The sequence below is a fragment of the Pseudomonas sp. TWR1-1-4 genome, assembly GCF_049897165.1.
Classification (GTDB): domain Bacteria; phylum Pseudomonadota; class Gammaproteobacteria; order Pseudomonadales; family Pseudomonadaceae; genus Aquipseudomonas; species Aquipseudomonas canadensis.
On sequence record NZ_JAFCVS010000009.1, the window covers coordinates 115344 to 171529 of the forward strand.

Here is a 56186-nt window from a genome sequence, read left to right on the forward strand (position 1 = left end):
GTCCAGATGCTCACGATGCCGATCACCGCCAACACCACAAAGGCCAGTGGCCGTGCCAGGTCGTGCATCTTTTCCTGCAACGGGCCTTCGGTCTTCATGATCAGCCAAGTGCAGCCGAGCAAGGCATAGGCCACGATCAGCGCCACGCCACAGAACATCGTGAAAGGCGTGGCCCAGTCCAGTGAACCACCGGCAAACTGGCGATTCACCACGGGAATGCCGTCGATAAACGCCCCCAGTGCCACGCCTTGGAAGAACGTCGCCGCCAGCGAACCGCCGATAAACGCCTTGTCCCACAGGTGACGCTTATGGTCCTTGGCCTTGAAGCGGAACTCGAACGCCACGCCACGGAAGATCAGCCCGATCAGCATCAGGATCAGCGGCAGGTACAGCGCCGACAACACCACCGAATAGGCCAGCGGGAATGCGCCAAACAACGCCGCGCCGCCCAATACCAGCCAGGTTTCGTTGCCGTCCCACACCGGGGCCACGGTGTTCATCATCACGTCACGGTCGGTCTTGCCGGGGATAAACGGAAACAGGATGCCGATACCCAGGTCGAAGCCGTCCATGACCACGTACATCATGATGCCGAAGATAATGATCACGGCCCAGATCAGCGGAAGATCAATACCCATCTCAATGCCCCTTGTGCTGGATGTGGGTGCGGTCGTCATCGTTGCCATCATCATCGGCGGCGGACAACGGACGGGCCGGTGTGCGTTTCTGGCCAGGGCCACCGTGGGTTGGCTCGGTGCTTTCGTGGGTCACAGGGCCTTTGCGCACCAGGCGCATCATGTAGCCCAGGCCTGCGCCGAACAGCGCGAAGTACACCACCACGAACAACACCAGGGTGATCGTCATCTGCGCCAGGCTATGCCCGGATGAAGCATCCGCCGTGCGCATCAAGCCATACACCACCCACGGCTGACGGCCGATCTCGGTGGTGAACCAGCCGGCAAGAATCGCGATCAGGCCGGACGGCCCCATCCACAACGCCAGGTAGAGGAACGGTTTGGATGTGTACATCTTGTCGCCCCGGCGCAGCCAGAGGCTGAACAGACCGGTGAAAATCATCAGGAAGCCCAGGCCGACCATGACCCGGAACGACCAGAACACGATGGTCGAGTTAGGGCGGTCTTCCGGTGGGAATTCCTTGAGCGCCGGCACTTGTTTGTCCAACGAGTGGGTGAGGATCAGGCTGCCCAAGTACGGGATCTCGACGGCGTACTTGGTCCTTTCCTCCTTCATGTCCGGCCAACCGAACAAGATCAATGGCGTCGGTTCGTTGCCGATGTTTTCCCAGTGACCTTCAATCGCGGCGATTTTCGCCGGCTGGTGCTTCAAGGTATTCAGCCCGTGGAAGTCACCGATCACCGCCTGGATAGGCGCGACGATCAGGGCCATCCACATGGCCATCGAGAGCATTTTGCGAATCGCCGGGTTGTCCTTGCCGCGCAGCAAGTGCCAAGCCGCCGAGGAGCCGACGAAGAACGCAGTCGCTACGAACGCCGCCGTGGCCATGTGCGCCAGGCGATAAGGGAACGAGGGGTTGAAGACCACGGCGAACCAATCGGTCGGGATCACACGGCCATCAATGATTTCAAAGCCCTGGGGCGTCTGCATCCAGCTGTTGGACGAGAGGATCCAGAACGTGGAAATCAGCGTACCGACGGCCACCATCACGGTGGAGAAGAAGTGCAGATTGCGCCCCACCTTGTTCCAGCCAAACAGCATTACGCCCAGGAAACCGGCCTCGAGGAAGAAGGCCGTGAGCACTTCGTATGTAAGAAGCGGCCCGGTGACGGCGCCAGCGAAGTCTGAGAAACGGCTCCAGTTAGTGCCGAACTGGTAGGCCATGACCAACCCGGAGACCACGCCCATGCCGAAGTTGACGGCAAAGATCTTCGACCAGAAATGGTAGAGGTCACGGTAGGTGTCGTTGTGCGTCTTGAGCCACAAGCCTTCCAGCACCGCGAGGTAACTGGCCAGGCCGATGGTGATCGCCGGGAACAGGATGTGGAAAGAGATGGTGAACGCGAATTGAATTCGGGCGAGATCTAGCGCCTCCAAACCGAACATAAGTCTTCCTCTGTCAGGTAATACCGGCTGCTGGCGGGAGCCTGCACCCACTGCCCCCACGGATATGGAGTCTGGCGAATTTCAATTCGTTTCTTTTTTTAACCCACCGCGTAGGGAATCTGGCCCTAAGGCCGCCAGATCGACGCCCAGGCGGACATTGATCTGGATCAAGCATTGCTGAAAGAGTAGTCCCATTTTCGGGATTGAACTGTGTGGTCTTTTGCCGCGTGACAGACTGCCTCAGATCAGTTCTTGCAACTATCTGTTACAACTTGATGATAATCTCGGCGCTCCTTCCGGCCCTGACCTGAATCCCCGATGCCTAGTGAACCCGCGTTGTTGTTGCGTCACCACCGCCCTTTCATCGCGTTCTGGCTGGCGCGCATCTTTACCGCCAGCGGTTTTCAGATGCTCACCGTGGCTATCGGTTGGAACCTCTATCAACTGACCGGCAATGTGCTGGACCTGGGCTTGGTCGGCCTGGTGGAATTCGTGCCTCGCGTACTGTTCATGTTGCACACCGGGCATGTGGCAGACCGCTATGAACGGCGCAAGGTCGCCGCCATCTGCCAGACCGTGCAGGCACTGATTGCCTTGAGCCTGGCCATCGGCGGGCTGACCGGCAATGTGACCCGCGAGATGATCTTCATCCTCGCCTTCCTGCTCGGTGCCGCGCGTTCGTTTGAAATGCCCACCACCCAGGCGATGCTGCCCAGCATCGTCCCCAGCATTTTATTCCCGCGAGCCGTGGCCTCCTCGCAGTCGGCCCAGCAACTGGCAACCATCGTCGCACCCGCCCTCGGCGGTTTGCTTTACGCGTTTGGCAGCGTCTGGGTCTATGGCCCTACGGTAGTGCTGTACCTCATCGCCTGCATGCTGACCCTCAACCTGCCCGCCCGCCAGACACCACTCAACAAAGGCAAGGCCACCTTGGATTCTCTGCTGGCTGGCATCCGCTTCATCCGCAGCCGCCCGGATATCCTCGGTGCCATCTCGCTCGACCTGTTCGCCGTGCTGCTGGGTGGCGCCACCGCGTTGCTGCCGGTGTTTGCCAAAGACATCCTGTTGACCGGCGCCTGGGGCCTGGGCCTGCTGCGTTCGGCGCCGGCGGTGGGCGCGTTATTGATGTCGCTGTGGCTGGCGCGGTTTTCCGTGGACCGCCATGTGGGCCGCGTGATGTTCACGGCCGTCGGCGTGTTCGGCGTGGCGACCATCGCCTTTGGCCTGTCCACCTCGTTCTGGTTCTCCCTGGCGGTGCTGGTGGTGCTGGGCGCGGCGGACATGATCAGCATGGTGATCCGCGCCTCGTTCGTGCAGCTGGAGACGCCGGATGAAATGCGCGGGCGGGTCAGTGCGGTCAACGGCCTGTTTATCGGCGCGTCCAACCAGTTGGGCGAGTTCGAATCCGGGATTACCGCCCACTGGTTCGGCACCGTGCCCGCCGTGGTCATGGGCGGGATCGGTACGCTGGTGGTGACCGGGGTCTGGATCAAGCTGTTCCCGACCCTGGCCAACCGTGACCGCATGCATGTGCCCGTGGAAGAACAAGCGAAGGTCTAGAGCACCTTGTCGAGGGTGATGGGAAACTCTCGCACCCGCTTGCCGGTGGCGTGATAAATCGCATTGGCCACCGCCGCTGCCACCCCGACGATACCGATCTCCCCCACACCCTTGGACCCAAGGGCGTTGACGATCTCGTCGTGTTCTTCGACAAACACCACGTCAATGTCGCCAATATCGGCGTTAACCGGAATGTGGTACTCCGCCAGGCTGTGGTTCATGTAGCGCCCCAACTGATGGTCGATCTGGGTTTCTTCATGCAATGCCATGCCGATGCCCCATACGACACCGCCGAGGATCTGGCTACGGGCCATCTTCGGGTTGACCACACGTCCGGCGGCAATCGCGCTGATCACCCTGCGGACCTTGATGGTGCCCAGGTCTTCGTCCACTTGCACCTCGACGAAGACGGCTGAGTGGGTGGCGGTGCTGTAGCCCTCGCGTTTTTTGTCGGGCTCACTGTCGACCTGCACTTGCAGCGCGTCTTCGCCGCTGTCCTTGACCAACTGCGCCAGCGACACACTCACGTCGCCGGTATGCAGTAGACCGTCTTCGAAGCGCACGGCTTCGGCGTCCTTGAACACCGGGTAAGTCTGCCGTGCGATGTTCAGCAGCTTGGCATTCAAGGCCTCGCAGGCTTGCTGCACGGCAGTGCCCACGGAGGACACCGTGAATGAACCGCCCTGCAACGGCGCGGTGGGCAATGATGAGTCGCCCAGCAGAAACGCCACATCTTCCACCGCCACACCGCTGGCCTGCGCCGCGATCTGGGTCATCACCGTGTACGTACCGGTGCCGATATCGGTGGTGGCGCTGCTGACGGTCAGCTTGCCCTGCGCATCGATGTGCGCCTTGGCGCTGGCCTTCATCTGCATGGCTTCCCACACGCCGCCGGCCATGCCCCAACCGATCAACTGGCGGCCGTCGCGCATGCTGCGCGGTTCCGGGTTGCGCTGGCCCCAGCCAAAACGCTCGGCGCCTTCGCGGTAACACTCGCGCAGGGCTTTGCTCGACCAGGGCTTGTCTTCGTTCTGGTTGCGCTCGGCGTAGTTGATCAGCCGCAGTTGCACCGGGTCCATCCCCAGTGCGCAGGCCAGCTCGTCCATGGCGCACTCCAGGCCGATCACGCCGAGGGCGGCGCCCGGCGCGCGCATGTCCAAAGGCGTGAACACGTCCAGGGGCACCAACTTATAAGTAAGCTGCACGTTGTCGCAGTGGTAGAGCATGCCGCTCCATTCCACGACGTGTTCACTGAAGTCTTCGAAACGCGAAGTCTGGCCAATGGCGGTGTGCCCCAACGCCAGCAGGCGCCCATTAGCGGCAGCGCCGAGTTGCAGGCGCTGCAGAGTGCGCGGGCGATAGCCGAACGTGAACATTTGCTGGCGCGTCAGCGTTACCCGCACCGAACGCTTGAGCGCCAACGAGGCCATCACTGCCAGCGGCAATTGGTACTGCGGACGCAGGCCGGAACCAAACGCGCCGCCGACAAACGCGGCAAAGATGCGCACCTGGCTTTTCTCCAGGCCGAAAACTTTTTGCACATAGGCCTGACAGTTCTGCGGGCCCTGGGTCTTGTCATGGATATGCAGGGTGCCGTCCGGCTGATACAGCACCGTGCTGGCGTGGGGTTCCATCGGGTTGTGGTGTTCGATGGGCGTGCTGTAGTGCACGTCCAGGCTGACGGCCGCGTCGGTCCATACTGCCTGGAAGTCACCGCGGGGTTTGGGCGGGGTTTGCGGCGAGGCGTGAGCCTGTTGCTGCATGGCCAGCAGGTCGGTTTCGAAGGCTTCGGTTTCGTACTCGATCTTCACCAGAGAGCCGGCATGCCGCGCCAGCTCAAGGTTGTCGGCGATCACCAGGGCCAGGGGCTGGCCGCTGTACAGCACGCGGTCGTTGTAGAGCGGACGAAACGGCGAGCCGTCGGCGGCGTCGGCATCCTGGAAAGCGTCGTCGTAGCTGGCGATTCTTGGCCGGTTGAGGTGATCAATTACCGCCACCACCCCCGGCAGCGCCAACGCCCTGGAAGCGTCGATACGCAGCACGCGGCCCTTGGCGACGGTGCTGGACACCACGCTGCCATGCAGCAGGCCGTCCTCGGGAAACTCACCGGCGTAACGCGCTTTGCCTGTGACCTTGAGCAGACCGTCGACCCGGTCCAAAGGTTTGCCGATGGTGGTCATGGGCGTTCTCCTGCAACAGCGGCGTCACTCAGGGCACGAATGATGCCCCGGCGCGCCAACTTGATCTTGAAGCCGTTGTGTTCCAGAGGTTCTGCGTCTTGCAGCAGCGCGTCGGCGGCGTGGCTGAAGGTTTCGCGGCTGACGAGCTGGCCGATCAGCGCGGCTTCCACCGCGCGATCACGCCAGGGTTTATGGGCTACGCCACCCAGGGCCAGACGTGCGTCGACGATACGGTCGCCGTCCAGCTCCAAAGCTGCAGCGACGGACACCAGGGCGAACGCATAGGAAGCGCGGTCACGAATTTTCAGGTAGTTGCTGTGGTTTGCCAGATTGTCGGCGGGCAGTTCGATGGCGGTAATCAGCTCATCGTCAGCCAATTGGTTGTCACGCTGCGGCGCATCGCCGGGCAGGCGATGGAAGTCGGCAAACTCGATAACGCGAGCACCTGCACGTCCCTCCACATGCACCCGCGCTTCCAACGCCGCCAACGCCACGCACATGTCGGAAGGGTGCGTCGCGACGCACTGTTCACTGGCGCCAAGGATGGCGTGAATGCGATTCAGACCCGTGCGTGCCGGGCAGCCGCTACCGGGCTCGCGTTTGTTGCAAGGCACCGTGGCGTCATAGAAGTAGTAGCAACGGGTGCGTTGCAACAGGTTGCCGCCGGTACTGGCCATATTGCGCAACTGCGGCGAGGCGCCAGCGAGGATGGCCTGGGACAGCAATGGATAACGTTGTTCGATCAGCGGGTGCCAGGCGAGGTCGGCATTGCTGACCAGGGCACCGATCAACAGTCCGCCAGCGGCGGTTTGCTGAATGTCATGCAGCGGCAGGCCGGTGATATCGATAAGGTGATCGGGGCGACTGATGTTTTCTTTCATCAGGTCCAGCAGGTTGGTACCCCCGGCAATAAAACGCGATGCAGCGCTGCTGAGGTGCACGGCCTCCTGCACGCCGGTCGGCCTGCTGTAATGGAAGGGGTTCATGATTTGCCCTCCAGGACTTCCTCGATGGCATCGCGGATATTGCTGTAGGCGCCACAGCGGCACAGGTTGCCGCTCATCAGTTCCTGGATTTGTGCGGTGTCGTGGGCACGGCCTTCGTTGGCCAGGCCCACGGCGGAACAGATCTGGCCGGGGGTGCAGTAGCCGCACTGGAAGGCGTCGTGCTTGATAAACGCCTGCTGCATCGGATGCAGTTGGTCGCCGTCGGCCAGGCCTTCGATAGTGGTCAGCTCAGCGCCGTCGCACATCACCGCCAGGGTCAGGCAGGCATTGATCCGCTTGCCATCGCGCAACACCGTGCAGGCCCCGCATTGGCCGTGGTCACAGCCTTTTTTGCTGCCGACAAGGTCGAGTTGCTCGCGCAGAAGGTCGAGCAATGTGGTCCAGGGCAATACATCCAGTTGGCGATCCTGGCCATTGAGCCTCAGACGTATCGAGTGGCTGACGAACGGTTGGGCCGCCGCGCCATTGGGGGTTGCGCTCATAAACACCTCACGGGTTGGTGGACATCCGCGGCGTTCAGGGAAATCGCCGTCTCAGGGGTACGACTTCCCGGGGTAATGAGCGTTCAAGGTGATTGATCAGCGGATATTGAGCAGCGTCGTCAGGGTGTTCTGCGGGGGGTTGATCGAGGAATTGCTGTATTGGAACCAGCCCTGGGCCTCCACGTTCAGGTCAAACACATAGATGTAGCCCATCAGCGTGCCGGCCCCATTGCAGGCCTCGCTGATGTTGCCCACCTGGCAGACCGCCGTGCGCTGCCCATTGAGCTCTGCGCCATTAAAACGGCCCATGGGGTTGTTGCCCAGGCCGACTTCCATGACTGACACCTTGGTAGGCCCACGGTGCGTACACATCTGTGTGCTCTGCGCGCGCTCGGGGATGCTTTCCTTACACGCTGCCGACTCGACCTGGAACACACGCACTTCGCTCAACGGCGGTGCAGCTGCGCCCCAGGCCGGTGCTGCGCCGAGCAACAGGCTGATACAGGGGATCAGGGCTAGACTCCACGGGCTGGCGTTTTTCATGCTGCAAATGACCTTGGTTTAAACGTCGGCGCAGTATGCCTCAAGGCCTCGGCTGCTGGTATGATGCGCCGCTTTTTCCGATCCTCTCTGAAACCACAGGCGCTTGGCGCAGTTTGTGCTTTGACTTAGAGGTCAACAAATCACGACGCCACAGCGCGTCACTGGGAGCAGGCATGCTGGAAAAGCTGTTTCAACTCAAGGCACACAACACCAACGTGCGCACCGAGATTCTCGCGGGCATCACGACATTCCTGGCCATGGCCTACATTCTGTTCGTGAACCCGAGCATCCTCGGCGAGACCGGCATGGACAAAGGCGCGGTGTTCGTCGCGACCTGCCTGGCGGCCGCCATCGGTTCGACCGTGATGGGCCTGATCGCCAACTACCCGATCGCCCTCGCGCCCGGCATGGGCCTCAACGCCTTCTTTACCTACACCGTGGTCCTGCACATGGGCCATACCTGGCAGGTTGCGCTGGGTGCGGTGTTTATCTCGGCGGTGCTGTTCTTCCTGCTGTCGATCTTCCGTATTCGTGAATGGATCATCAATGCTATCCCACTGCCGCTGCGCTCGGCGATTGCCGCCGGTATCGGCCTGTTCCTGGCATTGATCGCCCTGCACAACGCCGGGATCGTGGTCAGCAACCCAGCCACCATGGTCGGCCTGGGCGACCTGAAACAACCTGCGCCGATCCTGGCTACCCTCGGTTTCGTGCTGATCGTTGCACTGGAGGCCCTGGCCGTGCGCGGTGCGGTGCTCATCGGCATCCTGGCGGTGACCATCGCCTCCATCGTATTGGGCTTCACCCCGTTCATCGGTGTGACCTCGGTACCACCGTCCCTGGCCCCGACCTTCCTGCAGCTGGATATCAAAGGCGCGCTGGATATCGGCTTGGTCAGTGTGATCTTCGCATTCCTGTTCGTGGACCTGTTCGATAACTCCGGCACCCTGATCGGCGTGGCCAAGCGTGCCGGCCTGATGGGCAAGGACGGCCATATGCCAAAAATGGGCCGTGCACTGATCGCCGACAGTACCGCCGCCATGGCCGGCTCACTGCTGGGTACTTCGACCACCACCAGCTACATCGAATCGGCTGCGGGCGTGAGCGCTGGTGGCCGTACCGGCTTGACTGCCATCGTGGTCGCGGTCCTGTTCCTGCTGGCGTTGTTCTTCTCGCCACTGGCCGCCAGCGTACCGGCCTACGCCACCGCGCCAGCACTGCTGTTCGTGGCGGTGCTGATGACCCAGGGCCTGGCGGAAATCGACTGGGACGACATCACGGTTGCAGCGCCAGTGGTGGTCACCGCCCTGGCAATGCCTTTCACCTATTCCATTGCCAACGGCATCGCCTTCGGTTTCATCGCCTGGACCGCCATCAAGCTGCTTTCGGGCCGCTACCGTGAGCTGAACCCGGCACTGGTGATTCTGTCGATTCTGTTTGTGATCAAGCTGGGCTGGTTCAACGCATGACTTTTGACGCCGCAAGCTACACCGCTCAACTGCAAGACAAGGTCACGCGTTTGCGTGACCTTCTGGCCCCGTTCGACGCGCCAGAGCCGCAGGTCTTCGACTCGCCGCTGCAGAACTTCCGCCTGCGCGCGGAGTTCCGCCTGTGGCGCGAAGGCGGTGAGCGCCACTACGCGATGTTCTCCCAGGACGACAAGCGCACGCCGATCCTGATCGAAGAATTCCCCATCGCCAGCCTGCGCATCAACCAGTTGATGCCGCAACTCAAGGCCGCCTGGCAAGCCAGTGCAGCCCTGAGCCACAAGCTGTTCCAGGTGGAGTTCCTCACCACCCTGGCCGGCGACGCGATGATCACCCTGTGCTATCACCGCCCGCTGGACGAGCATTGGCACACCGCCGCAAACCAGCTGGCGGCTGACTTGAATGTCAGCATCATCGGCCGCTCCAAGGGCAAGCGCGATGTGATTGGCCATGACTACGTGGTGGAAAAACTCGACGTCGGCGGCCGCACTTTCAGCTACCGCCAACCTGAGGGCGCCTTCACCCAGCCCAACGGCACGGTGAACCAGAAGATGCTCAACTGGGCTTATGAAGCCCTGGGTGATCGCCCGGATGATCTGCTGGAGTTGTATTGCGGCAACGGCAACTTCACCCTGCCCCTGGCTACGCGTGTACGCAAAGTACTGGCTACCGAAATCAGCAAGACCTCAGTGAATGCAGCCCTGAGCAACCTCGATGAAAACGCGGTAGATAACGTCACGCTGGTACGTCTCTCTGCCGAAGAACTCACCGAAGCGCTGAACGAAGTGCGTCCGTTTCGTCGCCTGCACGGTATCGATTTGAAGAGTTACGAATTCGGCAGCGTCTTCGTCGACCCACCGCGCGCCGGCATGGACCCGGACACCTGCGAACTGACCCGACGCTTCGACAACATCCTGTACATCTCCTGCAACCCGGAGACCTTGGCGGCGAATATTGCGCAACTGCACGACACGCACAAGATTACCCAGTGTGCGCTGTTTGACCAGTTCCCGTGGACCCACCATATGGAGTCCGGGGTGTTATTGACCCGGCGGTAACTCAACGTCCTCTGGTTCTTTCTTGCGCGGCCGTCCGCCCTTCTTGCCATTGGCGCGGGCGGCGGCGGCTTTGGCAGCGCTGCTTTTGCGGCCATTGCGCGAGGCGACCAGGCTGGTGGCCAGGTCCATCAGCGGTTTGCTGGTGGCGATCAGGCCCGTGACCGAAACATCCAGGTCCTGGGCCTCACAGCACAGCGCCTTGCCGCCAAAGCCGACTTCCAGTTGCGCAAAGTCCTCCAAGGAAAACCCCGCGAACTCGGGCAGGCCAGCCACCGGCAGTACAACACGACTGCCGTCGCTGAAGCCGATGGAAATGCAGTTGTCTTCATAACGCACAGAGCTGGCGCGGGCATAAAGGTGCCGCGTCTTGCGCCCTCGGGCTATCGCCTTTTCGACGTCGGCCTCAGTGAGTGGTTTATAGGGTACAGCTTTGGCTTTTACGATTTGCTTCATAGTTCAATCTCCACAAAACCCGGCGCCCTGACCAGCTTCAAAATTGTTTTCTGCCCCACAACATCGTGCCGGGCGCGCGCGATCACATAAACACCCGGCTGAATGATGAGCCCAGGCAACACCTCGCGCGCCTCCCAATCCCAGGAGTGATTCTCCAGGCAGACCGTCTGCAGGTATTCCCACCAGATCCTGCGTGCCCGCGCCAGGTAGTGCCGCTGCATGATCGCCCCGCGTATTTCTTTCAAAACCGCCATGGGTGGTTGCCGTCGCTCAGGCTCTACGTCCCACAACTCCACTTCCCCATGCAGAAAGCTGAAACGAAAACGCGCATCCCATTCGTTCCCCCACACATGCACATGGGGCGGGCAGTGCTCATCCCTGATAAACACCGAAATCACATATCCTTTGTAAGTGCCTACTCTCATCGTAACCCATCCGTTAGGTTATTTTCCGCCTGGTAACAATTTTCCTCTGTCACCCGACAACCGGCTCCATTTCCCGAAGCTGATTCACAGATTAGTAAGCACAAAAAACCCGGCGAATGCCGGGTTGTAACCACTCATGCCGAAGGCTGGAAATACCCCGCCAAGGCCCGCAAGTCCTGCTCGCTCAGCAACCCCGCGTAATACTTCAGCTGGATCCTCGCCAGCAGATACGCATGTCGCGCGTTTGCCAGGTCGCGGCGGGCGGTGAAGAGTTGTTGTTCTGCGTCGAGCACGTCGAGGTTGACCCGCTCACCGCCGGCCACACTCTTTTTCGTCGCAGCGACTAAAGCCGTAGCAGAGCTGACGGCCATTTCATAAGCACGCACTTTGGCCGCGCCGCTGGTGTTGAGGTTGAACTGTTTGCGCAACTCCACCAGCGTGGCCGAGGTTTGCGCGTCCAGCTCGTACTGGGCCTGGGACAGCTGGTTCGCCGCCTGCCGCGTGGAGGCCGATACGCCGCCACCGGCAAACAGCGGCAGGCTGACCTGGATGCCGACGGTGTTGGTGTCGTACTTTTGGTTGTAGCTGCTTTCCGAGTCGGAGTTGGTCTGGCGGCTGGTGGCGTACAGGCTGACCTTGGGCAGGTGACCAGCGCGTTTGCGCTCCACTTCATAGGAGGCCACGTCCAAGGCGTGGTGCTGGGATTTGAGTTCAGGGTTGTTGGCCATGGCCAGTTCACGCCAGGTCTCGAAACGATTGGGCTCCAGGGGCGCAATCTCGAATTGGCGCGTCAGCGGCGCCAGTTCTTCGATTTGCAGCGGTTGGCCGACAATGGCTTCCAGCTCGCGCAGGGCACTGTCCTGGGCGTCTTGCGATTCGATTTCTTCGGCCTGGGCCAGGCTCAGCCGCGCCTGAGTTTCCAGCACATCGGTGCGCGTGCCTTCGCCGCCTTTGAGCAGGCGGTCATTGAGTTGCAGGCGCTCGGCATACGCGCGTTTCTGTGCACGGCTCAACTCGATACGCTCCTGGGCCAGCAACGCCTGGCTGTAAGCATTGAGCACCCGCACCGCCAGTTCCTGGCTCTTGCCGCGAAAGCGCTCGTCGGCCATCAACGCCTGGGCGGTGCCCTGACGAAAACGCGCGTAGGCTTCGTAATCCAGCAGCGGTTGCTGCAAGGTCAGGGTCGACGCATAACTGCGGTAATCACGGTCGCTTTTGACATCTCCCGCCGTCACTTCGGACTCGTTGCGCGAGTTGTTATAGCTCCACGACAAGTTCGGCAACAACGCGGCCCGACCGATCGCACGGTTTTCTTCACCGCCTTCACGCTCCTGTATCGCGGCCTGAAACGTCGGATCATTGCGCAGGGCCAAGTCGTAGGCATCCAGCAAACCCAGGGCGTGCGCCGCCGAGGAACAACCGAAACACAAGGTCAACAACAGCGCCTTCATTCTTCCACCAGGGCCATATGAGTGCGATCCATCAGGGGTTTGAACAGGTAGTTGAGCATCGAGCGCTCGCCGGTCTTGACGAAGGTTTCCACCGGCATGCCCGGGCGGATCTGCACGCCGTCCAATTGCTGCATGCCGGCCGCGCTGACTTGGGCGCGCAGCGTGTAATAGGGCTCGTCGGTGCGCTCATCGACCTGGCGGTCCGCCGAGACCAATGTCACCTCGCCGGCCACCCGAGGTGTGGTGGACTGGTTGAAGGCCGAGAACATCAGTTCCACCGGCAGGCCGGGGTGCACCTTGTCGACCATCTGCACCGGCACCCGCGCCTCCACCAGCAAGGGCTCGCCCTGGGGCACGATGTCCATCAGCGCCTGACCGGGCTTGATCACGCCGCCTTCGGTGTACACGTCCAACCCCACCACCACGCCGCTTGCGGGCGCACGCACCAGGCTGTTGGCCAATTCGAACTCGGCCGACGCCAGGCGATTGCGCAGGTCATCGCTGCGGGTGCGGGTCTCGGCCAACTGGCCGCGCAGGTCTTTCTGAAAGTCTTCGCCGAGCTGGCGGATGCGCAGGCGCAGTTCCATCACCTGGCGTTGCAGTTGGCCGATGCGACCGTAGTCCTCGGCGATGGCGCCGTCGATCTGTGAGTAGAGTCGCTCACTGTCGAGCAGGCGATTACGTGGAATGTACCCCTCGCGCGCCAACTCACGCAGGCCCTGCAGTTGCTCATTCAACGCCGCGCGCTGCTGGACTTTGCTTGCTTGCGAATCCCGCGTGCCCCGCAGTTGCGACTCGGCCCCGGCGATGGTTTCACGCAGGCCTTGTTGCTCGGTGGCCAAGGCCTGGGCGCGGCTATTGAACAACTGCCGTTGCAGGCTCAGGGTGGCCGCCGCCTCCGGATCGTTGAGCAATTCGGGGCCGAAGGTGATCGCCGACAACCCTTCACTTTCGGCACTCAAGCGCGCCTCGCTGGCCAGGGACGCCAGGTACTGGCTGCGCAGGGACTGCATCTGCCCGCGCAACGGGGTTTCCTTCAAGCGCAACAGCACCTGGCCCGCGCTAACCACGTCACCGTCGCGCACGTCGATACGCTCGACGATGCCCCCGGCGGGGTGCTGCACGGTCTTGCGATGCCCCGACACCATGACCTTGCCCGGCACTGCCACGCCCTTGTCCAACGGTGCCAGCGCGGCCCAGCCGAGGAAGCCGGCAAAACCGCCGAGTACCAACAGCCAGCCCAGGCGCGAGTACTTTTTGTCATCCAGCGCCAGCACGTTGCTTGGTGCGTCGCTGACCAACACAGGTTTGCTCTGGTTCATGCCTGTTTTCCTTCACCGAGGCGGTAGCTCATGCTCATGGTCGATACCGGTTTGGGCGTTGCCGGTTTCTGCCGTGCCTCCAGCACACGCGCCGTCGGCCCGAAGGCCTGCAGCTGACCTTCCTTGAGGATCAGCAACTGGTCGGTCAGCGTCAGTACGTTGGGTTTGTGGGTGATCAGGATCACTGTTCGGCGCTGCTGCTTGAGCTGGATGATCGCTTGGAGCAGAGCTTGCTCGCCGACTTCATCAAGGTTGGCGTTGGGCTCATCCAGCACGAGCAGCGCGGGCAGGCCGTACAGCGCACGGGCCAGCGCGACGCGTTGCTTCTGGCCACCGGACAGCCCGGCGCCGCCCTCTCCCAATTGCGTGTCATAGCCTTGGGGCAGTTGCAGGATCAGCTCATGCACGCCAGCCATTTGTGCAGCCGCGAGGACTTTATCCGCATCGACCTCAGCAAACCGCGCGATGTTTTCCGCGATGCTGCCGGCGAATAGCTGGATGTCTTGAGGCAGATAGCCGATGTGCGGGCCCAATTGCTGCTTATCCCACAAGGCCAGATCGGCACCGTCCAGCCGCACCTTGCCGGCCAGGGGCGCCCAAGCGCCTACCAGTATCCGCGCCAGGGTTGATTTGCCGCAGCCCGACGGCCCGATCACGCCCAGGACTTCGCCGGCGGCCAGATTAAAGCCCAGATTGGCCAGCGCGGGCCGACGGCTGCCGGGGGCACAGGCGCTGATTTGTTCGACGCTCAGTTGGCCTTTGGGCACCGGCAGCGCCATGCGCTGCGGGCGCGCGGGATTCGCCGCCAGCATCTGCGACAACCGATCGAAGGCCAGGCGCGCCGAACCCCACTGTTTCCACACGCCGATCAACTGGTCGATAGGGCTCAGCACGCGGCCCATCAGGATCGAGCCAGCAATCATCATCCCCGGCGTGATTTCGCCCTGCACTGCCAGCAGGGCGCCCAGGCCCAGCACCAGGGATTGCAACGCCAGGCGCACGCCCTTGGACCACGCGGTAACGGTGGCGGTCTTCTCACTCGCCAGGTTCTGCTGCGCCAAAAACGCCTGATGCTGGCCGAACCAACGCGCACGCAACGTGGCGAGCATGCCCATGGCTTCGATGGTGTCGGCATTACGCAGGTTGGCCGTGGCCTGCTGGCTGGCGCTGATGGACAGTTGGCTGGCCAAGGCCATCGGCGCCTGGCTGACGTGGTGGTTGACCCATGCCAGCACGATCAATAGCAGCGCGCCGACCAGCGCCAACACACCGAGCCAGGGATGGAACAGAAAAATCACCAGCAGGTACACCGGAAACCAAGGTGCATCGAAGAACGCGAACAACGCCTGGCCGGTGGCGAACTGGCGCAGCGTGGTCAGGTCATGCAACGCCTGGCCCGCCGCCTGGGTGCCGCCCTTGAGTTGCGCTTCGAACGCGGCGTCGTACACCCGCTGGTTCAAGCGCATGTCCATCTGCGTACCGAGGCGGATCACCACCTGGCTGCGCACCCACTCCAACGCGCCCATCAGGCCGAACAGGCCGAGGATCATCAGCGTCAGCATCAACAGGGTCATCTCATTGCCCGAGGCCAGCACCCGGTCGTACACCTGCAACATGTACAGCGCCGGAGCGAGCATCAGCAGGTTGATCACCGCCGAGAACAGGCCGATGTTGAAGAAGCCACTTTTATAGGCCGTGAGGGTGGCCAGGGTTTCGTTGCCGGCGTGGCGCATCTGGGGATTCTCATGGGGTTGAGCGGGCAGCGCCGCTGCGTTGACAGGCAAAGCGACGCTGCGCAGAATTCGGCACCGCCGTCGCTGAAGAGTTAGAAGGCTTGGCGACAGCGGTGTGTAAAACGGCGAATGGGAGAGCGATCTGCCATTCGCTTTTTTGCTTAAGCGGCCAGGGCGAAGTCCTGAGGCACATCTTGCACGCCCACCAGCGCCACATCGGACGCTGCGACCGCAGCCGAATCCACATGGGCCACACCGGCAGCCGCCAGTTGGTCGAACGTCGAGTTGATCGACAGGCTCGGGTCGATGTCCTTGAGCAGGGAGTCGATCGCCGACGCCAGTGCCGAGCTGTCGCCGCTCATCAGGCCGTACACGATTTTGTGCACCTGGCCGTCACGGCCTTCGGATTGCAGGCTCGACAGGCCCAGGTTGGTGAAGCTGACTTCCTGCTCGGCGAGGCTGTAGGTACCGCCGGCCGCACCGCCCGTCAGGACAGTGCCCAGGTCCAGGGAGTCGATCGAACCCCACAAGGTGTGCGACGGCGGATTGAACAAGGTGTAATGCAGGTCACCGTTAGCAACCACTGCCGCGTTGCTGACAGTGCTCGACACACCGTATTGGGTGCCGTCGAACGGGCCAGGATTGAAACCACCAGTGTTCGAACCTTCTTTAACCGAACCCTCACGGTGGTTCAGGTCACCAAAGTAAGCCGACCAGTCGCTCAGGTACTGGGCAACGGTGTTAGTGGCGTAGGCCGTGCTGTATGAAATAGAAATGCTCATGCAAAACTCCAAGTCATGGGGTGGTATCTCCACAGCAAGCCACTGCCTGCTGTGGTTTTGCCCGTCACTGGGCAAAATCGGTCAGAACTGATATTCAACGGTGCCCTGCAAGGTGCGCCCACGCCCCAGGGTGAAGGCCAACACGTCGCCCAACGGCACCAGGTAGGCGCGGTCGGTGACGTTTTCCATGGCCAGGCGCAGGGTCAACTGGTCGGTGGCGCGGTAGCTGCTGTAGAGGTCATAGACGGTGTAGGGCTTCCAGTCGGCCGGGTAAACGCCGGTTTGCGAGGTGGTCACACCCGCGCCGCCTTTGACGTAGTAACCGCCGCTATAGCGAGCGCGAACGCCCACATCCAACTTACGCTCAAGGAAGCGCGCGCCCAGCGTCGCAGTGCCGCGGTCCATCGGCATGTGCTCGGAGGAGCCCAGGATCGCACTGCAGCTCTGCCCCGCATTGGCCACATCGTCGGGCACCATCGCAGTGACTGGCGCCCGGCTGCCGGGCCCTTTCTGGATCTTGGTCACACCGCCCAGCCACGCGGTCTTGCTGCAGAATTTATTGCTGCCGAGCATGCGCGTGTAGTTGAACTGGCCGTAGGCGAACCCGGCGTCGTAATCCAACTGGTATTCAAGGCCGCGAAAACGGGTGGTCTCCAGGTTATTCACATACGCCGCATTGCCGATATTGGCGATGCCATAACCCGGCGGCTGCACCCCCAGGGCCATATAGGAAAAGTCGTCCACGCGGGTGTTGAAGTAGGACACTTTCATGCCCACACGGTCTTCGGAGAACAGCAGGTCCTCCTTCAATACATTGAAGCCAACCTCCCAGGACGTGGACGTCTCAGGCTTCAAGTAGGGGTTGGGGAAGATCGACTCGGAGCCCCCGCCATGGGGCCGACCGCTGACCAACGATTCGGTGACTGCCGGCGGGCGCCAGCCCTTGCCGTACGTGGCAAAGAGTTGCAGCCAGTCCACGCCGGGCTTGATCGACAGGCCGAAGGTCGGCGAAAAATGCCCCTCTTCCCGATCCACGTCATACGTCATGGGCAAGCCAACCTGCCGCGTGGTGCCAATGATGAACGTACGGGTGTTCAAACCGGTTTCGCCCCGCAGACGATAGCGGTCGTAGCGCAACCCGGCGTTGAGGTTCAGCCAATTGTCGTAGTCGTAGTCCAGGCGAGTGAACAGGCTGCCCATCGCCCGGTCGCCCCTGGGCGTGATGCTTTCCGCCGCCGAGGCCGTCACGGCCGAGTCGGCGGCCACCATTTGGTTGGAGTCCGGGCGGACCTTGTCGTAGAAAAACTCCAGGCCATAGTTGACCTTGATCACGGACAGTTCGCTCAAGGCAAAGGTCGAAATATTCTGCGCCTGGAAACCATAGGTGTTGGTCTGGTAAGTGACGTCGTAGCCCTTGCTGCTGCCACGGGTCAGCGTGGTTTGATCATTGCGGGTATCGACGTAATACAGCTTGGCCTTGAAATCGATCAGCGGGTTGTCCGGCGTGTAGCTGTAGTCCAGCGCGAAGTTCTGTGCCGTGACATTGCTGCTGCCGAGCTTCTCCCAGAGCTGGGCTTTTTCGGCGGTCATCATGTTGACGTCGTCGTAGCCGACTTCGGTGGTCAGGTAGCTCAGTTGCAAACGCTGATCCACCGGCAAGTTGAGACCCAGCTTGAGCAGTCGCGAACGCATGACCGAACCAGTGTATTCCACAGTGGAATGCTTGATCCGGTCTTCACTGGCCGGCAGGAAGGAACTGCCGGTGCGCAGCTCGCCAATGCTGCCCTTGGTGCCGGGCTTATAGTCACCGAGGTGGCGCTCACTGGCCGCCACCAACATGTCCCACACGTCGGTGCCCACGGCAAACGCCGAGCTGCCGATAAAGTGCGTGCCGTTGCTGCGCCCGCCCAGCCCTGTGGTCAAGCGGATACGCCCGCCGATTTCCTTGCCGCCCTTGAGCAGGTCCGCCGCTTCCACGGTGCGAAAGTTGGCGACCCCGCCGATCACTCCCGCCCCACCCATCGTCGAAGTGGCGCCCTTCTCGATCACCACTTCAGACAGCAACTCCGGGTCGACATACAGCGTGCCGTTGCGTTGCTGGTGGCCACTTTGCTGATAGTTCTGGCGCATGCCGTCCACCGACATGTTGACCCTGCCGTAGTCCTGAATGCCGCGAATATTCACCGACAAACCAGGGTCTTGCTGGCTGACCGCCGAGTAGACGCCCGGTGCCTCCTCCAGCATTTCAGCGGCGTGCCGGGGCGGGTTTCGATCCAATTGCTCGCGCCCGACCACACTCACCGAGCGGGGCGATGAATACACCCAGTCGTTGGGGTGCAGGCCGGTGATCGTGGTGGTTCCCAGCGCCAAGGCGGCGCCGCTCTGCTCAACGCGGGTCAGGGTGACTTGGCGCTCGCCGTTGAAGCGGTACTCCACCGGTGCATTGCCCAACAAACGCGCCAAGCCTTCCTGCATGCTGTACTGCCCTTTCACCGCCGTACTCTGCAAGCCTTCCAGACGCTGGCTGTCGAACAGCACTTGCAGGCCGGCCTGGTCGGCGAACGCCAGCACCGCACTGCCCAAGGATTGCGCAGGGATATCGATCATCAGCACGGCCGGTTGTGCAGCCTTCGCCTGAGGTTGCGCGGCGTACACCGGGGCCGCAACGGCGAACAGGCCCAAGTGGATGGCCAGGGCTAACCGGCTAACGGTGATACGCCCCTTGTTGAGTGCTGACATTTCTGTTGTTCCCTGCGCTAAGCGTTTTTTGTTTATGCGAATGCTTCTCACCTAGCAAGACGTACGAGGCGCGGGAAGTCAGTAAGGGTTTTTGAAAGTTTTTCAGGAAGAGGGATTTCAAGCGGTGGGAGCAGGCCCCACCGGGTCATCAATAGATCAGGCTGAGGCCAGCCAGGTCCAGGCGTTGCACCTGGAGTTCCTGGGTAAGTGTGGCAAGGGCGGTGTCGAGCATATCGAGGCGGAACACGCCGCTGACTTCACGCTCGCCCAACGCCGAGTCGGCCAACACCACGCGCCCGGGACGGTAGCGGTTGAGTTGCTCGATGACGTTGGCCAACGGCTGGCGATCAAAGATCAACACACCGCGCCGCCAACTGGTGGCGCGCGCAACATCGAGTTGGTCCAAGGGGACGATGCCTTGCTGAGGGCTGTAGCGTACGGCCAGGCCTTCCTGGACCACCCTGTCGGACGGCCCCTTTTTCGGCGTTGCGCTCAGGGACACCTCAACACTGTGTTCCAGCACGCCGACCCACGCTTGGCTGTCGTCTTCACGCTCCACCACAAACCGCGTGCCCAGCGCGCGGGTTTGCCCACCGGCACTCTGCACCACGAACGGCCGGGTTTCCTCGCCGACCATGGGCGCCACGTCAAAGATTGCCGAACCCTGGAGCAGGCTGATGCGACGTTGCACGCCGTCGTAGTCCAGGCGGATGGCGCTGGCGGAATCCAGCTCGACCTTGCTGCCGTCGGCCAAGTGCACGGTGCGCACCTCGCCTTTGGCGGTGATGTAGTCCGCTTGCATGCGCAGCAACACCTGCGGCCCGCGCACCCAGCCAACACCCGCCACCACCACGACCAACGCGACGGCGGCCGCACGTTGCCATGGCCTGCGCCGTTGGGTTCGGCGCACAGCCGCAGGCGCCACTGACGGGCGCTGGCGGTGCACGGGATCTTCCTTATACACATCGCCCAACGCTGCCCATGTCTGTTCGGCAAAACGCAACGCCGCTTCGTGGCGGCTGTCGCAGGCGATCCAATGCTGCAGCTCGGCCTGCTCCTGTTCGGTCAGGGCACCGGCGTGCAAGCGCACCGCCCACTCGGCGGCCGCCTCGGTAATGCTGTGCTGTTGCGGACCCTGGCTATTCACGTGTGAATCTCGAATTTTTCGTTATGTAACGCTGTGACGTCTGAAGTGGCGCATTTCGGTAACTCATTCGTCGGATGGCGCGACTTCGCCGTCCTGCAAGCGCTGCATTACGTAGGCCAACGCCTTGGCCAGGTGCTTTTGTACGGAGCTGTCGGAGATGTCCAGGTGCCGGGCGACCTGGGCGTGGGTCATGCCTTCGATGCGGTTGAGACGGAAAATCTGCTGGGTGCGTTCCGGCAATTCCGCCAGTGCCTGCTTCAATGCCTGTCGCTGTTGCTGCGCCATTGCCTGAGCCTCCAACCCGGCCACTTCATCTTCAATCTCGGCCAGCGCCTCATGGGGCACGGAGTCTGTCTTGCGCCGCGCTTCCTGGCGAATATGGTCGATCAGCAGATTGCTCGCCGTTCGATAGAGATAGCCCTGGGAGTTGTCGATGCGCTCGCCGGCCGGCTTTTCCGCCAGGCGCAGGAAACTCTCCTGCACCAGGTCTGCGGCCAACTGCGGGTCCCGTACCTTGCGCGCCAGATACCCGCGCAGGGTATCGGCGTGCTTGAGGAACAGGCCCTTGAGATCCACGTCCGACAAACCGACTCCCTGGAATGTAAAGGAAACAGGCGGGCATATTAAGCGTTGTCGAGAATGATTTTCAATTGATATCTAATCTGATCCGCTTGTGTGAAAGGTCTGATTAACAGTTCGATAATCGAACACATCCGTCGCCATCAATTGACCAAATTAACTAACCAGTACATTTTATCTGCACAACTAACAAGAACTGTGGAGATACATCCCATGTCGCCTATCGTGCTGGTGCTCAACGGCCCCAATCTCAACCTGCTCGGCACCCGCGAGCCCGCCACCTACGGCTATGAAACCCTGGCCGATGTCGCCGCCCTGTGTGGTCGCAGCGCCGAACAGCTCGGGCTGAAAATCGAATTCCGCCAGACCAACCACGAAGGCGAATTGCTCGACTGGATTCACGGCGCCCGCGCGCGTTGCGCCGGTATCGTGATCAACCCGGCAGCCTGGACCCACACCTCCGTGGCGATTCGCGATGCGCTGGTGGCCAGTGAAGTGCCGGTGATCGAGGTACACCTCTCCAACGTGCATGCCCGTGAAGCGTTCCGGCACCACTCGTTTGTGTCGCCCATTGCCAAGGCCGTCCTCGCAGGCTTCGGCAGCCACGGCTACCACCTGGCCCTGGAACATTTCAGCCAATTGCTCAAAGGGTCGGCCCGATGAAACCGCGTATCCTCGCCGGGCTGATCGGCGCTGGCATCCAGGCCTCGCGCACGCCCGCCCTGCATGAGCAAGAAGGCGACGCCCAAGGCCTGCGCTACCTGTATCGCCTGATCGACCTTGAGCCGCTGCACCTGGACATCAACGCCCTGCCCGACTTGCTGGACGCCGCCGAGTTGATGCACTTCACCGGCCTGAACATTACCTACCCGTGCAAGCAGGCGATCCTACCACTGCTCGATGAACTGTCCGACGAGGCCCGCGGGATTGGCGCGGTCAACACCGTGGTGTTCAAGGACGGCAAGCGCATCGGCCACAACACCGATTGCCTGGGGTTCGCCGAAGGCTTTCGGCGCAACCTGAAGGATGTGGCACGCCAACGCGTGGTGCAGATGGGCGCAGGTGGTGCGGGCGCGGCGGTGGCGCATGCGCTGCTGGCTGAAGGTGTGGAGCAGTTGAGTATTTTTGACGTGGACATCAGCCGCGCCCGCGATCTTGTGGATAACCTTGCGCAGCGCTTCGGCGCCGGTCGGGCCCAAGTTGGCAATCAACTGGAAAATGCCCTGGCCGAGGCCGATGGCTTGGTCAACACCACGCCGATGGGCATGGCCAAGCTGCCGGGCACACCCGTTCCGGCCACCTGGCTACGCGCTGAATTGTGGGTGGCGGAGATCGTGTATTTCCCGCTGGAAACCGAACTGCTGCGCGACGCCCGCGCCTTGGGTTGCCGCACCTTGGATGGCGGCAACATGGCGGTGTTTCAGGCGGTGAAGGCATTTGAGCTGTTCAGTGGGGAAGTGCCGGATGCACAGCGTATGTTGGCGCATTTCCAGGCCATGAATACCTAACTGCCGAAACCGGATCAAAAAATGTGGGAGCGGGCTTGCTCAAGCCTGCAAGTAACGCATCACCGACTCACAAATCATGTCCCGATGCCGCTGTTTAACCGCCTCATCCGACAGATCGATCTGAAAAATCTCACTGAAGGTATGGCGGTTGGACACTCGGTAAAAGCTGAACGAGTTGATCAGCAGGTGCACGTCCAACGGCTCCAGCCCTTCCCGGAACAAGCCCAGCTCGGCACCACGGCGCAAGGTTTCGCCCAGCCCTTCAAGGATCTTGCTGTTCATCGCCTTGATGGTGTCGGTGCGCTTCACATATTCGGCATTGTGGATATTTTCGATACTGACGATGCGCACGAAATCCACGTTCTGGTCATGGTGATCAAAAGTGAATTCCACCAGCCGCCGGATCGCCTCGCGGGGCTCCAGCGCCGTGAGGTTCATGCGTGTTTCGGTGTTGCGAATGTCGCCGTAGAGTTTCTCCAGCACCTCGACGTACAACTGCTCCTTGCTGCCGAAGTAGTAATAGATCATGCGCTTGGACGTGTGGATACGCTCGGCGATCGCGTCCACGCGAGCGCCGGAAAGACCTTGCTGGACAAACTCGACGATGGCTTCCTGGAGTATGTTTTCGCGGGTCTTTTCCGGATTGTTCTTACGACTCTTGCGAGGTGCCTCGGTGGTCATGGTGCGCTCACGGCCAGTGTTATGCAGGCCGTGATTATGGGCCGCGATGCGGCCTGAAAGAAAGCACCTGACCCGCCGTTATAAACGCGCCTGACGCACCGCACCGCTGCGCGATTTTGCCATCGCCGCCAGACGCACCGCCACATTGGCCGCGCCGTAGCCGGCATAACCGTTCTTGCGCTGGATGATCTCGAAGAAAAACCGCCCTTCGAACGGCTCGGTGTACACATGAAACAACTCACCGCCCTGGGCGTCGCGGTCGTACAGCACGTTGTAGTACGCCAACTCGCTGAGGAACTCGTCATCGAAATCGAAACGCGCCGCCAGGTCGTCGTAGTAGTTGAGCGGGATATCCAGCAGCGGTACACCCGCCTCTTTGGCGCGGCGCACCTCGGCGAAAATATCCGCGCAGTCGAAGGCAATGTGGTGCACGCCGGAGCCGCGATAGCTCGACAGCGCGTGGGAAATCGCGGTGTTGCGGTTCTCGGAGATGTTCAGCGGCAGGCGGATCGAGCTGCAACGGCTGCGCAGGGCACGGCTTTTCACCAGACCGTAGGGGTCGGGCAGCACCACTTCGTCGTCGGCTTCGAAATCCAGCAGGCTCTTGTAGAACAGCACCCAACTGTCGAGGCTGTCGGCCGGCAACGCCATGGCCATATGGTCGATGCGCAGCAAGCCGCCGCTGGATGAGGCGGTAGGTTGCAGGTTGAAGTCAGTGTCGTAGAGGCCGCCTTCACTCTGGTCCACCAGGTAAATCAGGCTGCCATCCGGCGCACGTACCGCCGCCAGTTCCAGCTCATTGGGCCCGACCAGGCCGCGATACGGCTGGCCTTTGTACGCCACCGCCCGCTCCAGGGCCTTGGCGCTGTCCTTGACCCGAATCGCCGTGGCGCACAACGACGGTCCATGAGCCTCGAAGAAGTTGTGGGCGAAGGAATAGGGTTCACAGTTGAGGATCAGGTTGATATCACCTTGGCGCAGCAAGCTCACGCTCTTGGAGCGATGCTGCCCGGCCTTGACGAACCCCAGGCGCTCCAGCCAGACGGTCAGCTTGGCGCCGAGGCTTTCATCCACGGCAAATTCAAGGAACTCGATGCCGTCGTACTCGCTGGCGGCCGGGGTATCGAACAGAATCTCGACAGGCTGTGCAGGGGCTTCCTGCTTCAGGCGCTCGCGGGTTTTCTCTTCCAGGTACAGCAAGGAGCGCAGGCCATCCGCCGCATTCGCGCGGGTCGGCGCGGCGCGGAAGCCGTCGTTGAAAATCTCCAGGGACAGCGGCCCGGTGTAGCCACTCTTGATGATCGGCGCGAGGAACCCCGCCAGGTCGAATTCGCCTTGGCCGGGGAAGCAGCGGAAATGCCGGCTCCACTCCAGCACGTCCATGGCCAGGATCGGCGCGTCGGCCATTTGCACGAAGAAGATCTTGTCGCCGGGGATCTCGGCAATCGCACTCGGGTCGCCTTTGAGCGACAGGGTGTGAAAGCTGTCGAGCAATACGCCGAGGCTGGGGTGATCGACCTGACGCACCAGGTTCCAGACCTGCTGCCAAGTGTTCACGTGCTTGCCCCAGGCCAACGCTTCGTAGCCAATACGCAGGCCACGGCGGCCGGCGTGTTCGGCGAGCAGGCTCAGGTCATCCAGCAAAATACGCTCGTCACCCACACTGTCGGCCGAGGCATTGCTGCACACCAGCACCAGGTCGGTGCCCAGTTCCTGCATCAAATCGAATTTGCGCTCGGCACGTTCCAGGTTGCGCGCCAGGCGGTCGCGGCGGCAGCCTTCAAAGTCGCGGAACGGTTGGAACAAGGTGATGGCAATGCCGAGGTCGGCACACATTTGCCTAACTTCGCGGGGGCTGCCGTCGTAATACAACAAGTCGTTCTCAAAGATCTCGACGCCATCGAACCCGGCGGCGGCAATGGCTTCGAGCTTTTCCGGCAGGGTTCCGCTCAAGGAAACAGTGGCGATGGAACGTTGCATGGGCGACTCCCGGCAATTGTTGTTTATGGCAAATTATTCGCCCCTAGCCTAACCGCAGCAATTAAAATGTACGAACCAGTTAGTTTTTGGTGCGATTATCGAACACTATGCCCCTTTGGCGAATTGACGATTTTTTAGCCACTGCGCACCATCGATGACGTAACAGACCCAGAACACACCATAAAAATTTCAAAAAACGGGTACGACCTCATGCCTCTGCAAAACTCCGCCCTGGCCGCGCGCCACGGCACCCCGCACGCCGGCATCGGCGACAAGATCCGCGGCGCCCTCGCCGTGGGCAAAACGCGCTGGGGCATGTTGGCCCTAGTGTTTTTCGCCACCACCCTCAATTACATCGACCGCGCCGCGCTGGGCGTCATGCAGCCGATCCTCGCCAAGGAGATGAGCTGGACGGCGATGGACTACGCCAACATCAACTTCTGGTTCCAGGTCGGCTACGCCATCGGCTTTGTGCTGCAGGGCCGCTTGATCGACCGGGTCGGCGTAAAACGCGTGTTCTTCTGCGCGGTGCTGTTGTGGAGCCTGGCGACCGGCGCCCACGGCCTGGCGACCTCGGCAGTCGGCTTTATGGTGTGTCGCTTTATCCTCGGGTTGACCGAAGCCGCCAACTATCCGGCGTGCGTCAAGACCACGCGGTTGTGGTTCCCGGCGGGTGAACGTGCGGTGGCCACCGGTATCTTCAACGCCGGCACCAACGTTGGCGCGATGATGACGCCGATGCTGCTGCCATTGATCCTCCACGTGTGGGGCTGGCAGGCAGCGTTCCTGTGCATGGCATCGCTTGGCGCGATCTGGCTGGTGTTCTGGGGTTTGAAGTACTACAACCCGGAAGACCATCCGACAGTTAAACAATCCGAATTGGACTACGTGCAACAGCAAGTCGAACCGGAACAACCAGGCGTACCGTTCAGCCGCATCCTGCGCATGCGCGGCACCTGGGCCTTCGCCATCGCCTACGCACTGACCGCGCCTGTGTTCTGGTTCTACCTGTACTGGCTGCCGCCGTTCCTGAACCAACAATACAACCTGGGCATCAACGTGACCCAAATGGGTATTCCGCTGATCATCATCTACCTGACGGCCGACTTCGGCAGCGTGGGGGGCGGGATTCTGTCGTCGTTCCTGATCGGTCGTGGCATGAACTCGATCAAGGCGCGCCTGCTGTCGATGCTGCTGTTTGCCTGCTGCATCGTCGGCGTGATCATGGCCGCCGGCTCTAGCCAGTTGTGGGTCGCAGTGTTTGCCATCTCCCTGGCGATCGGTGCGCACCAGGCCTGGACCGCCAACATCTGGAGCCTGGTGATGGACTACACCCCCAAGCACATGATGAGCACGGTGTTCGGCTTCGGCGGCATGTGCGCGGCCATTGGCGGCATGTTCATGACCCAGATCGTCGGCCACATCCTGACCGTGACCAACAACAACTACACCGTGTTGTTCACCCTGATCCCGGCGATGTACTTCATTGCGCTGACCTGGATGTACTTCATGGCGCCACGCAAGATTCCTAAAGTAGACGTCTGACTCTACCTACGCCGCTGCTGCCAGGCAGCGGCCAGCCCGCTCATGCAGATCACCCCGATGCCGACCACCGTGGTCACATCGGGGGTATGGTTGAACACCAGCCAGCCCAACAACCCCGCGAACACGATCTGGCAATAGCCGAACGGCGCCAGCAAGGCCGGCGCCGCGAAGCGGAACGCCTGGGTCAGCATCAAGTGTGCGGTCATGCCACAGGTGCCCAGCGCCAGCATCAATGCGCCATGCCATAGCGTGGGGATCTGCCAGAAGAACGGCACCATCGCACTCATCACCAAGGTATTGCACAGGCCAGCAAAGAAGTTGCTGGTGGTGGGCGTGTCGTATTGGCTGAGAATGCGCGTGAGCAGTTGGTAGAAGCAGAAGAACAGCGCCGAACACAGCGGCAGCAACACCGCCGGAGTGAACAGTTCGCCACCGGGGTGGATGATGATCAGCACGCCGACAAACCCGCAGATCACCGCCAGCCATTGGCCACGAGTCACGTGTTCACCGAGCAGCGGCACCGACAGCGCCGTCACCAGGATCGGCGCGAGGAAGTTCACCGCCGTGGCTTCCGCCAGCGGGATGTAATGCAGCGCCGCCGTAAAAAACAGACTGGTGCCCAACAGGCACAGCGCCCGCACCACCTGCATCCCGGGTCGCTTGCTGCGCAGCACGCGCAAGCCTGACTGCGGCAGGAAAATCCCGGCCATCAACAAGGTGTGCACCAAGTAACGCGCCCACACCACCATCACGATCGGGTAGAACCCCGCCAGGTATTTGGACAAGGCGTCGTGACTGGAAAACAGAAACGTCGCCAAAACAATCAGCAAAATGCCCTTGAAGGGATGGTTGACGCCGGATAAAGGGGTACTGACGGTCATCGGATTCTCGTGTGTGGCGCGCGGTCGAGCTCAACCCGGTAATCTAGCAGCCGGGTCGGAGCCTGCTCTAAGAGCATAACCAAACACCGTGCGAACAGCGCACTAAATCACCGGTTTCGAGTCCAACGCTGCACGTTGACCGTCCAGTTGTACACTTTTCAACCAAGGCCTTGCTGCTATGAAAAAAATCCTCTTTGCTCTTTCTGCCCTTGCCCTGCTCACCGCCTGCAATCAGGAAACCAAGGAAGCGCCCAAACCCGCGCCGGCTTCCGTACAAGCCACCCTGGTGCCGCAAACCCCGCCCACCGACAAATGGGTCGGCAAATGGATCGGCGTCGAAGGCCTCTACCTGACCATCGCCAAGGACGACAGCATCGGCCGAGGTCACTACCTGCTGACCATGAAATACGGCCTTGATGACGATGATGCCGGCACCTTCAAAGGTGAGGCCAACGAAGACGGCATCGCTTTTACCCGCCCGGACGGCCCCCAGCAACTGAGTGCCGGCAACGGTGAAGCCACCGGTTTGAAATGGTTCGCGGATAAAAAGGATTGCCTGATTGTCGATACCGGCGAAGGTTATTGCCGCGATTAACGGCCATACTCTTTCCCAATCAATGTAGGACCGTTCACCGAGAGGATTGCCCAATGCTATGGAAAAAAGGCCGACGCAGCGACAACGTGGTGGATGCCCGCGATGACAGTGGCGGCGGCGGTGGCGGTATGCGCTTTGGCGGCGGCAAGGGCCTGAGCCTGACGGCCATTGTGCTGATCGTCGGCATCGGCTGGCTGACCGGCCAGGACCCCTTGCAGATCCTCGGCCAGTTGACCGGCCAGATGGAACAGGCGCCGTCGGTGAGCACGCAATCGCGCCAGGCGCCGCCGGCCAACGATGAGCAAGCGGATTTTGTCCGCGCGGTGCTGGGCGATACCGAAGACACCTGGGGCCAGGTGTTCCAGGAAAACGGGTTGGCGTACAAGAACCCGAAACTGATTCTGTTCCGCGGCCGGGTGAACTCCGCCTGCGGGGGGGCCACCTCGGCCAGCGGCCCGTTTTATTGCCCGGCTGACCAGCAGGTGTACCTGGACCTGGATTTCTTCCGGGAAATGTCGCAACGCTTCCAGGCCGCCGGAGACTTTGCGCAGGCTTACGTGATCGCCCACGAAGTCGGGCACCACGTGCAGACGCTGCTGGGTATCTCTTCGAAGATTCAGGCGGCGCGCCAGCAAGGCCGGCAGATGCAAGGCGACGGCGGCCTGCTGGTGCGCCAGGAGCTGCAGGCCGACTGTTTTGCCGGGGTATGGGCCAACCGTGCGCAAAAGCGCCTGAACTGGCTCGAACCCGGCGACATTGAAGAAGCACTGAATGCGGCCAATGCCATCGGCGATGACCGCTTGCAGCAACAGGGTCAGGGGCGCGTGGTGCCGGACTCATTTACCCACGGCACCTCGGCACAGCGGGTTCGCTGGTTCAAGACCGGCTTCGCCCAGGGCCAGATCACTCAATGCGACACTTTTACCGCCAAGAGTCTTTAGATGAATAAACGATTGGGATTGCTGCTGGGTTTGTTGGTCACCTGTTCCGCCTTGGCCGCCGAGCCTGTCGTAAAAGAGCATGGCGTAAAAGAAGTCAGTCCCGATCGTTTCCACCTGGAGGCCGGCGACCTCAGTCTGGGTTTAAGCCAGGACTGGAATAAACCGCTGCCCCAGGTCACCCGCGCCTTGATCATCGTGCATGGTCGCCTGCGCAATGCGCAGACTTACCTGCAAAGCGGTGAAGACGCCGCCGAGCATGCGGGCCAGGCCGCCCATACACTGGTGATTGCGCCGCAGTTTCTAAATGAATCCGACGTGAAGCGTAACCACCTGGACAACCAGCTGCTGCACTGGAATGGCAACGACTGGATGGCCGGCGAACCCTCCACCGGTCCGGGGCAGATCAGCTCCTATGGCGCTCTCGACCAGATCATCAAGCACTTAGGCAACCGCAAGCTGTTCCCGGCGCTCAAGGAAATCGTGGTCGCCGGTCACTCCGGCGGCGGCCAGGTGGTGCAGCGTTTCGCGCTCACCGGACACGACCACCCAACCCTGCAGACCGAAGGCATCAGCCTGCGCTACGTAGTGGCCAATCCATCCTCCTACGCCTATTTCACCCCACAGCGCCCGGTGAAATTCGACACGGCCAGTTGCCCAGGCTTCAACGACTGGAAGTACGGCCTGCAAAACCTGCCGGCCTATGCCAAGGGGCAGAGCGCCGAGCAGCTGGAACAGGCATATGTATCACGCAACATCACCTACTTGCTGGGTCAGCAAGACACCGATCCGAACCACCCGGCGCTGGATAAAAGCTGCGCAGCCGAGACCCAGGGCGCGTATCGCCTGATTCGCGGGCACAACTATTTTGATTACCTCAAGCAGCGGCATCCGCAGTTGAGCCACACGTTGGTCGAGGTGCCGGGGGTGGGGCATAACGGGGATGGGATGTTTACGTCACCGCAAGGCCAGCGGGTGTTGTTCGTCCAATAACTGACGGAAATAAAACGGTGGGAGCGGGCTTGCTCGCTCCCACATTGAATCGTCAGAGACCGATCTAAATCATCCGGCGCAACACCGAGCAATCCTCAGCATGCCAATCGGCCAACTCCGGCCAAGGATTCTCCGGCAAATTCACCAACACCGTGCGCGCCCCCGCCGCTCGGCCACAGTCCAAGTCGAAGCGGTAATCGCCGACCATCACCATCTCACTCGGCGCGACGTCCCAAGCGGCCGCCAGCTTCAGCAAGCCATCCGGGTCGGGCTTGGGTTGCGCATCATCACGCCCCAACACGTCCTTGATGGCAAAGCAGTCCGCCAGGCCGATCGCGTCCAGAGTGACGTGCGCCAGCTCGCGCGCATTGCGGGTCAGGATGCCCAGGCGGTAACCACGCCCGGCCAACTCGCGCACCAGATCGACTGCGCCTTGCGCCGCAACTGAACCCAGCGCCAACTCGCGCTCATGCTCCAGCAACCAGGCATGCTTGGCCGCCGCGACATCGGCAGGCAACGCCGCCAAGTGAGTGAGGATGTCGTCCTCGGGCGGAATCTCCAGGGCCACGCGAATGGCCGCGAAGTCATGCACGGCGACCGTGAGGGTGCCGTCCATGTCGAACACCCAGTGTTTGATGTCCGACAGACTCATGCCCAATCCTTGCGATGGCGAATCAGGCCTTCCTGGGTCACCGACGCCACCAGTTGCCCGGCACGGTTGTACACGCTGCCACGGGAGAAACCACGGGAATTGCCGGCCCATGGGCTGTCCATGGCGTACAGCAACCAGTCGTCGGCACGCAGGTCGGCGTGGAACCACAGCGCATGGTCAAGGCTGGCGACTTGCATATCTTTCTGCCACACGGTCTTGCCATGGGGCAGCAAGGAGGTGGTCAGCAGGCCGAAGTCCGAGGCATAGGCCAGCAGGTATTTATGCAGCGCCGGCGAGTCGGCCAGGGCGCCATCGGCGCGGAACCACACGTACTTGACCGGGTCGGACGGCTGCGGGTTGAACGGGTCTTTTTCGGTGACCGGGCGCACTTCGATCGGCTTGGGGCACAGCAGCTTGTCGCGCATGTGCTCGGGGATCAGGTGTGCGCGTTGCTGGGTCAGCTCCAGCTCCGACGGCAGGTTTTCAGGGCCCACTACCACGGGCATGGTGGTCTGGTGGTCGAAGCCTTGTTCGTCGTACTGGAACGAGGTGGTGCACGTGAAGATCGGGTGGCCCTTCTGGATCGCGGTCACGCGGCGCGTGCTGAAACTGCCGCCATCACGCACACGGTCCACCGAATACACCACCGGCAACTTCGCATCGCCGGGGCGCAGGAAGTAACCGTGCAGGGAATGCACGTGCCGCGCTTCTTCTACGGTCTGGCTGGCAGCCGACAACGACTGGCCGAGCACTTGGCCGCCGAACAGTTGGCGAAAACCCAGGTCCTGGCTGCGGCCGCGAAAGAGGTTTTCCTCGATCGGCTCCAGGGTCAGCAAGTCCACCAGATCTTCCAATACTTGGCTCATAGAGCAACTCCTAAAATCTACGGGGCATTCCGGGCTGCCTATCCGTGCAGCGTGTCCAACCATTGGGCGCGGGTGATGCGGTACAAAACATGATGGCGCAGCGGGTCATCGGCTGCGACCTTGGGGTGTTCAAAATCTGCCAGCGGATCGTAATGCATACCGATGGCTTGCATGACTTTTTGTGATGGCAGATTGGCTTGCGTGGTGAAGGCGACGATTTCGTCCAAATTCAAACGATCAAACCCACAGCGCAACGCAGTCCACGCGGCCTCGCTGGCATAGCCCAGGCCCCAGTGCTCGCGGGCCAGGCGCCAGCCAATTTCAACCGCCGGGGTAAAGTCGGCCTCGAAGCTGACATTCAGCAATCCGGTGAGGCCGATGAATTCCCCGGTGTCCTTGCGCTGCAACGCCCACAGGCCAAAGCCATATTCGGCGAAGTGCCCGCGAATGCGGCCAATCAACGCGGCGCTTTCCAGGTGACTCAGCTTGGCCGGGAAATAACGCATCACCTGCGGGTCGGCGCACATGCGCGCAAACTCCACCAGGTCGCTGTCGCGCCATTGGCGCAGCACCAGGCGTGCGCTTTCCAATTCCAGTATCGGCTCCATGGGTCCCCTCCCTTGCCATGTGCGTGAGTGTACAGCGCTGTTAAGATCCGTCGCAGGTTCCCGTCAGAAAATCCTATGCCTTTGCCATTGATCTACCACGATGACTACAGCCCCGAGTTCCCGGCGGACCACCGCTTCCCCATGGACAAATTCCGCCTGTTGCGCGACCACCTGGTGGACAGTGGCTTGACCGAGGACAGCCAGTTGCTGCGCCCACAACTCTGCCCACCCGAGATTCTGGCCCTGGCCCATGACGCTGGGTATATCAAGCGCTACATGGGCGGCGAATTGTCCCGCGAAGACCAGCGCCGCCTCGGCCTGCCTTGGAACGAAGCCCTGGCCCGGCGCACCGTGCGGGCGGTGGGCGGTTCGATACTCGCGGCGGAACAAGCGCTGGAGCACGGCCTGGCCTGCCACCTGGCCGGCGGCACGCACCACGCCCACTACGATTACCCGGCAGGCTTCTGCATCTTCAATGACCTGGCGGTGATCAGCCATTACCTGCTGGCCAGCGGCCGGGTCAATCGCGTGCTGATCTTCGATTGCGATGTGCACCAGGGCGATGGCACCGCGCGCATCCTCCAAGACACGCCGGACGCTATCACCGTGTCGCTGCACTGCGAAAAGAACTTCCCCGCGCGCAAGGCCCAGAGTGACTGGGACATCCCGCTGCCCATGGGCATGGGCGATGCCGACTACCTCAAGGTGGTGGACGACGCCCTCAACTACCTGCTGCCGCTGTACCAACCCGACCTGGTGCTGTACGACGCCGGCGTCGATGTGCACAAGGACGACGCCCTCGGCTACCTCAAGCTGACAGACGAGGGCGTGGCCGCCCGCGATGAAAGCGTGATGCGCCACTGCCTGGGCCGCGACATCCCGGTAATGGGCGTGATCGGCGGTGGCTACAGCAAGGACCGCCCCGCCCTCGCCCGCCGCCATGGCATCCTGCACCACAGTGCGCAACGGGTGTGGACGTCATCAGGTTGTCATTGAACTGTGGGCGTTACCCACAATCCCTGTGGAACCACCTGTGGATAACTTGAGCGTAAGGGCCTGAAAGCCATTAGCCGTATGGCCTGTAAGAAACTGTACGTTTTTTGACCAGATACTTTTCCACAGCCGTGAAACGTTGTGGAACTTAGCGCCGGCGGCCGTTTTGCAACAAAACTGCCGCACGCCGTCGTCAACCTGAAGGCCTCTCCCGCTTTCAGAGTACCCCGCGATGGCAACTTACAAGATCGGCAGTAGCACGACGCCCAGTAATGACGACGCCCTGAAGAAAGTCGCCGCCACCTTTGAAGCAGCAATGTCCCGCGCCGTGTCCGGTTTCAAGGAAGCCGCCCACCCCGGTAATTTCAAAGTCCTGGCGGTGACCGACAACACCAAGGACAAGAAAATCGCTGACGTCAAAGCCACCGGCGACCAAGAGGCGATCAAGCGCCTCGACGACCCGAACCTGGCCGACATCAGCAACACCGGCGTGCCGCTGGCCAACATCGCCAGCATCACCAAGATTTCCGACAACGTCCTGGAGCTGAAAACCCGCGACGGCAAGGACATCATCATTATCAAGCAGATGACCCCTTACCTGTTCGACGGCATGGCCGGCAAAGTCGACGCCGTGGACGCGCTGAACAAGAGCAAGGCCGACGGCTACCGCATCGCCCAGGCCGGCGACACCGCGCCGGGCCTGGACACCTACAAAGGCATCGGCCCGGCGGACGAAGTGGGGCCAGGGATGATTCGTTACGAAACTCTGTCAGGCGACAAGGTCGTCGTTAGTAAGGAAACCAACAGCGACCTGTACGAAAAGGTTAAGTCCGACGGCGAAACCTGGGGCCTGATCAACGACAGCAAGAATGAAGGCTATCGCCTGGCCGGCGCCGATGAAGCCGGCAGCGTGAGCCTGGTGGGTACACCGGAAGAACTCGGCCACGGGTTGATCCGCTACGAAACAGCTTCCGGCGACAAGGTCATCGTGTCCCAGGCCATCAGCCCCGACCTGTACGCCTCGGTGGTGAAAGAATCCAACGGTATCTTTGGCGTCGACGGCGCCGTGGACACCAACTGGATCGACAACTCCAAGTACGCCAGCGCCAAGGACTGGGACAAGATCGTCGGCAACACCAGCGGCACGCCAACCCAGGAAGAGCGTGATCTCGACCGTCCGCGCGCCGCCTCGAAAATGCTCAGCGACAACTGGGACAAATGGGGCCTGCACGACCGCCCCATCGACTTCTCCAACCCGCCCGCCGACCTGCCGCCCGAAGCCCAGGCCTGCCTCAAGTACCTGGCCGGCAGCCCGAGCCTGATGAACGCCCTCGACAGCGGCGGCCTGGGCAAAAGCGATGGGGTGATTACCCACGCGGATGTGGATAAGTTCATCAGCCAATCGAACAAGGATCTGTCAGCCGCCTCGAAGTCCTACAGCACCTTCCTCAGCAAGAACCCAGACGCCACCGGTCTGGCCAAGGAAAACGCCAAGTCCGCCGCCATCGTCATGGCCAATATTTCCCTGGTGAGCAGCGCCGGCCCGGAAATGCAGGGCCCCAATCAGCGCGCCAACAATGGCAGCCTGAACACCGCCAACCTCAAGGCGATCAAGGATGACTCGGGCCTGAGCCCCGAGCTGACCGGCGCCGCAGGCTATTGGTCCACCCCCGGCATGCTGCGCACCCTCGACATGGCCGGCGACCTGCCCGCCACCGCCAAGGCCGACGGCATCACCCAACAGAAAAACATCGGCGCGTGGCTGGAAAACCAGGCGCCCAAGGACGACCACGGCGTGTTGATGATGCTCAGCAACGCCGCGGTACGCAGCTCGGTGGCCGACGTCGACACCTCCAAACTGACCAAGGACGTGCTCGAACACCCGGAGAACTACGACGGCAAGACCAAAGCCGCCGTGATGATGGAAATCAGCGACGCCCGCGCGCGCATGGCCGCCAGCGACAAAGTGGGCGACGGCGACCTTTATGCGGGTATTACGGCGGACACCGAATACCACCTCAACCCGACCAAATCCAAGGTCACCGACCAGCTCGATGCCGCCATCGGCAAGTTGTCCAGTGACCCGGATGTGAAGACCTTCCTCTCGCAAAACCAAGCGTCCGGCATGCGCGATATCGTCAACAGCGATCCGGCGATCAAGCATGAACTGCAGGCCTACCAGGACGGCCAGATCAACAGCGGCAATGTGCTCAACACCGCCCTGAACACCAAAGGGGCTGATGGCAAACCGCCGTCGCTCATGGACGCCCTGAGCCTGGCCGGCACCGACGCCACCCTCACCGACCTGGCATTGGGCGGCGATGGGCATGTGGACCTCAGTGTCATCGCGCAAAAGTCCGGCAAGTCCGGGGACATCGAGCAGTTCTTCAAGGACCACATCCTCAACGGCAAGGACCTGGAAGACGCCCTCGCCCAGCCGAATGCCGACCCGATGACCGCCATCGGCCAGTACGCCGCCCACGCCGAGCTGCTCAAGGAATTCCTCGGTGACAAGGTCTCGGCCCAGGACTCATCGACGGTGCAGCAGTACGTCAACCAGGCGGTGTCCGACTCCTTGGTCAACGGCGCCAACGACGACGTGCTCAAGGGGGCGTTCGGCGATGCCAATGGCAACTTCGACGAAGCCAAGACCACGGCCATCATCGAGAAAGCCATGGCCGACGACCCGGAGATGTTCAAAGACGCCACGGGCGCGCAGATCAAGCCACAGGACGTGATCTCGTTGATCCGCTCGATGTGGGACGTGAACCGTCAAGGCCAGAAGATCAGCGACGTACTGCCCAAGGCCGTGGACGGGCTGAAGCTCAACGCCAGCGATTCGTACAAACAAGGCCTGCTGCACATCGGCAGCGCCTTGCTGGCCGGCGGCGTACTGGCGGCGCGCTCGGCCACGGGCGGCAACAGCCCGGCGGATAACGCCGGGCGAGTGGCGGCGGGCATGCAGTTTGCCGGCCTGATTACCGAGGGCGGCACCAAGTACGCCAAGGAAGCCGGCTACGGCATGACCTGGAAACCCACCCCGATCGACCCGAACAAACCCCAAGGGATCGGCGACTTCCCCACCGGCAAAATGGTGCAGAACACCGACGGCCTCAACCGTCTGGGCAACCTGGGCAAGATCGTCGGCGGCAGCGGCAGCTTTATCGGCGGGGTGTTCGGCCTGATCAGCGGGGTCAACAGCGCGTTTGCCGGGGATAAACTCAACGCTGGTTTCTCCCTCACCAGCGGCGCCCTGGGCACCGGCGCGGCAGTCGCCTCGATCATCGAAGGCGGCGCGGGTCTGTTCGGCATTGCCGATGCGGCGGCCATCGCGGGGACCTTCGCCGGCGTACTGGGTTGGGCCACCGCCGGTCTGGGCATCGTGACCAGCTTTGTGTTTCCGATCATCGAGGTGGTGAAGCGGGAAAAACAACAGGACGCGTTCTTTGGCAACCTGGTACCGACCCTGGATAAATATGGCCTCACCGGCGGCCCGATCACCGACGCCGACCGCAAGGATGAATACCCACCGTACGCCAACACCGGTTTTGCCTGACCAAGCCTGGCAACACCTCTCCCTGTGGTGAGCGGGCTTGTCCCGCGCTGGGCTGCGCAGCGGCCCCAAAACCTGCTACTGCGTTCTTTCTGAGAAGACGCGGCGGCTTTTTGGGGGCTGCTGCGCAGCCCAGCGCGGGGCAAGCCCGCTCACTACAACACCACAATTGCACGGTATTGCTTACAATGGGCGCCCTTTGTTTTTGACCAGGCCTGCCGATGTCCGCTACTGCTCCTTCCCACGTTGCCATCATCGGCGGAGGCCCTGCCGGGCTGATGGCCGCCGAAGTCCTGAGCCAGGCGGGCGTGCGGGTGGACCTGTACGACGGCATGCCCTCGGTGGGGCGCAAGTTTTTGCTGGCCGGCGTGGGCGGCATGAATATCACCCACTCCGAAGCGTACCCGGCATTCCTGTCACGCTACGCCGAACGTGCGCCGCACATGGCGCCGTTGCTGCGTAGTTTCGGGGCTGAGGCGTTGTGTGAATGGATTCATGGCTTGGGCATCGAAACGTTTGTCGGCACCTCCGGTCGTGTGTTTCCCACCGACATGAAAGCCGCGCCCCTGTTGCGCGCCTGGCTCAAGCGCCTGCGCGACCAAGGCGTGGTTATCCACACCCGTCATCGTTGGCTGGGCTGGAATGCCGAGGGCGGCTTACTTATCCACAGCCCCGAAGGCGAAAAAACTGTCCACAGCGACGCCGTGCTGCTGGCCCTTGGCGGCGGCAGTTGGTCACGGTTGGGATCTGACGGCGCCTGGCTCAGGTTGCTGGAAGACAAAGGCGTGCCTTACGCCCCGCTGCAACCGAGCAACTGCGGTTTCGAGGTGTCGGCCTGGAGCGAGTTGATGGTCAGCAAATTCGCTGGCGCGCCGTTGAAAAACGTCGCCATCGGTTTAGGGGAAGACAAGCCTCGGCTGGGTGAATGCGTCATCACCGCCAGCGGGATCGAAGGCAGCTTGATCTACGCGCTGTCGGCGCCGATTCGCGAAGCGATCAACAGGGACGGCTCGGCCACCGTGCATATCGACCTGCTGCCGAGCAAGCCGCTGGACAAGGTTCAGGCCGCGTTGGCGAAACCGCGTGGCTCACGCTCGATGAGCAAGCATCTGCACAGTCAATTGGGGTTGGATGGGGTGAAAGCCGCACTGCTGCGCGAGTTGGCGCCGGCTGACCACTTCAATGATCCGGCGCAGTTGGCGGTGGATATCAAGGCGCTGCCCTTGACCCTGGTGAAGACCCGGCCGATGGATGAAGCGATCAGCACCGCGGGCGGCGTGCCGTTCGAGGCGCTGGATGAGCGCTTGATGCTCAAGCCATTGCCGGGGGTGTTCTGTGCGGGGGAGATGCTGGACTGGGAAGCGCCAACGGGCGGGTATCTGTTGACGGGGTGTTTTGCCAGTGGCAGAGCGGCTGGGCGGGGGATGTTGGAGTGGCTTCACCGCTGAGATTTGCGGTGAATTCCGAGCCGCCTTCGCGGGCAAGCCCGCTCCCACATTTAACCGAGTTCCAACGTTGGAATGCAGTCAATGTGGGAGCTGGCTTGCCTGCGAAGAGGCCATCAGCAGCGCTGAAAAACTTACTTCTTCTTACGCGGCCCGGTATTGAACACCGGCACCTTGCGCACCGGCTTGATCGACGGCTCAGCCGGCGCGACATCGCCGCTGTCCACCCACTTGCCCAGGTTGCGCTTACCGCCCCCACCCGACGCTTTAGGCTTCTTCGGTTTTTTCGGTTTCTTCACCACCTGCCCGCTGGCATCGGTGTCCGGCACACGATGCTCCGGCTCGAAGTCCGGCTCCATCTTGCGGGTCAAGGTCTGACGCGTCAGCATCTCGATGGCCGACAGCATGTTCACCTCATCGGCACACACCAAGGAAATCGCCTCACCGGTGTTGCCCGCACGCCCGGTACGGCCGATGCGGTGGATGTAGTCTTCGGCCACGATCGGCAGGTCGAAGTTGACCACCAGCGGCAAGTCTTCGATATCCAGGCCACGGGCCGCCACGTCGGTGGCGACCAGGATCTGCACTTCGCTGGATTTGAAGCGGTCCAGCGCACGCTGGCGCGTGGCTTGCGGCTTGTCGCCATGGATGCCGTCGGCATTGATGCCCAGGCCCTGCAACTTATCCACCAGCGCATCCACGCCGTTACGGGTCTTGGCGAACACCAGCACCTGCTTCCAGCGGCCTTTGCGCATCAGGTGCACAAACAGCTCCGGCTTGCGCTTCTTGTCCACCGGCACCACCCACTGCTTCACGGTGTTGGCGGCGACGTTGCGCGGGCTGACTTCGATGCTCAGCGGGTCGTTGAGCATCTGCCCGGCCAGCGTGCGGATCTCATCGGAGAAGGTCGCGGAGAACAACAGGGTCTGGCGCTTCTTCGGCAGCATGCGGTAGATGTTCGCCAGCTCTTCGGAGAAGCCCAGGTCGAGCATGCGGTCGGCTTCGTCCAGCACCAGGGTTTGCAGCTGGTTGAGTTTCAGCGCGTTCTGGCGGAACAGGTCGATCAGGCGGCCAGGGGTGGCGACCAGGATGTCGACGCCCTTGCGCAGCTTCATCATCTGCGGGTTGATGCTCACGCCGCCGTACACCGCGTAAGTGGTCAGCGGCAGGTTTTGTGCGTACTCGGCGACGCTGGCGTGCACCTGCTCGGCCAACTCGCGGGTCGGGCACAGGATCAGCGCGCGTGCCGAGTTGGCGGCGACTTTCGGCCCTTCCATCGTCAACAGTTGCAACAACGGCACGGCGAAACCGGCGGTCTTGCCGGTGCCGGTCTGGGCCGCGGCCATCAGGTCGCGACCGGCCAGCACCGCCGGAATGGCTTGCGCCTGCACCGGCGTCGGGGTCTGGTAGCCAAGCGTCTCAAGGGCGCGCAGCAAGGGTTCGATCAGGCCAAGGGTGGCGAAAGTCATGTGTTTACCGTAGGAAAAATTCAGCGCAAGGTCGCAATGCGCCGCAGTTTACCTTATTTCCGCCTTCGGCTTGCGCCACTGGGGCAGGCTGATCAGCAGGACGGCGCTGATAATCACCAGCATGGCCAAGGCTTCTTCCAAACCGATGGTCTCGCCAACGAACACAATCCCCAGTAACACCGCCACCGCCGGGTTCACATAGGCATAGCTGGTGGCCGCCGCCGGGCGCACATGCTTGAGCAGGTACATATAGGCGTTGAAGGCGATGATCGAGCCGAACACCGTCAGATAGGCCAGGGCCAGCCAGCCTTCCAGCGGCGGCGCGGCCTGCAGGCGTTCACCGGATAGCGCGCTGACGAACAACAGCGCCACACCGGCGACCAGCATCTCCGCAGCACTGGCCATGGCGCCCTGGGGCAATGGCAATTGCCGGCTCCACACCGAACCAAACGCCCAGGAAGCCGCCGCCACCAACAGCAACACGGCACCCATCGGGCTCGATTGCAACGTGCTGCCCATATTGAGCATGGCGATGCCGATGATCCCCAGAATCACCCCCGCCCACTCCAAGCGAGTGTTGCGCGCGCCCCAGAAATACCCACACAGCAAGGTGAACAACGGCACCGTCGCCACGGCCAGCGCCGCCACGCCGGACGACACGCCCATGTGTTCCGCCACGCTGACACCGCCATTGCCCACGGTGAGCAGCAAAAGACCAATCATCCCGGCTGCTTTCCACTGCGGCCACGTCGGCGCCGGCACGCCACGCCAGCGCAGGAAGCCATACATCAACGCCCCGGCCGTGCAAAACCGAATCCCCGCCAGCAACAACGGCGGCCAGTACTCCACGCCGATGCGAATCACCAGATAGGTGGACCCCCAGATCACATACAGCGCAAAAAAGGCGGCGATCAACGGTAAGGGAAAGCGACGTGGGCCAGGCATTGGGCGGCTCTATGGCAGGAGATGGGAGGCTTATTCTAAAAAGACAGGTCGTTAAACATAAGTTACAAAACCTGTTTAAAACGCCAATACACTTTTCAAAGCATGGTTGTGAAGGCTATAAACCGTGCTTTCGAAAGTCACGCGCAACCGGAGCCTTATCATGGACAAATACGACCGCATGCTCCTCAGCGCCCTGCTCGAAGACGGCCGCGCGTCCTACGCGCAACTGGCCCGCACGGTAAACCTCTCCGCCCCCGCCGTGGCCGAGCGCGTGGCCAAGCTGGAGGCCAGCGGCGTGATCACCGGGTATCAGGCCAAGGTGGACTTGTCCAAAGTGGGCTTGCCGATTCAGTGCGTGATTGAGCTGCGGTTGACCAATCACGGCAGCCAGAAGGTGTATGACGCGCTGGCGGAAATCCCTGAATTGACAGAGTGCCATCGGGTGACCGGCGATCCGTGCGTGATCATGCAGGCAGCGGTGGGGTCGATGCCGGAGCTGGAGAGCTTGATCAACCGCGTGGCGAAGTTCGGGTTCAGCAAGACCTCGATTATTTTGTCGAGCGCGATAGAGCGGCGGGTGCCGTTGGGGCAGTTGGAGGGGAATCGAAAGAGCGATCCGTGATGGGTAGATTCAGATTTAAGGATAACTCTAGACCATAGGAAGATCGGGTTAGAAAACACTAAAATCAGTAACACTGATTCTGCCTCTCCTACCCAAATGTAGCGGTCATCGCATTAAATCGCTACCAAAAGCACATCATCAAGGATTACCGGCTTTTATTGCCTTATGTTGAATTTTCAGATATTAGATACAAAAAAGTAATGGCCATATGCCTGCCATCAACACTTAAGATAAAGGATGAATCATGAGCTTTGATGAAAGAATGAAAGAAATTAATTCCTGGGCAATTCCTTTGGAAGGTACACCCGAGCGAAAATGGCTAGATAAACGTTTAGCAATTGAGCGCGAACAGAATCCAGAGATACAAAAAAAAATCCGATCAACCATTGAAACTGCACAAGCACTTATTTACACGCAACAAAACAATGGAGCAGGTCTACCACTTGACAAAACGCAACGAGAATACAACAACGAATACAACAATAGAGTTTTTAAATACTCACTGAGACACATGCCAACTTCATTCAACACAATGGAAGCCTTTAATAAATTCCTGCCCCCCACAGCCACATTTAAATTACAAAAAGAGAAAGACTATCTACTTTCATTTGTAGATTACATTGACTTCATTACATCTGCCGAAACCTCAGCATTTGAACAAAGGATAGAAGACCTCACAACAGAGGGCGTAATTTATTCATATAACGGCACTCACGTCCCTTATGAACTATCATTCAAGTGCGGAGGGGATGAGGAGTTTTGTGTTTCCGGCATTTCAATGATAAGGCATGGAAAAGAACTAAACATAATGATGCTCGCAGGCATGATCTGTGATCTGGACGAGGCTACTGCAAACTTATCAAGAGAGCAAATCAGAAGCGCACCACCTCATAAAGTAGGAATGGCACCAGACCCAAACCTAGAGAGAAAAGCGGTCCCATTAATAGAAGGGAAGAATTTATGGAGAACTATTGTTCACAGCCGCATCGACCTAGAAAGCTCGTCAATGGATGTTAGATATGTAGCTCAAGATTGGGGAGACACCTTTCAGATCTGCACCGATGACATATCAACATTCACTGATGAAAAAGGAAACTTCATACTACCCGAATATGAAGAAGTTGCAAAAAAAGCAGTACAGAACATCTCAAAATACCAGTCTCTTTTTGAGTTCATAAAAGCTTGTATAAATATCCCTGTTTTCACCCACTACAACGATGACCTTTTCAGGACAGAGAGGCATCCAACAAAGCTGAAAGAACTACAAGCATCTACCAAAGCTCGAAAAGCTCTAAAGCTAGTACCAAATTCAGAAAAAATCTTTCTGCGAGAGGTTCTATTCCTAATTAGTGAAGATTCAAATACGTCTTCCAGGAAAACAATTTACTCTCCAAACATAAAAATTGAGACCAGCGGATTTTGGAAGACGCTCCCTATAGATTCTATTGGTCAAGACAAAGCGGGCCAGCCAATACATGGACGAACATGGGTAGAAAAAACCTTATCTTGGGTTGAGGAATCTACAGCGGCAAAACCTATTCACACGCGTTCAAATAGCCCACTAAAAGCGGGAGCGAATCCTGGCTTTATTTACGTGATGCGATGCGCAGCTCACGGAAAAGACATCTTTAAAATTGGGTTAACCAAAAGAACCTCTGAGTTAAGAGCACAAGAACTCACAGGAGCGACTGCCTCTCCAGATCAATTTCTAATTGTCGAAGACTGGGAGGTAAAAGACTGTGAACTGGCAGAGCGTCTGATACATGAGAGACTTTCAGAACATCGAGTAAATGCAAAACGAGAGTTCTTCAAAGCCAGATACATCGAGATTCACAAAATAGTTAGCGATACTATTTCATACGTTGACAACCTAAGCTAGACACGCCACCCAACCCAGCTATATAGACCACACATCAGATGGATTTACACGCCATTGAATGAACACCTTCACGGCAAATTTGAACGCATAAAAATCAGATTTACAATCTGCTTAATAGTCGTGATGTGGTCCCAATCTTCCTGAGTGGCTTTCAGCTTGAACTGCCACTTGACCTGCATGACAAAGCAGGTCAAATCATCATCGATGATCTTGAAGTCATGGATAAAATCCGTTTCTTCCGTCACTTGGCTACTGTCGATGAAGCCGATGATATCGACGAATAGCTGAATCACCTTTTCGCTGATCTCGGCCCTGGTCAGATTACCGTCCATTTCTTGCCTCATAGGCACACTTACCAATACTGATTAAATCAAAGACGGCTAGTCCTGCAGCAACGAAGGGAATGCCTCGCCCAATAATGCCAAATATCCGGACTGTGCCAAACGTTGCCTTAGCCATCCTAGCCATTGTGGGCTGTCTGATCAGCGTGCGAGGGAAAAAGCGCATGCCAATGAGGCTAGCCAGGTTTGTCGTTTTGCTTGAACCCACGTGAACCCAAGTACCCACGGCTATTTTGCTGATTGGTATGCCTGCCGATGCGGTGACAAATGTTGCTGCCGTCAACCCATAGTGCTCCTGAGTGCGTTTCCAGAGGTCCTCGGCCGTGGTGTTTGGACCCATCGAATCGGCATGAATGGGTTTAAGCAGGTGATAACTGCCGCCGCTGCTAATACCTGGGGAGTTCGGTAGTGCCATGACCGCAGGACAGCTTGTCATCGTGTTACCCAAATGAAACGCCAGGCTAGAGGTTGAGCCTAGATCAATACGATCTAACCCGAGTTCGAGCTGACTTCTCATAATCGCTGTATGAAGATCGCTTTCCCGCATGCCTGTAATCCCTATACGTAAATGGCAGGCGGGATGGTAGGTCGCAAAAAGAGGTGGTAGGCGGATGAAGCGGAAAAACAGAAGGGTCCTAGGCAGCGATAGGATTCTGCCTACTGACCATTCAGAAGCTTGCCTTCAAAAGCCAAGTTTTCAATGGCCAGCAAGACCCATCTCTTTCATTTGAAGGACGTTTCCGAGAGAATCCCACGGCCTTGTTTCCGTCGGATCAGGTAGCTAGTCTCGCTCAGTCATCGAATGTTCGGTGATCGGACGTGCAAGTCCGACGGCAAGCAGAATCCACAGATCAACCTACAGCATGATGCCCAGCTTGATGCTTGGCGTTCGCCCGTTATGGCGGCTGTGCGTGGGAGGCCTTCGGGCCTGCTGGGTTTAGCTTCTTGCCCCGGTCTTGCACACCTACGTACAGTTGCCACCCTCATTCGTGTGCAAGCGAGGGGTGTCGACTTCTTCCCTGCAAGGAGTGTTCACCATGATCAAAGTCACCCCCGATCCACCCAGGTTCCTCAGCGAAGACGCCCTGCTCAACCGCCGCGCCATCGACTACTACCTCAAAGCGTCCGCCCCGGATGCGCCCCATTTCATTCTGAATGACAACCTGAGCTTCGAAGACGCCCTCGCCCATGCGGCGGATCTGCTGCATTGCGCGGTGGAGACGGTGCAGGACTCGGCTGAGGTGCTGAGCGCGCAGCAGCGGGCGGTGATGCATTTGGTGGGAATGGCGAAGGGGGTGGTGGATCGGGCGTTGGAGTGTGTGCAGCCACAATAGCCTGACAACCGAGACGTTGTGGTGAGCGGGCTTGCCCCGCGCGGGGCTGCGGAGCAGCCCCAATTAAGGGCGCCGCGTTCTTTCAGTTAGAACGGAGTGTCAGGTTTTGGGGCTGCTACGCAGCCCAGCGCGGGGCAAGCCCGCTCACCACAAAAAGCCCGCTCACCACAAAAGCACGCTCCCACACGGATTTGTGACGAGGTCAGAACCCGCGATGCTTCTTCAGGTGCTCATTGATCTTCGCCGCCGGCACTTTCTGCAAGGTGCACAGCAGATCATGGGACAGTTCACGCAATCCATGGGTCCCGCGCAGTTCCTGGGCCAGGTGGGCCGTGAGGTTGGCGGCCATCTCCGCATCCGCCATCGCCCGGTGAGCCTTGCCGGTGTGGGGCAGTTGGGCGTAGGCGTTCAGCGTGCCGAGCTTGTGGTTGGGCGCCGATGGCATGAGGCGGCGGGCCAGCAGCAGCGAACAGGCGAACTTCTGCAAACGGGTGCGGCGAATCAGACCCAGCTCAAAGTCCCAGAACTTCTGGTCAAACGCGGCGTTGTGCGCCAGCAACGGCGTGACGCCGACGAACTCATTGACCTCATTCATCACCCGCTCCGCCGGCGGCGCGCTGCGCAGCATGGCATTGCTGATGCCGGTGAGTTGTTCGATGAACGCGGGCACGTGCACGCCGGTTTTCATCAGGCTCTGGTAGCGGTCCACGATCTGGCCACGCTCAAGGATGACCACCGCGATTTCCGTGGCCCGGCAACGGCTGCTCGGGGTGATGCCGGTGGTTTCAAAGTCGATGACCGCTATACGTTCCAAACCTGTTCCAACTCCGTCTTAGCATTTATTTGAGCAACAACGCGCCTTCGATCGGCACATACCGGCTGGCGGCGCGTATCAATGAATTGGCCGTCAGCCCCGGTACACCATAGGCCACGGCCTCGACGCCATGCTTGTGGATAACCCGGTCGAGCAGCATGTCGAAATCACCGTCGCCGGAGGCCAGCACGATTTCGTCGACGTGGTCGGCGGCGTCCATGATGTCGAGGGTGATGCCCACGTCCCAGTCGCCCTTGGCCGAGCCGTCGCTGCGCTGGATGTAGGGCTTGAGTTTTACCGTAAAGCCCAGGTTGCGCAGGATCTGCTGGAATTGCTGCTGCTTGCTGTCGCCACGGTCGATGGCATACGCGTACGCCTCGACTATCTGCCCGCGCGAGCTGATGTCAGCCCACAACGCAGCGTAGTTGAAGTGGCAACCATAGGCCTGGCGGACGGTGTAATAGAGGTTTTGCACATCGGCGAACACTGCAATTTTCTTCACCGCACTTCCTCATGACAGCCAGGCGCCAGGGCCCGGAAAGGGTGCAAGTATGCCAGCCGCGAGAAGGTTTCCGGGAAAAATCAGACCGGGGCAACGAGTCGCCCCGGTCTGGGTGGGTCAGACGAAGGAATCGTCGTCGCCGAAGGAGGAAGAATCGTCGGAATAATCGCTGTCGGCAAAGCTGTCCGAATTGTTGCTGCCCCAGCTGTCGCTGCCGGCGTACTTCTGGTCATCATTGCCCCAGTTGCCGTTGTCACTGGCAGGCGCTGGCTCCTCACGAATGATTTCTTCCACGACTTGCGGCTGTTGCGAGTTGTGGTTGAACAGGCTGCTGATGCCTTCGGCCAGCAATACACCACCGGCCACGCCGGCTGCGGTTTTCATCGCGCCGCCGAGGAAGCCGCTGCCCACCGGAGCGGCTGGAGCAGGCTGTTGATAATTCTGCTGCGGGGCAGGTTGGCTGAACCCAGGCCGCGCCGGTTCGCGCCAGCCGCCACCAGAAGACGGCGGTGCACTTTGAGCCGGCGGCTGATCACGGGAACCACCGCCGCCAAAGATGCTCGACAGGAATCCGCCGCTGCTCGCCGGAGCAGGCTGCGCGGACTTGGCCCGCTGCAGTTCGTCCTGCAATTGCTGGATCTGCTGCGCCTGCTGCTTGTTCTGCGCGTCGAGGCTCTTGAGCGCATGTTCCTGCACCAGGATCGACTGGGTCATGTAATACCCGGCCGCCGGTTGGCGCGTCATGTGCTCCTTGATCCGCGCTTCGGCCTGGGCGTCGCGGGGGGCTGAGTCCGTTTCGGCTTGTTGCAACCGTGAAAACAGTCCATCGATCAGGGTTTGCTCTTCGCTGTTCATGGCGACCTCGTTAGATTGCCGGTAGAAATCGTGGTCTCGCCTTTAATCAGGCGCCGTCCTAGTTATGGGGGTGTTACGAGTTGTTTCAATGGTCTTTACTCAAGGTTTACGTTTGCTTACCTCCGGTGATGATCGGTTAAAGTGTTGCCCTTGCTTTCAGGCCTGCGATGAACTTGATGAATCCGTTAGACGTGCTGCGCGACTCCTTCCGTTTCACCCAACGCAACCTGGGCGCCATCGTCCAACTGTGTCTGCCGTTGGTGATTTTCGAAGCCCTGCTGCAACAGGTGCTCAACCACGTCGTCGGCCCGGATGCGTTTCCCGGCTACAGCGTGGTAGTGGGGTTGCTGGTGTACCCGCTGTATACCGGCGCGCTGATCCTGTTTCTGGATGCTCGCACCCGTGGCGAGTCGCCGCGCACTAAAGATGTCTGGGCCATGGCCCTTACCCTGTGGCCGCGCTTCGCCCTGCTGACGGCGATGAGCACCCTGCTGATTCTGCTGGGCCTGTCGCTGTATTTCCTGCCGGGGCTGTGGCTGATGGTGGTGTTGGCGTTTGCCGAGTACCTGCTGGTGCTGCGCGGCATGCCGGCGTTGGAGGCAATGAAGGAAAGCTTCCGTCTGAGCCGTGGGCATTTCTGGCTGATCCTGGTGTGCCTGCTGTGCGTGATGACGCCGCTGTGGTTGCTCAAGGGCGCCAGCGTTGCAGCGTATCCAACACCTGCGCCGCTGATTGGCTTGCTGTTGGACAGTGCCCACAGCTTCCTCCAACTGTTTACCAGCGTGGTGCTGTTTCGTTTATTCATGCTGATCGGTGGCGATGCCGACGCGCGGTGATATGCTCCGTGCCACCTCTGAAACGCTATAAGCCGAGCCGATGACCCGTTTATTGCGCATCACCTTGCTGAGCCTGCTGATCATCGCAGGCTTGCTGACCGCCCTGATCTACAGCCTGACCTGGCGCCCCGAGGCGAAGGAAACCCTGCCGGTGAGTTGTGTCGCGCCCCGTGCGCCCACGCTGCTGCCGGGGCAGGCGCTCAAGGTCATGACCTGGAACGTGCAATACCTGGCCGGCAAGAACTACGTGTTCTGGTACGACACCGCCGACGGCAGTGGCCCGGACGACCGCCCCACCGTGGAAGACATGGCCGCCAGCCTCGACGAAGTGGCGCGAGTGATCCGTGACGAACAACCCGACATCCTGCTGCTGCAGGAACTCGACGAAAACGCCAAGCCCTCCCATTACCAAGACCAGCTTGCCCTGTTGCAAGAGCGCCTGGTCGACCTCTACCCCTGCAGCGCCCAGGCCTTCGACTGGAAAGCCGACTTCGTGCCAAACCTGCACATCTTCGGCAGCGTCGGCCGCAAACTGGCGACCCTCAGCCGTTACCAGATCGAACACGCCGAACGCCTGCAACTACCGGCGCCCGAGGCCAATATCATCAGCCGCCAGTTCCAACCCAAGCCGGCTTTGCTGCTGACTTACCTGCCTTTGAGCGATGGCGGCCAACTTGCGGTGCTCAACACCCGCCTGGATGGCGATGCCCCTGGGCGCAGCGCGGTGCAGAATCAGGTGAGAACTACGGTCAAACTGCTGGATAAATTCGAGGGCCGTGGCACGCCCTGGCTGATCGGCGGGGATTTCAATCTGCTGCCCTTGGGGCAATTCCTACGCCTGGACGCCACCAAACGCGGGCAGTATTCGCCGGACAGCGAGCTGCATTTGCTGTGGGACAAATACCCAATGATCCCGAGCAACAGCCAATCCAGCGGGATTGATCGTGAGAAATGGCTGACGAACTTCCCCAACGACCCGAGCGTGGACGGCCCGGATCGTACGCTGGATTACCTGTTCTACAGCCCGCGGATCAAACGGGTGGAGGCCAAGGTGCGGCAGGAGGATACGTTGCGTATTTCCAACCATTTGCCGGTGATTGCGCGGTTTCTGCTGCCTGCCGCCCAGTAGTCACTTGCGCGGTTTGATCCGCGCCGTCGCCTCCGCCACCAGCGGGTCATCCGGCCAATAGTGCTTCGGGTACCGCCCCTTCAAATCCTTCTTCACCTCGGCATAGGTACTGCGCCAGAAGTTCGCCAGGTCCTGCGTCACCTGCACCGGCCGCCGCGCTGGGGACAGCAAATGCAGCTTCACCACTTGGCGCCCTCCAGCAATGCGCGGGGTGTCGGCCAGCCCGAACAATTCCTGCAAGCGTACCGCCAGGATCGGCGGCTGTTCGCTGTAGTCCAAACGCACTGACGAACCCGACGGCACTTTCACATGCTGCGGTGCCAGTTCGTCCAAACGTTGGGGCAGTGGCCAGGGCAGCAGGTTGTGCAGGAAGCTTGCGATATCCAGGTTGGCGAAATGGCTCAGGCGCGAGACTTTGCCCAGGTAAGGCATCAGCCAGTGTTCGAGGCTGGCGAGCAAAGCTTTGTCACTGATGTCGGGCCATTCGCTGGATTTACCGGCGTCGAGTTGGCGCAACAGCATGACCCTGGCCTGCCATTGGCGCAGTTCCGGCGTCCACGGCAGCAGTTCCAGGCCTTTGCGGCGTACCAGGTTGACCAGCGCCTGGCTGCGGGCGGATTCGTCGAGGCCGGTCAGCGGTTCGCGGCTGAGCACCAGTTCACCGACTTTGCGTTGGCGTTCGGCGCGCAGGACGCCTTCGCGTTCGTCCCAGTCGAGTTGGTCGACATTGCGCACTTGCTCGGCCAGCACCGTGTCGAACAGCGCCGGATCAAAATCCGCCGCCAGGTAGATACGTTCTTCGCGCTGGCCCTGGCGACTGCCCAGGTCGGCGATGACCAGCCAGGCCTGTTTCATCAGGCTGTCGGCTTCGGCGAACAGCGCCGCGCGGCCGTTGGCCAGGCGATATTCCGCACCGCCGGGGCGACGTTGCTGGGCGACGCGGTCCGGGTAGGCCAGCGCCAGCAAGGCACCGAGCCAGCGCGGATGGTCGGGGTCGGCAACGGCTTGAGTGGCCTGGCCTCTTAAGTAACCACGATATTGTCGCGCCAGTTGCCTGGCCCGCTGCACGCCGCCTTGGGTGCCGCGTGCGCGTTCTTCGCCGGACAACAGCGCCAATCGACTGTGCAAATCCGCACCGCCACCGCGCAGGATGTCGCGCTCTCCCAGCAATGCGGCCACGTCGCAGGCCGTCGCCGCCAATCCAAAATCCTGCCCGCGCAGCAGCAGATGGGCGATACGCGGATGGGCCGGCAACTCGGCCATCTTCTGCCCATGGGCGGTGAGTTTGTCTTCATTCAAAGCACCGAGGCGCACCAGCAAATCCTGGGCCTGGGCATACGCGGCGGTCGGCGGCACATCCAGCCACACCAGTTGATGGGGTGTGACACCCCAACGCGCGAGCTGCAAAGCCAGTCCGGCCAGGTCGGCGGCGAGGATTTCCGCACTGCCGTAAGCGGCCAGGCCTTCGTGCTGGTCTTCGGACCACAAGCGATAACACACGCCCGGCTCCAGGCGCCCTGCCCGGCCGGCGCGCTGGGTGGCGCTGGCGCGAGAGATACGTTGGGTATCGAGGCGGGTCATGCCGCTGCCGGGGTCGAAACGCGGCACTCGCGCCAGCCCGGCATCAATCACCACACGCACGCCGTTGATGGTCAGGCTGGTTTCGGCGATGTTGGTCGCCAGCACTACTTTGCGTTTACCGGCGGGTGCCGGATCGATAGCGGCGCGTTGGGCGTTGAGGTCCAGTTCGCCATGCAGTGGGCACAACAACACAGCGGTGCGCTCGCCGAGGGCGTCGGCCAGTTGCTGGTTGACCCGACGAATCTCGGCCTGCCCCGGTAGGAAAACCAGCACGCTGCCGGTTTCGTCATGCAGGGCTTCGAGAATGGTCTGCACCACGCGCGGCTCGATGAACTCACCGGGCTGGTAAGGTCGGCCCCAGCGCATCTGCACCGGGAACATGCGCCCTTCGCTGCGCAGGATCGGCGCGTCGTCCAGCAGACTGGCCAGGCGTTCGCCTTCTAGGGTGGCGGACATCAGCAGGATTTTCAGCGGTTGATCATCGCGAAACAGTTCGCGGCCGTTGAGGCTCAGGGCCAGTGCCAGGTCGGCGTCGAGGCTGCGTTCGTGGAATTCGTCGAAGATCAGCAAACCCACGCCGTCCAGCGCCGGGTCATCCTGCAGGCGGCGGGTGAGGATGCCTTCGGTAACCACTTCGATGCGCGTATTGGGGCCGACCTTGCTGTCCAGACGAATGCGATAGCCGACGGTTTCGCCGACCTTCTCGCCCAGTTCACTGGCCAGGCGTTCGGCCGCCGCACGGGCTGCAAGACGGCGGGGTTCGAGCATCAGGATGGTTTGTCCGGCCAGCCAGGGTTCGTTCAATAACGCCAAGGGCACGCGGGTGGTTTTACCGGCGCCGGGGGGCGCTTCGAGCACGGCTTCATGGCGATTCGCCAAGGCGTCACGCAGTGCAGGTAAAACTTCATCAATCGGCAACGAATTCATACTGGCTCCAAAGCAGAGCGGCGAGTATAACGGCGAACTGCCGAGTGCCGACGTTGGTCTGAAAAACACCACCGGCTGCGCCTGGCAACGCGGTCAAAGGTGGGAGCTGGCTTGCCTGCGATGCTGACAACTCGGTCTTTCAAATAAACCGAGGTGATGCCATCGCAGGCAAGCCAGCTCCCACATTAGAGCGGTGTTGCTCGGCAGTATTGTCATATAGTCCCGTATCAATCGTGTTCAGGAGAGTTTCCATGCGTATCGCTTCCCGTGTCATTGGCGGTGTACTCGCCGTCACCCTGCTGAGCCAATTGACGGCCTGCGGTTCGATCTTCTACCCGGACCGCCGTGGCCAGATCGACGGCAAGATCGACCCGACCATTGCCGTGCTCGACGCCGTGGGCCTGCTGTTCTATGTGATCCCCGGCCTGATCGCGTTCGGCGTGGACTTCGCCACCGGCGCTATCTACTTCGAACCGGGCAAGACCGCCCAGGTCGATCCGCAGAAACTCCACGAAGCCATTGGCGCCGACGGCAAGGTCGACAACGCCAAGCTGCAAAGCATCATCCAGAAAGAAACCGGCCGCAGCCTGCCGCTCGACGACCCGCGCATGATCCAGTTCAAGGGCAGTGTGCAACAGCTCGCCAGCCTGGGCCTGCAACCCGCCGCTTAAGGATCCGAGCCGCCTATGACCAGCAGTCCCGAACACGCCAGGCTCTTGCGCCTGGCCACCCGCGCCTCGGTGGGCGTGGCTTGTGCGCTGATTATCACCAAGGCCATCGCCTGGTGGCTCAGCGGCTCGGTGAGCATGCTTGCCGGGTTGACCGATTCACTGCTGGATGGCGTGACCTCGCTGCTGAATCTGGTGGCGGTGCATTACGCGTTGCGCCCGGCCGATGACGATCACCGTTATGGGCACGGCAAGGCGGAGTCGCTGTCGGGCATGGCGCAGGCGCTGTTTATCGGCGGCAGTGCGGTGTTGATCGCGTTCCAGGCCTATCAGCGTCTGCAACATCCGGAACCGGTGGGCGCACCGTGGTTGAGCATTGGCGTGATCGTGTTTTCCCTGGTACTGACCGTGGCTTTGCTGATGCTGCAACACCGGGTGATCCGCGAAACCGGCTCCAACGCCGTGCGCGCGGACTCATTGCATTACCGCTCCGACCTGATGCTCAACGGCAGCATCTTGGTAGCGCTGGTGCTGGCAGGGTTTGGCTACCATCAGGTCGATGCCTGGTTCGGACTGGGCATTGCCGCTTACATCTTATGGAGCGCCATCCAGATCGCCCGTGAAAGCTTTGCGGTGTTGATGGATGAAGAACTGCCGCCGGACGTGAGCCAGCACATGCTCGAACTGGCTCGTGGCGTACCGGGTGTATTGGGCGCGCATGATTTGCGCACGCGGATTTCCGGCAGCCACTGGTTTGTGCAACTGCACCTGGAATTGCCGGGGGAATTGACGCTGTCAGTGGCCCACGGCATCAGCGACCAGGCCGCCGATGCTATTCACAAGGCCTACCCGCGCGCCGAAGTGCTGGTGCACGCCGACCCGCGGGAAGTGGTCACAGGCAATAAAACCTAGTACTGCACCTGATAACCGCGGCTGCTCAGGCAGTTGCCCTGGGCCTGGCGGTAGGTTTGCACCACCGCCGGATCGGGGGCGTAGGTGACTTGCTGCGGGTCGAAGCCACTTTGCTGCACGGCCCAGCGATAACAGTCATAACCGTCCTGCTGCACCTGGGCCGGTGACTGGCCGTTGGCCGGATACGCCACCACGTCATAGCCATTGCCTTGCGGCGCGGGCTGCGGTGCCGGTACGGCGGCTGGCGGTTGCACCACCACGTATTGCTGGGAGCTGCTTTCGTAGGTGTAGTAGGAACCCGCCGCAAGGAAGAACAGCGCGCTGCCGATCCACACTTCACGCGCGTAGTCCGGCAGGTAATGCACACGGATGCCGTAGGGCGGCGTCACCACCACATAGCGCGGGCCTTGCGGGCGATACCAATAGCCGCCGGAGTAGAAGTAGTCCTGGCCACGGTAAGGCACGCGGTAATTGCGATCAGGGAAGCGGTCGATCACATAACCTGGGCGATGCTGCGGGCCTGGGCCCCAGCCGTTGCCATGGCCGTCAGGGCGACCGGGCCAGCGGTTGTCGCCGGGGCGCGAGCCTGGGCCGCCGGCTTCCCAGCGTTGGTTGCCGTCATTGCGTCGAGGGATGTCACGGTAATAGCCCTGACGCGGTTCCTGGGTCTGGCGCACGGTGTCGGGGCGACTCTGGATCGGCAGGTTGTTCGACGGCTGTGGTTGTGGCTGGGGTCGCCCCTGCTCATTGCCCTGGGGACGCCCTTGCCATTGGCCACCACCGTTCTGGCCTGCGCGATCAAAATGCTGATTCTGCGGGCGCGGCTGGTTGTTTTGCTGACGTGGTGGGTTGTTCTGCGGACGCGGCTGTTCATTACCGCCTCCTGGCCGTCCGCCCTCCGGCCCTCTTTCATGCTGACCACCGCCCTCACCACGCGGCCCGGTATCACGTTCGTCGGCCACTGCCTGGGCGCCAACGGTGACCATCAGCAAACCTACACCTGCCAAACGCCAGATGCGCTTCATGCTATTCCTCACTGCGGATTAGGGCCTGTCCATGAGACTGGAAAAGCCAGGCCCGGTTCTCGGACAGGTTATCAGCAGGCAAAAGAAAAGGGGTGACCCGTCGGCCACCCCTTGAGAACTTCGTCCTGGCTCAACGCTTTTGACGTTGGCTCACCTCACGCCGTCTTGTGGACAGTGTGCAGCCTGGAGGCCGGCTCAACCCTGCTGGGGTGGCGGCCGCAGCGGGCCTGATTGGGCGGGCTGCTTTGGACTGTTGTCCAGGCGGTGATTCTGTTGATAACGATACCCGCCAGCGCCCGGCAAATGATTGCGAAGATTGCGTCAATAAACAGTGCTTGCGCAATTTTTAACCCTTCATGGATAATTCACCGCAATAGTTACGACAAAGGCCATCCCAATGAGCAAGCTTGACCGATACGACCTGAGTATTTTGGCGGAATTGCAACGTGATGCGAGGATCTCCAACCAGGAGTTGGCCGAACGCATCGGCTTGTCGCCTTCGCCGTGCTCGCGCCGGGTCAAGCAGTTGGAGGACGACGGCTACATCGCTCGCCAGGTCGCCTTGCTCGACCGCAAGATGCTTGGCCTGAGTCTGACCGCCTATGTGCTGATCGGCATGGACCGCCACACGCCCGAACGTTTCGAGAACTTCGAAGCGGCAATCCGCACCCTGCCCCAGGTGCTGGAATGCAGTTTGGTCACCGGGATGGATGCGGACTATCAGTTGAAAGTGGTGGTGCCGGACATGGATCACTATCAGAAACTGCTGCTAGGTCACCTGACCCGCATTGAAGGTGTGACCAGCGTGCGCTCCAGTTTTGTGTTGAATCAGGTGCTTAACAGCACCGAATTGCCGCTGACGCACCTGAGAACCTGACCCCCAACCTGTAGGAGCCAGCTCGCCGGCGATGAGGCCCTTGAACCAAGCGCCGATCGTTCGGACGCCATCGCCGGCAAGCCGGCTCCTACAAGGGGCGTGCGTCGCACCGACGCAGGTCAACCTTGAGCGCATCGCGCGGCCTTATACTGCCCGCCTGCCTTTGTCGGAAAATTCGCCATGAACAACATCGATCCCGCCCTCTTCGAAGAATGGATGATGACCGGCCTGGTCACGATCCTGATCATTTTCATGGGCTTTATCGTCTGGGACCTGGCGAAGAAGTCCAAGGCCGGGCGTTTTGGCTCGTTCATCCTGTTCTTCGTCTTGGGCCTGGGCGTGGCCGCGTTCATCATCAAGAGCGTGGTGATCGGCCTGATCGAGTCCGGCGCCTTATAAGCGCGCCGGCACTTCCTTCCACTGGCCTTGATCCAGGCCGTCAATCGTCCAATCGCCAATGCGCACGCGCACCAGACGCAGGGTGGGCAAGCCCACGGCGGCGGTCATGCGCCGCACCTGGCGGTTACGCCCCTCGCGAATCACCAATTCAAGCCAGTACGTCGGTATGTTTTTGCGAAAGCGCACCGGCGGGTTACGCGGCCATAACTCGGGCTCATCCAACTGCCGCGCTTGCGCAGGCAAGGTCTTGCCGTCATTCAGTTCGACACCGTCGCGCAAGCGTTGCAGTTGCTCTTCGGTCGGTTCGCCTTCCACCTGCACCCAGTAGGTTTTCGCCAACTTGTGCTTGGGGTCGGCAATCCGCGCCTGCAACTGGCCATCGTTGGTCAGCAACAACAAGCCTTCGCTGTCACGGTCCAGGCGGCCCGCCGGGTAGATGCCGGGGATGTCGATGAAATCTTTGAGCGTCGCGCGCCCGCCTTCGTCGCTGAACTGGGTCAGCACGTCATAGGGCTTATTGAACAGGATCAGCTTCGGCTCGGCCGGTGGCGCCTTGGCGACACGCCGCGCTGCGGAATACGGAGGTTTCACGCCAGGGCGGCGCGAATCGGGACGGGTGGGACGGGACATGGCAAAGGAACATCTAACGGTCAGGACCGACAATGCTAGTGGCCTGACCGTTAAATGACCATCCCAACCGCTTAGCGGAACGGCGGCTCGTCGAAGCTGCGCAGTTTGCGCGAGTGCAGCGAGTTGAGTTCGGTACGCAGCAAATCCACCGCCTCGATGCCGATCTTCAAGTG

General features: G+C 60.9%; 53 protein-coding genes (2 of these 53 cut by a window edge). 21 read left to right on the top strand and 32 right to left on the bottom strand.

The features are described from left to right. Positions 1–638, bottom strand: the 5' portion of a protein-coding gene (cydB, locus tag ACP7C6_RS27215) for a cytochrome d ubiquinol oxidase subunit II (protein WP_028618015.1). It extends 370 nt beyond the left edge of the window; the window shows 638 of its 1008 coding nt (coding positions 1–638); the start codon lies at positions 636–638; its stop codon lies beyond the left edge, outside the window. 1 nt (position 639) lies between these two features. Further along, positions 640–2082: a cytochrome ubiquinol oxidase subunit I gene (locus ACP7C6_RS27220; RefSeq protein ID WP_028618016.1), complete on the bottom strand. Its 1443-nt coding sequence runs from the start codon at positions 2080–2082 to the stop codon at positions 640–642. 318 nt (positions 2083–2400) lie between these two features. Between ACP7C6_RS27220 and ACP7C6_RS27225 the strand changes: the two genes are divergently transcribed. Beyond that, positions 2401–3642 (top strand): MFS transporter, encoded by a 1242-nt coding sequence (locus ACP7C6_RS27225; protein ID WP_236318921.1) that lies wholly within the window; start codon positions 2401–2403, stop codon positions 3640–3642. Here ACP7C6_RS27225 and ACP7C6_RS27230 read toward each other — a convergent pair. The 4 genes from ACP7C6_RS27230 to ACP7C6_RS27245 form a co-directional block, all read right to left on the bottom strand. Further along, positions 3639–5822, bottom strand: a complete 2184-nt coding sequence (locus ACP7C6_RS27230) for a xanthine dehydrogenase family protein molybdopterin-binding subunit (RefSeq protein ID WP_426109493.1) — start codon at positions 5820–5822, stop codon at positions 3639–3641. The two genes, ACP7C6_RS27225 and ACP7C6_RS27230, sit on opposite strands and share 4 nt — an antisense overlap. Then, positions 5819–6808 carry an FAD binding domain-containing protein gene (locus ACP7C6_RS27235; RefSeq protein ID WP_068931982.1) on the bottom strand — a complete coding sequence of 330 codons (990 nt, stop codon included), beginning with the start codon at positions 6806–6808 and terminating at the stop codon, positions 5819–5821. The genes ACP7C6_RS27230 and ACP7C6_RS27235 overlap by 4 nt, the downstream gene beginning before the upstream one ends. Continuing rightward, on the bottom strand, positions 6805–7311 hold the full coding sequence (locus ACP7C6_RS27240) for a (2Fe-2S)-binding protein (protein WP_068931983.1): 507 nt from the start codon (positions 7309–7311) through the stop codon (positions 6805–6807). Before ACP7C6_RS27240 ends, ACP7C6_RS27235 begins: the two co-directional genes overlap by 4 nt. A gap of 96 nt (positions 7312–7407) precedes the next feature. Next, positions 7408–7854, bottom strand: coding sequence for a DUF4879 domain-containing protein (locus ACP7C6_RS27245; RefSeq protein ID WP_028618021.1), 447 nt, complete (start codon positions 7852–7854; stop codon positions 7408–7410). A gap of 173 nt (positions 7855–8027) precedes the next feature. Here ACP7C6_RS27245 and ACP7C6_RS27250 point away from each other — a divergent pair, with 173 nt between their 5' ends. Continuing rightward, positions 8028–9323, top strand: coding sequence for an NCS2 family permease (locus ACP7C6_RS27250; protein WP_028618022.1), 1296 nt, complete (start codon positions 8028–8030; stop codon positions 9321–9323). Then, positions 9320–10399 carry a tRNA (uridine(54)-C5)-methyltransferase TrmA gene (gene trmA, locus ACP7C6_RS27255; protein WP_028618023.1) on the top strand — a complete coding sequence of 360 codons (1080 nt, stop codon included), beginning with the start codon at positions 9320–9322 and terminating at the stop codon, positions 10397–10399. The genes ACP7C6_RS27250 and trmA overlap by 4 nt, the downstream gene beginning before the upstream one ends. On the opposite strand, the gene ACP7C6_RS27260 is transcribed toward trmA, so the two are convergent. The 9 genes from ACP7C6_RS27260 to ACP7C6_RS27300 form a co-directional block, all read right to left on the bottom strand. Further along, a complete protein-coding gene (locus ACP7C6_RS27260; protein ID WP_028618024.1) occupies positions 10382–10852 on the bottom strand; it encodes a DUF2442 domain-containing protein in 471 nt (156 codons plus the stop codon). The genes trmA and ACP7C6_RS27260 overlap by 18 nt on opposite strands. Continuing rightward, on the bottom strand, positions 10849–11277 hold the full coding sequence (locus tag ACP7C6_RS27265) for a DUF4160 domain-containing protein (protein WP_308908025.1): 429 nt from the start codon (positions 11275–11277) through the stop codon (positions 10849–10851). Before ACP7C6_RS27265 ends, ACP7C6_RS27260 begins: the two co-directional genes overlap by 4 nt. A gap of 134 nt (positions 11278–11411) precedes the next feature. Further along, entirely contained in the window at positions 11412–12728 is a 1317-nt protein-coding gene (locus ACP7C6_RS27270) for a TolC family outer membrane protein (RefSeq protein WP_122683612.1), read from the bottom strand. Next, positions 12725–14050, bottom strand: coding sequence for an HlyD family type I secretion periplasmic adaptor subunit (locus ACP7C6_RS27275; RefSeq protein WP_068931986.1), 1326 nt, complete (start codon positions 14048–14050; stop codon positions 12725–12727). The genes ACP7C6_RS27270 and ACP7C6_RS27275 overlap by 4 nt, the downstream gene beginning before the upstream one ends. Continuing rightward, positions 14047–15783: a type I secretion system permease/ATPase gene (locus ACP7C6_RS27280; RefSeq protein ID WP_426109494.1), complete on the bottom strand. Its 1737-nt coding sequence runs from the start codon at positions 15781–15783 to the stop codon at positions 14047–14049. The genes ACP7C6_RS27275 and ACP7C6_RS27280 overlap by 4 nt, the downstream gene beginning before the upstream one ends. 161 nt (positions 15784–15944) lie before the next feature. Then, the gene (locus ACP7C6_RS27285; RefSeq protein ID WP_028618028.1) at positions 15945–16565 is read right to left on the bottom strand and encodes a heme acquisition protein HasA; all 621 of its coding nucleotides are present in this window, start codon (positions 16563–16565) and stop codon (positions 15945–15947) included. A gap of 81 nt (positions 16566–16646) precedes the next feature. Then, entirely contained in the window at positions 16647–19304 is a 2658-nt protein-coding gene (locus ACP7C6_RS27290; RefSeq protein ID WP_426109495.1) for a TonB-dependent hemoglobin/transferrin/lactoferrin family receptor, read from the bottom strand. A gap of 148 nt (positions 19305–19452) precedes the next feature. After that, the gene (locus ACP7C6_RS27295; protein WP_068931989.1) at positions 19453–20451 is read right to left on the bottom strand and encodes a FecR family protein; all 999 of its coding nucleotides are present in this window, start codon (positions 20449–20451) and stop codon (positions 19453–19455) included. 63 nt (positions 20452–20514) lie between these two features. Then, a complete protein-coding gene (locus ACP7C6_RS27300; RefSeq protein ID WP_028618031.1) occupies positions 20515–21036 on the bottom strand; it encodes an RNA polymerase sigma factor in 522 nt (173 codons plus the stop codon). Positions 21037–21243: 207 nt separating this feature from the next. Here ACP7C6_RS27300 and aroQ point away from each other — a divergent pair, with 207 nt between their 5' ends. Further along, positions 21244–21693: a type II 3-dehydroquinate dehydratase gene (aroQ, locus tag ACP7C6_RS27305; RefSeq protein ID WP_028618032.1), complete on the top strand. Its 450-nt coding sequence runs from the start codon at positions 21244–21246 to the stop codon at positions 21691–21693. Next, complete coding sequence (locus ACP7C6_RS27310) at positions 21690–22538, top strand: shikimate dehydrogenase (protein WP_028618033.1); 849 nt, start codon at positions 21690–21692, stop codon at positions 22536–22538. Before aroQ ends, ACP7C6_RS27310 begins: the two co-directional genes overlap by 4 nt. 39 nt (positions 22539–22577) lie before the next feature. On the opposite strand, the gene ACP7C6_RS27315 is transcribed toward ACP7C6_RS27310, so the two are convergent. Next, entirely contained in the window at positions 22578–23219 is a 642-nt protein-coding gene (locus ACP7C6_RS27315; RefSeq protein WP_028618034.1) for a TetR/AcrR family transcriptional regulator, read from the bottom strand. A gap of 78 nt (positions 23220–23297) precedes the next feature. Next, positions 23298–25199: a 3-dehydroshikimate dehydratase QuiC gene (quiC, locus tag ACP7C6_RS27320; RefSeq protein WP_028618035.1), complete on the bottom strand. Its 1902-nt coding sequence runs from the start codon at positions 25197–25199 to the stop codon at positions 23298–23300. Positions 25200–25409: 210 nt separating this feature from the next. Here quiC and ACP7C6_RS27325 point away from each other — a divergent pair, with 210 nt between their 5' ends. Then, positions 25410–26744 carry an MFS transporter gene (locus ACP7C6_RS27325; RefSeq protein WP_028618036.1) on the top strand — a complete coding sequence of 445 codons (1335 nt, stop codon included), beginning with the start codon at positions 25410–25412 and terminating at the stop codon, positions 26742–26744. Positions 26745–26746: 2 nt separating this feature from the next. Here the strand turns inward: ACP7C6_RS27325 and ACP7C6_RS27330 are convergent, their stop codons facing one another. After that, entirely contained in the window at positions 26747–27625 is an 879-nt protein-coding gene (locus tag ACP7C6_RS27330; RefSeq protein ID WP_016976739.1) for a DMT family transporter, read from the bottom strand. Positions 27626–27803: 178 nt separating this feature from the next. On the opposite strand from ACP7C6_RS27330, the gene ACP7C6_RS27335 reads away from it, so the two are divergent. From ACP7C6_RS27335 to ACP7C6_RS27345, 3 genes are read left to right on the top strand one after another with little or no spacing between them, the layout of a single operon-like run. Further along, positions 27804–28220: a lipoprotein gene (locus ACP7C6_RS27335; RefSeq protein ID WP_311893854.1), complete on the top strand. Its 417-nt coding sequence runs from the start codon at positions 27804–27806 to the stop codon at positions 28218–28220. 53 nt (positions 28221–28273) lie between these two features. After that, complete coding sequence (gene ypfJ / locus ACP7C6_RS27340) at positions 28274–29161, top strand: KPN_02809 family neutral zinc metallopeptidase (protein ID WP_068931993.1); 888 nt, start codon at positions 28274–28276, stop codon at positions 29159–29161. Beyond that, complete coding sequence (locus ACP7C6_RS27345) at positions 29162–30151, top strand: hypothetical protein (RefSeq protein ID WP_028618039.1); 990 nt, start codon at positions 29162–29164, stop codon at positions 30149–30151. Between the two features lie 64 nt (positions 30152–30215). Here ACP7C6_RS27345 and ACP7C6_RS27350 read toward each other — a convergent pair whose 3' ends face one another. From ACP7C6_RS27350 to ACP7C6_RS27360, 3 genes are read right to left on the bottom strand one after another with little or no spacing between them, the layout of a single operon-like run. Then, a complete protein-coding gene (locus tag ACP7C6_RS27350) occupies positions 30216–30803 on the bottom strand; it encodes an HAD family hydrolase (protein WP_068931995.1) in 588 nt (195 codons plus the stop codon). Then, complete coding sequence (gene tesB / locus ACP7C6_RS27355) at positions 30800–31669, bottom strand: acyl-CoA thioesterase II (RefSeq protein ID WP_016976734.1); 870 nt, start codon at positions 31667–31669, stop codon at positions 30800–30802. Before tesB ends, ACP7C6_RS27350 begins: the two co-directional genes overlap by 4 nt. A 38-nt stretch (positions 31670–31707) precedes the next feature. Continuing rightward, positions 31708–32277 carry a GNAT family N-acetyltransferase gene (locus ACP7C6_RS27360; RefSeq protein WP_426109496.1) on the bottom strand — a complete coding sequence of 190 codons (570 nt, stop codon included), beginning with the start codon at positions 32275–32277 and terminating at the stop codon, positions 31708–31710. Between the two features lie 75 nt (positions 32278–32352). Between ACP7C6_RS27360 and ACP7C6_RS27365 the strand changes: the two genes are divergently transcribed. From ACP7C6_RS27365 to ACP7C6_RS27375, 3 genes are all read left to right on the top strand, one after another. Then, positions 32353–33273, top strand: a complete 921-nt coding sequence (locus ACP7C6_RS27365) for a histone deacetylase family protein (protein ID WP_426109497.1) — start codon at positions 32353–32355, stop codon at positions 33271–33273. A gap of 229 nt (positions 33274–33502) precedes the next feature. Next, positions 33503–36826 (top strand): type III effector HrpK domain-containing protein, encoded by a 3324-nt coding sequence (locus tag ACP7C6_RS27370; protein ID WP_426109498.1) that lies wholly within the window; start codon positions 33503–33505, stop codon positions 36824–36826. A gap of 218 nt (positions 36827–37044) precedes the next feature. After that, complete coding sequence (locus tag ACP7C6_RS27375; RefSeq protein WP_426109499.1) at positions 37045–38271, top strand: TIGR03862 family flavoprotein; 1227 nt, start codon at positions 37045–37047, stop codon at positions 38269–38271. A gap of 131 nt (positions 38272–38402) precedes the next feature. Here ACP7C6_RS27375 and ACP7C6_RS27380 read toward each other — a convergent pair whose 3' ends face one another. Both ACP7C6_RS27380 and yedA read right to left on the bottom strand, forming a co-directional pair. Further along, positions 38403–39737, bottom strand: coding sequence for a DEAD/DEAH box helicase (locus tag ACP7C6_RS27380; protein WP_122683595.1), 1335 nt, complete (start codon positions 39735–39737; stop codon positions 38403–38405). Positions 39738–39785: 48 nt separating this feature from the next. Next, positions 39786–40682 carry a drug/metabolite exporter YedA gene (yedA, locus tag ACP7C6_RS27385; protein ID WP_016976726.1) on the bottom strand — a complete coding sequence of 299 codons (897 nt, stop codon included), beginning with the start codon at positions 40680–40682 and terminating at the stop codon, positions 39786–39788. A 160-nt stretch (positions 40683–40842) separates the two neighbouring features. Here yedA and ACP7C6_RS27390 point away from each other — a divergent pair, with 160 nt between their 5' ends. Both ACP7C6_RS27390 and ACP7C6_RS27395 read left to right on the top strand, forming a co-directional pair. Then, on the top strand, positions 40843–41304 hold the full coding sequence (locus tag ACP7C6_RS27390; protein ID WP_426109500.1) for an Lrp/AsnC family transcriptional regulator: 462 nt from the start codon (positions 40843–40845) through the stop codon (positions 41302–41304). Between the two features lie 244 nt (positions 41305–41548). Then, on the top strand, positions 41549–43183 hold the full coding sequence (locus ACP7C6_RS27395; RefSeq protein WP_426109501.1) for a GIY-YIG nuclease family protein: 1635 nt from the start codon (positions 41549–41551) through the stop codon (positions 43181–43183). A 68-nt stretch (positions 43184–43251) separates the two neighbouring features. Here ACP7C6_RS27395 and ACP7C6_RS27400 read toward each other — a convergent pair whose 3' ends face one another. Together ACP7C6_RS27400 and ACP7C6_RS27405 are read right to left on the bottom strand one after the other, a co-directional pair. Further along, positions 43252–43515 carry an acyl carrier protein gene (locus ACP7C6_RS27400; RefSeq protein ID WP_426109502.1) on the bottom strand — a complete coding sequence of 88 codons (264 nt, stop codon included), beginning with the start codon at positions 43513–43515 and terminating at the stop codon, positions 43252–43254. Next, entirely contained in the window at positions 43505–44071 is a 567-nt protein-coding gene (locus ACP7C6_RS27405) for a hypothetical protein (RefSeq protein WP_426109503.1), read from the bottom strand. The genes ACP7C6_RS27400 and ACP7C6_RS27405 overlap by 11 nt, the downstream gene beginning before the upstream one ends. Before the next feature lie 490 nt (positions 44072–44561). Between ACP7C6_RS27405 and ACP7C6_RS27410 the strand changes: the two genes are divergently transcribed. Further along, entirely contained in the window at positions 44562–44858 is a 297-nt protein-coding gene (locus ACP7C6_RS27410) for a DUF6124 family protein (protein ID WP_305382968.1), read from the top strand. 202 nt (positions 44859–45060) lie between these two features. Here the strand turns inward: ACP7C6_RS27410 and ACP7C6_RS27415 are convergent, their stop codons facing one another. The 3 genes from ACP7C6_RS27415 to ACP7C6_RS27425 all read right to left on the bottom strand — a co-directional run bounded on the left by ACP7C6_RS27415 (position 45061) and on the right by ACP7C6_RS27425 (position 47029). After that, on the bottom strand, positions 45061–45672 hold the full coding sequence (locus ACP7C6_RS27415) for a 3'-5' exonuclease (RefSeq protein ID WP_028618047.1): 612 nt from the start codon (positions 45670–45672) through the stop codon (positions 45061–45063). 25 nt (positions 45673–45697) lie between these two features. After that, on the bottom strand, positions 45698–46174 hold the full coding sequence (locus tag ACP7C6_RS27420; RefSeq protein ID WP_010206743.1) for an NYN domain-containing protein: 477 nt from the start codon (positions 46172–46174) through the stop codon (positions 45698–45700). A gap of 117 nt (positions 46175–46291) precedes the next feature. Next, a complete protein-coding gene (locus tag ACP7C6_RS27425; RefSeq protein ID WP_305382973.1) occupies positions 46292–47029 on the bottom strand; it encodes a DUF2076 domain-containing protein in 738 nt (245 codons plus the stop codon). A 176-nt stretch (positions 47030–47205) separates the two neighbouring features. On the opposite strand from ACP7C6_RS27425, the gene ACP7C6_RS27430 reads away from it, so the two are divergent. Both ACP7C6_RS27430 and ACP7C6_RS27435 read left to right on the top strand, forming a co-directional pair. After that, on the top strand, positions 47206–47865 hold the full coding sequence (locus ACP7C6_RS27430) for a YciC family protein (protein WP_025999910.1): 660 nt from the start codon (positions 47206–47208) through the stop codon (positions 47863–47865). Positions 47866–47905: 40 nt separating this feature from the next. After that, the gene (locus ACP7C6_RS27435; RefSeq protein ID WP_028618049.1) at positions 47906–48994 is read left to right on the top strand and encodes an endonuclease/exonuclease/phosphatase family protein; all 1089 of its coding nucleotides are present in this window, start codon (positions 47906–47908) and stop codon (positions 48992–48994) included. Here ACP7C6_RS27435 and hrpB read toward each other — a convergent pair whose 3' ends face one another. Further along, the gene (hrpB, locus tag ACP7C6_RS27440; RefSeq protein WP_426109504.1) at positions 48995–51502 is read right to left on the bottom strand and encodes an ATP-dependent helicase HrpB; all 2508 of its coding nucleotides are present in this window, start codon (positions 51500–51502) and stop codon (positions 48995–48997) included. A gap of 251 nt (positions 51503–51753) precedes the next feature. Between hrpB and ACP7C6_RS27445 the strand changes: the two genes are divergently transcribed. Together ACP7C6_RS27445 and ACP7C6_RS27450 are read left to right on the top strand one after the other, a co-directional pair. Then, positions 51754–52173, top strand: coding sequence for a hypothetical protein (locus tag ACP7C6_RS27445; RefSeq protein ID WP_010206751.1), 420 nt, complete (start codon positions 51754–51756; stop codon positions 52171–52173). Between the two features lie 15 nt (positions 52174–52188). After that, positions 52189–53082, top strand: coding sequence for a cation diffusion facilitator family transporter (locus tag ACP7C6_RS27450; RefSeq protein ID WP_016978609.1), 894 nt, complete (start codon positions 52189–52191; stop codon positions 53080–53082). Here ACP7C6_RS27450 and ACP7C6_RS27455 read toward each other — a convergent pair. Further along, positions 53079–54107: a DUF6515 family protein gene (locus ACP7C6_RS27455; RefSeq protein WP_426109505.1), complete on the bottom strand. Its 1029-nt coding sequence runs from the start codon at positions 54105–54107 to the stop codon at positions 53079–53081. The two genes, ACP7C6_RS27450 and ACP7C6_RS27455, sit on opposite strands and share 4 nt — an antisense overlap. Before the next feature lie 397 nt (positions 54108–54504). On the opposite strand from ACP7C6_RS27455, the gene ACP7C6_RS27460 reads away from it, so the two are divergent. Then, entirely contained in the window at positions 54505–54984 is a 480-nt protein-coding gene (locus ACP7C6_RS27460) for an Lrp/AsnC family transcriptional regulator (RefSeq protein ID WP_003194418.1), read from the top strand. Between the two features lie 189 nt (positions 54985–55173). Further along, complete coding sequence (locus ACP7C6_RS27465; protein ID WP_025999909.1) at positions 55174–55383, top strand: DUF2788 domain-containing protein; 210 nt, start codon at positions 55174–55176, stop codon at positions 55381–55383. On the opposite strand, the gene ACP7C6_RS27470 is transcribed toward ACP7C6_RS27465, so the two are convergent. Both ACP7C6_RS27470 and amn read right to left on the bottom strand, forming a co-directional pair. After that, positions 55378–56013, bottom strand: a complete 636-nt coding sequence (locus ACP7C6_RS27470; protein WP_426109506.1) for an rRNA large subunit pseudouridine synthase E — start codon at positions 56011–56013, stop codon at positions 55378–55380. The two genes, ACP7C6_RS27465 and ACP7C6_RS27470, sit on opposite strands and share 6 nt — an antisense overlap. A 71-nt stretch (positions 56014–56084) precedes the next feature. Next, positions 56085–56186: the 3' end of an AMP nucleosidase gene (gene amn / locus ACP7C6_RS27475; RefSeq protein WP_161634128.1), read on the bottom strand. Its footprint extends 1371 nt past the window's final position; 102 of the gene's 1473 nt are visible here — the last part of the coding sequence; the start codon falls outside the window, past its right edge — the gene reads right to left on this strand; its stop codon occupies positions 56085–56087.

What these genes read in the sequence shown, in the direction of transcription:
- ACP7C6_RS27220 (WP_028618016.1), bottom strand. Translation starts at nt 2,082, where the DNA reads ATGTTCGGTTTGGAGGCGCTAGATCTCGCCCGAATTCAATTCGCGTTC.
- ACP7C6_RS27225 (WP_236318921.1), top strand. Translation starts at nt 2,401, where the DNA reads ATGCCTAGTGAACCCGCGTTGTTGTTGCGTCACCACCGCCCTTTCATC.
- ACP7C6_RS27230 (WP_426109493.1), bottom strand. Translation starts at nt 5,822, where the DNA reads ATGACCACCATCGGCAAACCTTTGGACCGGGTCGACGGTCTGCTCAAG.
- ACP7C6_RS27235 (WP_068931982.1), bottom strand. Translation starts at nt 6,808, where the DNA reads ATGAACCCCTTCCATTACAGCAGGCCGACCGGCGTGCAGGAGGCCGTG.
- ACP7C6_RS27240 (WP_068931983.1), bottom strand. Translation starts at nt 7,311, where the DNA reads ATGAGCGCAACCCCCAATGGCGCGGCGGCCCAACCGTTCGTCAGCCAC.
- ACP7C6_RS27245 (WP_028618021.1), bottom strand. Translation starts at nt 7,854, where the DNA reads ATGAAAAACGCCAGCCCGTGGAGTCTAGCCCTGATCCCCTGTATCAGC.
- ACP7C6_RS27250 (WP_028618022.1), top strand. Translation starts at nt 8,028, where the DNA reads ATGCTGGAAAAGCTGTTTCAACTCAAGGCACACAACACCAACGTGCGC.
- trmA (WP_028618023.1), top strand. Translation starts at nt 9,320, where the DNA reads ATGACTTTTGACGCCGCAAGCTACACCGCTCAACTGCAAGACAAGGTC.
- ACP7C6_RS27260 (WP_028618024.1), bottom strand. Translation starts at nt 10,852, where the DNA reads ATGAAGCAAATCGTAAAAGCCAAAGCTGTACCCTATAAACCACTCACT.
- ACP7C6_RS27265 (WP_308908025.1), bottom strand. Translation starts at nt 11,277, where the DNA reads ATGAGAGTAGGCACTTACAAAGGATATGTGATTTCGGTGTTTATCAGG.
- ACP7C6_RS27270 (WP_122683612.1), bottom strand. Translation starts at nt 12,728, where the DNA reads ATGAAGGCGCTGTTGTTGACCTTGTGTTTCGGTTGTTCCTCGGCGGCG.
- ACP7C6_RS27275 (WP_068931986.1), bottom strand. Translation starts at nt 14,050, where the DNA reads ATGAACCAGAGCAAACCTGTGTTGGTCAGCGACGCACCAAGCAACGTG.
- ACP7C6_RS27280 (WP_426109494.1), bottom strand. Translation starts at nt 15,783, where the DNA reads ATGCGCCACGCCGGCAACGAAACCCTGGCCACCCTCACGGCCTATAAA.
- ACP7C6_RS27285 (WP_028618028.1), bottom strand. Translation starts at nt 16,565, where the DNA reads ATGAGCATTTCTATTTCATACAGCACGGCCTACGCCACTAACACCGTT.
- ACP7C6_RS27290 (WP_426109495.1), bottom strand. Translation starts at nt 19,304, where the DNA reads ATGTCAGCACTCAACAAGGGGCGTATCACCGTTAGCCGGTTAGCCCTG.
- aroQ (WP_028618032.1), top strand. Translation starts at nt 21,244, where the DNA reads ATGTCGCCTATCGTGCTGGTGCTCAACGGCCCCAATCTCAACCTGCTC.
- ACP7C6_RS27310 (WP_028618033.1), top strand. Translation starts at nt 21,690, where the DNA reads ATGAAACCGCGTATCCTCGCCGGGCTGATCGGCGCTGGCATCCAGGCC.
- ACP7C6_RS27315 (WP_028618034.1), bottom strand. Translation starts at nt 23,219, where the DNA reads ATGACCACCGAGGCACCTCGCAAGAGTCGTAAGAACAATCCGGAAAAG.
- quiC (WP_028618035.1), bottom strand. Translation starts at nt 25,199, where the DNA reads ATGCAACGTTCCATCGCCACTGTTTCCTTGAGCGGAACCCTGCCGGAA.
- ACP7C6_RS27325 (WP_028618036.1), top strand. Translation starts at nt 25,410, where the DNA reads ATGCCTCTGCAAAACTCCGCCCTGGCCGCGCGCCACGGCACCCCGCAC.
- ACP7C6_RS27330 (WP_016976739.1), bottom strand. Translation starts at nt 27,625, where the DNA reads ATGACCGTCAGTACCCCTTTATCCGGCGTCAACCATCCCTTCAAGGGC.
- ACP7C6_RS27335 (WP_311893854.1), top strand. Translation starts at nt 27,804, where the DNA reads ATGAAAAAAATCCTCTTTGCTCTTTCTGCCCTTGCCCTGCTCACCGCC.
- ypfJ (WP_068931993.1), top strand. Translation starts at nt 28,274, where the DNA reads ATGCTATGGAAAAAAGGCCGACGCAGCGACAACGTGGTGGATGCCCGC.
- ACP7C6_RS27345 (WP_028618039.1), top strand. Translation starts at nt 29,162, where the DNA reads ATGAATAAACGATTGGGATTGCTGCTGGGTTTGTTGGTCACCTGTTCC.
- ACP7C6_RS27350 (WP_068931995.1), bottom strand. Translation starts at nt 30,803, where the DNA reads ATGAGTCTGTCGGACATCAAACACTGGGTGTTCGACATGGACGGCACC.
- tesB (WP_016976734.1), bottom strand. Translation starts at nt 31,669, where the DNA reads ATGAGCCAAGTATTGGAAGATCTGGTGGACTTGCTGACCCTGGAGCCG.
- ACP7C6_RS27360 (WP_426109496.1), bottom strand. Translation starts at nt 32,277, where the DNA reads ATGGAGCCGATACTGGAATTGGAAAGCGCACGCCTGGTGCTGCGCCAA.
- ACP7C6_RS27365 (WP_426109497.1), top strand. Translation starts at nt 32,353, where the DNA reads ATGCCTTTGCCATTGATCTACCACGATGACTACAGCCCCGAGTTCCCG.
- ACP7C6_RS27370 (WP_426109498.1), top strand. Translation starts at nt 33,503, where the DNA reads ATGGCAACTTACAAGATCGGCAGTAGCACGACGCCCAGTAATGACGAC.
- ACP7C6_RS27375 (WP_426109499.1), top strand. Translation starts at nt 37,045, where the DNA reads ATGTCCGCTACTGCTCCTTCCCACGTTGCCATCATCGGCGGAGGCCCT.
- ACP7C6_RS27380 (WP_122683595.1), bottom strand. Translation starts at nt 39,737, where the DNA reads ATGACTTTCGCCACCCTTGGCCTGATCGAACCCTTGCTGCGCGCCCTT.
- yedA (WP_016976726.1), bottom strand. Translation starts at nt 40,682, where the DNA reads ATGCCTGGCCCACGTCGCTTTCCCTTACCGTTGATCGCCGCCTTTTTT.
- ACP7C6_RS27390 (WP_426109500.1), top strand. Translation starts at nt 40,843, where the DNA reads ATGGACAAATACGACCGCATGCTCCTCAGCGCCCTGCTCGAAGACGGC.
- ACP7C6_RS27395 (WP_426109501.1), top strand. Translation starts at nt 41,549, where the DNA reads ATGAGCTTTGATGAAAGAATGAAAGAAATTAATTCCTGGGCAATTCCT.
- ACP7C6_RS27400 (WP_426109502.1), bottom strand. Translation starts at nt 43,515, where the DNA reads ATGGACGGTAATCTGACCAGGGCCGAGATCAGCGAAAAGGTGATTCAG.
- ACP7C6_RS27405 (WP_426109503.1), bottom strand. Translation starts at nt 44,071, where the DNA reads ATGCGGGAAAGCGATCTTCATACAGCGATTATGAGAAGTCAGCTCGAA.
- ACP7C6_RS27410 (WP_305382968.1), top strand. Translation starts at nt 44,562, where the DNA reads ATGATCAAAGTCACCCCCGATCCACCCAGGTTCCTCAGCGAAGACGCC.
- ACP7C6_RS27425 (WP_305382973.1), bottom strand. Translation starts at nt 47,029, where the DNA reads ATGAACAGCGAAGAGCAAACCCTGATCGATGGACTGTTTTCACGGTTG.
- ACP7C6_RS27430 (WP_025999910.1), top strand. Translation starts at nt 47,206, where the DNA reads ATGAATCCGTTAGACGTGCTGCGCGACTCCTTCCGTTTCACCCAACGC.
- ACP7C6_RS27435 (WP_028618049.1), top strand. Translation starts at nt 47,906, where the DNA reads ATGACCCGTTTATTGCGCATCACCTTGCTGAGCCTGCTGATCATCGCA.
- hrpB (WP_426109504.1), bottom strand. Translation starts at nt 51,502, where the DNA reads ATGAATTCGTTGCCGATTGATGAAGTTTTACCTGCACTGCGTGACGCC.
- ACP7C6_RS27445 (WP_010206751.1), top strand. Translation starts at nt 51,754, where the DNA reads ATGCGTATCGCTTCCCGTGTCATTGGCGGTGTACTCGCCGTCACCCTG.
- ACP7C6_RS27450 (WP_016978609.1), top strand. Translation starts at nt 52,189, where the DNA reads ATGACCAGCAGTCCCGAACACGCCAGGCTCTTGCGCCTGGCCACCCGC.
- ACP7C6_RS27455 (WP_426109505.1), bottom strand. Translation starts at nt 54,107, where the DNA reads ATGAAGCGCATCTGGCGTTTGGCAGGTGTAGGTTTGCTGATGGTCACC.
- ACP7C6_RS27460 (WP_003194418.1), top strand. Translation starts at nt 54,505, where the DNA reads ATGAGCAAGCTTGACCGATACGACCTGAGTATTTTGGCGGAATTGCAA.
- ACP7C6_RS27470 (WP_426109506.1), bottom strand. Translation starts at nt 56,013, where the DNA reads ATGTCCCGTCCCACCCGTCCCGATTCGCGCCGCCCTGGCGTGAAACCT.